The organism is Vibrio sp. 1S139 (assembly GCF_041439475.1).
GTDB lineage: Bacteria > Pseudomonadota > Gammaproteobacteria > Enterobacterales > Vibrionaceae > Vibrio > Vibrio crassostreae_C.
On sequence record NZ_JBGOOD010000005.1, the window covers coordinates 1 to 57671 of the forward strand.

The 57671-nt window shown below is 46.0% G+C and carries 50 protein-coding genes (1 of these 50 running past the window's edge); 17 read left to right on the plus strand and 33 right to left on the minus strand.

From position 1 onward, the window contains the following. Positions 1-115: 115 nt before the first annotated feature. Complete coding sequence (fkpA, locus tag ACED46_RS02915; protein WP_371720867.1) at positions 116-892, minus strand: FKBP-type peptidyl-prolyl cis-trans isomerase; 777 nt, start codon at positions 890-892, stop codon at positions 116-118. Between the two features lie 131 nt (positions 893-1023). Here fkpA and ACED46_RS02920 point away from each other — a divergent pair, with 131 nt between their 5' ends. Beyond that, on the plus strand, positions 1024-2001 hold the full coding sequence (locus tag ACED46_RS02920; RefSeq protein ID WP_017066210.1) for a WD40 repeat domain-containing protein: 978 nt from the start codon (positions 1024-1026) through the stop codon (positions 1999-2001). A gap of 5 nt (positions 2002-2006) precedes the next feature. Then, on the plus strand, positions 2007-2234 hold the full coding sequence (locus ACED46_RS02925; RefSeq protein ID WP_009848930.1) for a SlyX family protein: 228 nt from the start codon (positions 2007-2009) through the stop codon (positions 2232-2234). 180 nt (positions 2235-2414) lie between these two features. Here the strand turns inward: ACED46_RS02925 and ACED46_RS02930 are convergent, their stop codons facing one another. The 5 genes from ACED46_RS02930 to kefG form a co-directional block, all read right to left on the minus strand. Next, on the minus strand, positions 2415-3380 hold the full coding sequence (locus tag ACED46_RS02930) for an isoaspartyl peptidase/L-asparaginase family protein (protein ID WP_102428187.1): 966 nt from the start codon (positions 3378-3380) through the stop codon (positions 2415-2417). 217 nt (positions 3381-3597) lie between these two features. Beyond that, the gene (gene slyD / locus ACED46_RS02935; protein WP_017061108.1) at positions 3598-4188 is read right to left on the minus strand and encodes a peptidylprolyl isomerase; all 591 of its coding nucleotides are present in this window, start codon (positions 4186-4188) and stop codon (positions 3598-3600) included. A gap of 94 nt (positions 4189-4282) precedes the next feature. Further along, on the minus strand, positions 4283-4483 hold the full coding sequence (locus tag ACED46_RS02940; protein ID WP_029235422.1) for a YheV family putative zinc ribbon protein: 201 nt from the start codon (positions 4481-4483) through the stop codon (positions 4283-4285). Between the two features lie 156 nt (positions 4484-4639). Next, a complete protein-coding gene (gene kefB / locus ACED46_RS02945; RefSeq protein WP_017068828.1) occupies positions 4640-6436 on the minus strand; it encodes a glutathione-regulated potassium-efflux system protein KefB in 1797 nt (598 codons plus the stop codon). Next, positions 6423-7007: a glutathione-regulated potassium-efflux system ancillary protein KefG gene (gene kefG / locus ACED46_RS02950; protein ID WP_010435196.1), complete on the minus strand. Its 585-nt coding sequence runs from the start codon at positions 7005-7007 to the stop codon at positions 6423-6425. The genes kefB and kefG overlap by 14 nt, the downstream gene beginning before the upstream one ends. A 173-nt stretch (positions 7008-7180) precedes the next feature. On the opposite strand from kefG, the gene ACED46_RS02955 reads away from it, so the two are divergent. From ACED46_RS02955 to crp, 6 genes are all read left to right on the plus strand, one after another. Beyond that, positions 7181-9103 carry an ABC transporter ATP-binding protein gene (locus ACED46_RS02955; RefSeq protein WP_371720868.1) on the plus strand — a complete coding sequence of 641 codons (1923 nt, stop codon included), beginning with the start codon at positions 7181-7183 and terminating at the stop codon, positions 9101-9103. Then, complete coding sequence (locus ACED46_RS02960) at positions 9100-9570, plus strand: TIGR02444 family protein (protein ID WP_017061113.1); 471 nt, start codon at positions 9100-9102, stop codon at positions 9568-9570. The genes ACED46_RS02955 and ACED46_RS02960 overlap by 4 nt, the downstream gene beginning before the upstream one ends. 206 nt (positions 9571-9776) lie before the next feature. Continuing rightward, positions 9777-10769: a hydrolase gene (locus ACED46_RS02965; protein WP_371720869.1), complete on the plus strand. Its 993-nt coding sequence runs from the start codon at positions 9777-9779 to the stop codon at positions 10767-10769. A 98-nt stretch (positions 10770-10867) separates the two neighbouring features. Further along, on the plus strand, positions 10868-11080 hold the full coding sequence (locus tag ACED46_RS02970) for a YheU family protein (protein WP_010435208.1): 213 nt from the start codon (positions 10868-10870) through the stop codon (positions 11078-11080). A gap of 77 nt (positions 11081-11157) precedes the next feature. After that, a complete protein-coding gene (locus ACED46_RS02975) occupies positions 11158-12027 on the plus strand; it encodes a phosphoribulokinase (RefSeq protein ID WP_010435210.1) in 870 nt (289 codons plus the stop codon). A 239-nt stretch (positions 12028-12266) separates the two neighbouring features. Continuing rightward, complete coding sequence (gene crp, locus ACED46_RS02980; RefSeq protein ID WP_004729651.1) at positions 12267-12899, plus strand: cAMP-activated global transcriptional regulator CRP; 633 nt, start codon at positions 12267-12269, stop codon at positions 12897-12899. Positions 12900-13073: 174 nt separating this feature from the next. Here crp and ACED46_RS02985 read toward each other — a convergent pair whose 3' ends face one another. From ACED46_RS02985 to pilM, 18 genes are all read right to left on the minus strand, one after another. Next, the gene (locus ACED46_RS02985; protein WP_060983385.1) at positions 13074-13865 is read right to left on the minus strand and encodes a DUF1338 domain-containing protein; all 792 of its coding nucleotides are present in this window, start codon (positions 13863-13865) and stop codon (positions 13074-13076) included. A 213-nt stretch (positions 13866-14078) separates the two neighbouring features. After that, positions 14079-15536: a succinylglutamate-semialdehyde dehydrogenase gene (astD, locus tag ACED46_RS02990; RefSeq protein ID WP_017071310.1), complete on the minus strand. Its 1458-nt coding sequence runs from the start codon at positions 15534-15536 to the stop codon at positions 14079-14081. Between the two features lie 39 nt (positions 15537-15575). Further along, positions 15576-16595 carry an arginine N-succinyltransferase gene (gene astA / locus ACED46_RS02995; RefSeq protein ID WP_017061116.1) on the minus strand — a complete coding sequence of 340 codons (1020 nt, stop codon included), beginning with the start codon at positions 16593-16595 and terminating at the stop codon, positions 15576-15578. Between the two features lie 107 nt (positions 16596-16702). After that, complete coding sequence (locus tag ACED46_RS03000; protein ID WP_371720870.1) at positions 16703-17914, minus strand: aspartate aminotransferase family protein; 1212 nt, start codon at positions 17912-17914, stop codon at positions 16703-16705. Positions 17915-18378: 464 nt separating this feature from the next. Beyond that, positions 18379-18957, minus strand: a complete 579-nt coding sequence (locus ACED46_RS03005) for an aminodeoxychorismate/anthranilate synthase component II (RefSeq protein ID WP_017068833.1) — start codon at positions 18955-18957, stop codon at positions 18379-18381. 200 nt (positions 18958-19157) lie between these two features. Continuing rightward, complete coding sequence (locus tag ACED46_RS03010) at positions 19158-21752, minus strand: ExeM/NucH family extracellular endonuclease (protein WP_371720871.1); 2595 nt, start codon at positions 21750-21752, stop codon at positions 19158-19160. A 385-nt stretch (positions 21753-22137) separates the two neighbouring features. Beyond that, positions 22138-23154: a tryptophan--tRNA ligase gene (gene trpS, locus ACED46_RS03015; protein ID WP_371720872.1), complete on the minus strand. Its 1017-nt coding sequence runs from the start codon at positions 23152-23154 to the stop codon at positions 22138-22140. A 150-nt stretch (positions 23155-23304) separates the two neighbouring features. After that, entirely contained in the window at positions 23305-23991 is a 687-nt protein-coding gene (locus ACED46_RS03020; protein ID WP_017061120.1) for a phosphoglycolate phosphatase, read from the minus strand. Between the two features lie 102 nt (positions 23992-24093). Beyond that, positions 24094-24768 carry a ribulose-phosphate 3-epimerase gene (gene rpe / locus ACED46_RS03025; RefSeq protein WP_010435263.1) on the minus strand — a complete coding sequence of 225 codons (675 nt, stop codon included), beginning with the start codon at positions 24766-24768 and terminating at the stop codon, positions 24094-24096. A 200-nt stretch (positions 24769-24968) separates the two neighbouring features. After that, positions 24969-25817, minus strand: a complete 849-nt coding sequence (locus ACED46_RS03030) for a Dam family site-specific DNA-(adenine-N6)-methyltransferase (protein WP_017061122.1) — start codon at positions 25815-25817, stop codon at positions 24969-24971. A 69-nt stretch (positions 25818-25886) separates the two neighbouring features. After that, positions 25887-27404 carry an AAA family ATPase gene (locus ACED46_RS03035; protein ID WP_371720873.1) on the minus strand — a complete coding sequence of 506 codons (1518 nt, stop codon included), beginning with the start codon at positions 27402-27404 and terminating at the stop codon, positions 25887-25889. Positions 27405-27483: 79 nt separating this feature from the next. Continuing rightward, on the minus strand, positions 27484-28572 hold the full coding sequence (gene aroB / locus ACED46_RS03040; RefSeq protein WP_371720874.1) for a 3-dehydroquinate synthase: 1089 nt from the start codon (positions 28570-28572) through the stop codon (positions 27484-27486). Between the two features lie 25 nt (positions 28573-28597). Further along, positions 28598-29116 (minus strand): shikimate kinase AroK, encoded by a 519-nt coding sequence (gene aroK / locus ACED46_RS03045; RefSeq protein WP_017061125.1) that lies wholly within the window; start codon positions 29114-29116, stop codon positions 28598-28600. 176 nt (positions 29117-29292) lie between these two features. Beyond that, complete coding sequence (locus ACED46_RS03050; RefSeq protein ID WP_032545762.1) at positions 29293-31011, minus strand: type IV pilus secretin PilQ; 1719 nt, start codon at positions 31009-31011, stop codon at positions 29293-29295. A 35-nt stretch (positions 31012-31046) separates the two neighbouring features. Continuing rightward, on the minus strand, positions 31047-31565 hold the full coding sequence (locus ACED46_RS03055; protein ID WP_017063694.1) for a pilus assembly protein PilP: 519 nt from the start codon (positions 31563-31565) through the stop codon (positions 31047-31049). Next, a complete protein-coding gene (locus ACED46_RS03060) occupies positions 31552-32181 on the minus strand; it encodes a type 4a pilus biogenesis protein PilO (protein ID WP_017061128.1) in 630 nt (209 codons plus the stop codon). The genes ACED46_RS03055 and ACED46_RS03060 overlap by 14 nt, the downstream gene beginning before the upstream one ends. Next, positions 32174-32773: a PilN domain-containing protein gene (locus ACED46_RS03065; RefSeq protein ID WP_017061129.1), complete on the minus strand. Its 600-nt coding sequence runs from the start codon at positions 32771-32773 to the stop codon at positions 32174-32176. Before ACED46_RS03065 ends, ACED46_RS03060 begins: the two co-directional genes overlap by 8 nt. Then, complete coding sequence (gene pilM, locus ACED46_RS03070) at positions 32757-33782, minus strand: type IV pilus assembly protein PilM (RefSeq protein WP_371720875.1); 1026 nt, start codon at positions 33780-33782, stop codon at positions 32757-32759. The genes ACED46_RS03065 and pilM overlap by 17 nt, the downstream gene beginning before the upstream one ends. 151 nt (positions 33783-33933) lie before the next feature. Here pilM and ACED46_RS03075 point away from each other — a divergent pair, with 151 nt between their 5' ends. Further along, the gene (locus tag ACED46_RS03075) at positions 33934-36495 is read left to right on the plus strand and encodes a penicillin-binding protein 1A (RefSeq protein ID WP_371720876.1); all 2562 of its coding nucleotides are present in this window, start codon (positions 33934-33936) and stop codon (positions 36493-36495) included. 111 nt (positions 36496-36606) lie between these two features. On the opposite strand, the gene oxyR is transcribed toward ACED46_RS03075, so the two are convergent. After that, positions 36607-37500 carry a DNA-binding transcriptional regulator OxyR gene (gene oxyR, locus ACED46_RS03080; RefSeq protein ID WP_017061132.1) on the minus strand — a complete coding sequence of 298 codons (894 nt, stop codon included), beginning with the start codon at positions 37498-37500 and terminating at the stop codon, positions 36607-36609. Between oxyR and ACED46_RS03085 the strand changes: the two genes are divergently transcribed. The 4 genes from ACED46_RS03085 to ACED46_RS03100 all read left to right on the plus strand — a co-directional run bounded on the left by ACED46_RS03085 (position 37499) and on the right by ACED46_RS03100 (position 42127). Further along, positions 37499-37678, plus strand: a complete 180-nt coding sequence (locus ACED46_RS03085) for a hypothetical protein (protein ID WP_017096544.1) — start codon at positions 37499-37501, stop codon at positions 37676-37678. The genes oxyR and ACED46_RS03085 overlap by 2 nt on opposite strands. Positions 37679-37722: 44 nt before the next feature. Next, entirely contained in the window at positions 37723-38451 is a 729-nt protein-coding gene (locus ACED46_RS03090; protein WP_017061133.1) for a glutathione peroxidase, read from the plus strand. Between the two features lie 275 nt (positions 38452-38726). After that, positions 38727-40193, plus strand: coding sequence for a dihydrolipoyl dehydrogenase (locus ACED46_RS03095; RefSeq protein WP_371720877.1), 1467 nt, complete (start codon positions 38727-38729; stop codon positions 40191-40193). A 245-nt stretch (positions 40194-40438) separates the two neighbouring features. Beyond that, positions 40439-42127, plus strand: coding sequence for a hypothetical protein (locus ACED46_RS03100; protein WP_371720878.1), 1689 nt, complete (start codon positions 40439-40441; stop codon positions 42125-42127). A 69-nt stretch (positions 42128-42196) separates the two neighbouring features. Here ACED46_RS03100 and ACED46_RS03105 read toward each other — a convergent pair whose 3' ends face one another. Continuing rightward, positions 42197-42556, minus strand: coding sequence for a RidA family protein (locus tag ACED46_RS03105; RefSeq protein WP_017071317.1), 360 nt, complete (start codon positions 42554-42556; stop codon positions 42197-42199). A gap of 87 nt (positions 42557-42643) precedes the next feature. Between ACED46_RS03105 and ACED46_RS03110 the strand changes: the two genes are divergently transcribed. Then, positions 42644-42892, plus strand: coding sequence for a DUF3624 domain-containing protein (locus tag ACED46_RS03110; protein ID WP_029235423.1), 249 nt, complete (start codon positions 42644-42646; stop codon positions 42890-42892). 255 nt (positions 42893-43147) lie between these two features. On the opposite strand, the gene argH is transcribed toward ACED46_RS03110, so the two are convergent. From argH to argC, 4 genes are all read right to left on the minus strand, one after another. Next, positions 43148-45022: an argininosuccinate lyase gene (gene argH, locus ACED46_RS03115; RefSeq protein ID WP_017061136.1), complete on the minus strand. Its 1875-nt coding sequence runs from the start codon at positions 45020-45022 to the stop codon at positions 43148-43150. A gap of 347 nt (positions 45023-45369) precedes the next feature. Next, positions 45370-46581: an argininosuccinate synthase gene (locus ACED46_RS03120; RefSeq protein ID WP_017061137.1), complete on the minus strand. Its 1212-nt coding sequence runs from the start codon at positions 46579-46581 to the stop codon at positions 45370-45372. Between the two features lie 113 nt (positions 46582-46694). Then, positions 46695-47483, minus strand: coding sequence for an acetylglutamate kinase (argB, locus tag ACED46_RS03125; RefSeq protein WP_017063686.1), 789 nt, complete (start codon positions 47481-47483; stop codon positions 46695-46697). Positions 47484-47495: 12 nt separating this feature from the next. Beyond that, positions 47496-48500, minus strand: coding sequence for an N-acetyl-gamma-glutamyl-phosphate reductase (argC, locus tag ACED46_RS03130; RefSeq protein WP_371720879.1), 1005 nt, complete (start codon positions 48498-48500; stop codon positions 47496-47498). Between the two features lie 153 nt (positions 48501-48653). On the opposite strand from argC, the gene argE reads away from it, so the two are divergent. The 3 genes from argE to ACED46_RS03145 all read left to right on the plus strand — a co-directional run bounded on the left by argE (position 48654) and on the right by ACED46_RS03145 (position 53566). Then, positions 48654-49790, plus strand: a complete 1137-nt coding sequence (gene argE, locus ACED46_RS03135; protein ID WP_004729680.1) for an acetylornithine deacetylase — start codon at positions 48654-48656, stop codon at positions 49788-49790. Positions 49791-50041: 251 nt separating this feature from the next. Further along, a complete protein-coding gene (gene ppc, locus ACED46_RS03140; RefSeq protein WP_017063683.1) occupies positions 50042-52678 on the plus strand; it encodes a phosphoenolpyruvate carboxylase in 2637 nt (878 codons plus the stop codon). 348 nt (positions 52679-53026) lie between these two features. After that, the gene (locus ACED46_RS03145) at positions 53027-53566 is read left to right on the plus strand and encodes a PadR family transcriptional regulator (RefSeq protein WP_017061141.1); all 540 of its coding nucleotides are present in this window, start codon (positions 53027-53029) and stop codon (positions 53564-53566) included. A gap of 124 nt (positions 53567-53690) precedes the next feature. Here ACED46_RS03145 and metF read toward each other — a convergent pair whose 3' ends face one another. The 3 genes from metF to ACED46_RS03160 all read right to left on the minus strand — a co-directional run. Continuing rightward, positions 53691-54590 (minus strand): methylenetetrahydrofolate reductase, encoded by a 900-nt coding sequence (gene metF / locus ACED46_RS03150; RefSeq protein ID WP_004729683.1) that lies wholly within the window; start codon positions 54588-54590, stop codon positions 53691-53693. Positions 54591-54887: 297 nt separating this feature from the next. Beyond that, the gene (locus ACED46_RS03155; protein WP_371720880.1) at positions 54888-57299 is read right to left on the minus strand and encodes a bifunctional aspartate kinase/homoserine dehydrogenase II; all 2412 of its coding nucleotides are present in this window, start codon (positions 57297-57299) and stop codon (positions 54888-54890) included. A 2-nt stretch (positions 57300-57301) separates the two neighbouring features. Then, a protein-coding gene (locus ACED46_RS03160; protein WP_017061143.1) for an O-succinylhomoserine (thiol)-lyase crosses the window boundary here: on the minus strand, positions 57302-57671 show its end. Its footprint extends 812 nt past the window's final position; 370 of the gene's 1182 nt are visible here — the last part of the coding sequence; its start codon lies beyond the right edge, outside the window; the stop codon is at positions 57302-57304.

The window sequence follows — 57671 nt, forward strand, 5'->3', positions numbered from 1 at the left end:
TTCCAGCTAAATATCCGTTTAGATTCAAACAGTAATGCTTATCCGAACGGCATTGAACTCAAAGTTAGGCTTTTTATTCAATCAACGTATTTTAGTACGAGGCTTTTAACCGATATTACTGTGCAGGAGCTGCTTCAGCGTTATCGATGTTTAGTAGTTCTACTTCGAATACTAGCGTTGAGTTAGCAGGGATAGTCGGTGTGTCTTGCTCAGCGTATGCTAGCTCTGGCGGGATAACGAACTTGTACTTAGAACCAACTTGCATCAGTTGTACGCCTTCAGTCCAGCCTGGGATTACGCGGTTAAGTGGGAATGTTGCTGGTTCACCACGGTCGTAAGAGCTGTCGAACTGAGTACCGTCTGTTAGCGTACCTTTGTAGTGTACTTGAACGGTATCAGTGTCTTTTGGAGAAGCGCCTTCACCAGGAGTCATTACTTGGTAAAGTAGACCAGATTCAGTTTGCTTAACGCCTTCAGTTTTAGCGAACTCAGCGCGGAAGTCATCACCTGCTTTCTTCACTTCTGCAGATTTTTCTGCCGCTTGTGCTTGCATCGTTTCAGCAACACGCTTGTCTAGAGCTTCAAGAGCTGCGCGAGTTTCTTCTTCGTTAAGTGCTGTTTTCTCTGTGAATACGTCTTCGATACCTTGAAGAACCATATCTTTGTCTAGGTTGATACCTAGCTCGCTTGGCTTATCAATGCTTGTGCTTAGGTAGTTAGCGAAAGATACACCGATTGCGTAAGCCGCTTTGTCATCTTCTGTTTTAAAGTTTACTGCTTCAACTTTAACTTCTTCTACCTGTGGAGCTTCTGCCTTTGGTTCTTCTTTCTGACAACCAACTGCTAGCATAACCGTTGCGGCAAGCAGTGATACTTTTAAAACTGATTTCATTGAATTCTCCAATTAATGGCCAAGCCATTGGTTATTGTGCACCAATCTAATGATTAGATTGGTGTGAATACGTTAGTTATAACAATATACTAGTCATATGTCTTTCGACACAAACCGGATTATTAGATGTGATGCGAATATTTTTCCACTCATTGCTATGTACAATTGTCATCACCTTGTTAAATGGTTGCTTTTTCTTCCAAGATGATGAGCAGCGTTGGGAAATTGAGCCCAATGGTGCCACCAGCTTTGCACTCAGCAGAGATGGACGCTTCGCCCTGCTCTACTCTCAGCAAAAGCAACTGCTCCTTTGGGACCTCGCCGAAGACCAAGAGTTGGCTCGGCTTGGTCCACAAGACCAGTTAGAAAACCAAGTATCGCGTATCCGTATCTCGGACAATGGCCGTTTTGCCATTACCGCTAGCCAGATGAACTTCGCCGTTTGGGACTTATCTTGGACTCAAGCACAAGGGCTCTGGTCTATCTCCGACGGCTTGATTCGCGATGTCGATATCTCTAGCAATGGTGAAAAAGTACTGCTTGGCCTTTCTAATGGAAAAGCCATCTATGTGGACTTAGTCACCGGACGCCGTCTGGAGTTCCTTGCTCACCGAGAAAAAGTGAATTCAGTCTCCCTCTCTTCTAATGGCCGCTACGCATTATCAGGCGGCAACGACTACAAAGCTTACCTTTGGGATACCGAGTCGGGCTTGGTGTTGCGCACCTTTGAGCATGAACAAAGAGTAGTACGAGTCGCGCTACAACGCGATGGTGAACTGGCTTTTACCTCTGATGGCGGCAATCAAGCGATGATTTGGGATCTTGAAACGGGCGAACCTCAAGCGCAATTGCAAAGCTGGTCTCGACAGTTGATTTTCTCGAGTGCGCGTTTTTCTGATGACGGCAGTATGTTGGTGACGGGCACACCATCCAGCCAAGTGAGTGTGTGGAATACTCAGGATGGCAAGCGAATTTCTCGCCACGATGCTGAGCCATTAAAAGATGCTCGCCCTCCTCGTGCGGTAGTGTATGATGCAGCCTTTGATGATAAGAACCGTGTGATATCGGGCACCTCTGCGGGCATTGCCCAAGCTTGGAATGTGGATTAAGAACGATGACAGAAAAGCGAGTTGAACAACTAGAAAGCCGCGTAAATGACCTAGAGTGTCAGCTAGCTTTCCAAGAACAGACCATTGAAGAACTCAATGAAGCGCTTAGCCAACAACAAATGTTAATCACGAGAATGCAAGATCAGATGAAGTTCGTGGTTGGCAAAGTAAAAAATATGGATGGCTCTAATCTAGCTGACGCATCAGAAGAGACGCCACCTCCACACTATTAAGTGCGGTTCAAAATAACCAATTAAATCTAACGACGCATATCGTTAGTTTCTCGTCCTCAATGTGTAAACACATTTCAGGACGGGACATAGAAAACTAAAAGGGCGACAGATACTTATCTGTCGCCCTTTTGTTTATTTCATCTCAGTGAATAAGCTAAAGCCAATTAAGCCGATACCAACTTAGTCGTCGGCATAAATCTTCACTTCAACACGACCTTGAGTATCAACGCTTGCACGATACATTCCTGAGCTGTTCATACCAAAATGTATATCGCCTTGGCCATCGATAGCGATCAAGCCACCTTCTCCACCCATGGTTTTCAATCCACCTTGAATGATCGTTTCACAAGCGGTGTGCACATCTTCTTTCAGATAACGCATTCGTGCTGCGACATCACTGGCGACCATTTTACGTAGGAAGAACTCACCCATCCCGGTTGTTGAGACGGCAACATTGCCATTTTCAGCGATGGTTCCTGCACCAATGATCGGAGAGTCACCCACACGACCGTATTTCTTATTGGTCACGCCACCGGTACTGGTTGCTGCCGCTAAGTTACCCGCTTGGTCTAATGCGACCGCACCAACCGTGCCGTACTTTTTATCGTCAGGGTATTTCTCAGCTTGCTGTTCATCATATTTCGCTTCAGACAGAGCAAAGATGCCTTTCTCTTTCATCGACTGAAGTTGGTCATAGCGGCGCTCAGTAAAGAAGTAGTCTTGCTCGGTAAAGGTGTAGTCATGCTCAAACGCAAACTTCTCGGCGCCTTCACCAATCAGCAACACATGGTCGCTTTTCCGCATCACATCACGTGCAAGCTCAATTGGGTTTTTGATATGGCGAACGCCTGCAATAGCACCTGCATCCATTTCGCGGCCATGCATCACAGAAGCGTCCATCTCAACAAATTCATCATGCGTTAAAACAGAGCCCCTACCGGCATTAAAGTGCGGGCTGTCTTCCATCACCTTAACCGATGCCACTACCGCATCCAGAGCATCACCACCCGATTGCAATATTTGATAACCAGCCAAAACCGATTTTTCCAAAGCCTCGGTAATACCCGCTTTTAATTCATAGCTCATTTGCTCGCGCAAGATGGTTCCTGCACCACCATGAATGGCAATTGAAAAAGGCTGTGACATACAAACTCTCCACTGACGTCGTCTTATAATGTTGTGCTATCAATACCACATCCATGGTTCGATGTCTGATAACGAAAACCAAACTTTTACGAATGCTTAGATTTGCGGACACTTAGTTTGGTAGAGAAAAGCGAGGTCAAAAAGCGAGACTCCTAAACGCAAAAAGCCTCCACAAGGGAGGCTTTCAAGATTCTTAAACTAAACCGTTAATTCGGTATTAGTGAGAACCACAGCTACCGCCGCCGCAGCAGCCGTCTTTTTTCTCTTCACCGTGGTCATGGCCTTCGCCACCACAGCAACCGCCTTCGTGGTCATGATCGTGGTCGTGACCGCCACAGCCGCCTTCTTGGTGTACGTGACCGTGTTGAACTTCTTCTTCAGTCGCTTCACGAACCGCTACAACTTCAACGTCAAACGTTAGAGTTTGGCCAGCTAGCATGTGGTTACCATCAACAACAACTTCGTCGCCATCTACTTCAGTAACTTCAACTGGGATTGGACCTTGGTCAGTATCCGCTAGGAAACGCATGCCAACTTCGATTTGCTCAACACCTTGGAATACGTCAGCAGGAACACGTTGAACTAGTGCGTCGTTGTGTTCGCCGTATGCGTCTTCTGGAGTAACAGTTGCAGAGAACTTGTCGCCAGCTACTTTGCCTTCAAGCTCTTTTTCAAGACCTGTAATTAGGTTGTTGTGACCGTGAAGGTAATCTAGTGGAGCTTCTGCAGTTGATTGGTCAACTACTACGCCATCTTCAAGTTTCACTTGATATGCAACACTAACTACTACGTTCTTTTCAATTTTCATGAGAGCTCCAAGGAGGTTTGGACTAAGCTCGAACAGTTGAGCTTAGGAAAAATTCTGTACCGGGATATTATGGGGATCAATCAACGAAACTCAATCATTCTGGCTTAAAAATACCGATCATTTCTTGATTCGCGTGTTCAGATTTCTCTACAGTTTTCGGTTTACGCTGTTCTGTGAAGTCACAATCGACACATTCCACCAGCTCGATATTATTTTCAATCCACCAACGGAGTGTGTCTTGAGTGTTGCAACTTGGGCAGCTTGCCCCTGCGATAAAGCGTTTTTTCTGTTTCACGTTCATATCCTTTACTGCTCTGGATTCGCGGTTCTTCCCACTCACTTTATTGATAAGTTAAGCAGAGACCGCGTTTATTATTAGGTTAGTTCTATAGTCTGTTATTTCTATGCCCAAGCTCTATTTCTAAGCTCAAGCATGAGTTATCACTTCAAGCTACTGCCAATAGTTTCGAGATTGGTGATCGTTTTCCATCTCGTGTCCAAAGATCTCTTCAAGTTCTTTACGAGCCTCTTTCGCTCTTTGGGCTAACTCGGCATCTTCGTTATGCTGAGGCAGCAACTCTTTCAGCATACCATTATCCAACTTTCTAAAGTGTGCTTCTGCTCGCTTCGCTTTATATGGATGCATGCCAAGTTCAGTCAATGTTTGACGACCTAAATCCAATGCTCCAAGGAAGGTTTCACGCGAATAGTTACTCACACCGTGGTTAAGTAGTTGATACGCTTCAACACGGCTTCGTGCACGCGCCAAGATCTTTAAGCGTGGGAAGTGCTGCTTACATAAATCGACGGTTTTCATGATTTCATCTGGGGAGTCAGTACACAACACAATCGCCTCTGCTTTATCAGCACCGGCTGCGCGTAATAGCTCTAGGTGAGTCGAGTCTCCGTAAAACACCTTGTAGCCGAACTTTCTAAGGATGTGTATTTGGCTGGCATCACTTTCAAGGACAGTGATACGAATCTTGTTGGCATACATCAGACGACCAATGATCTGACCAAAACGACCAAAGCCCGCAATAATCACTCGAGGGCTGCGATCAACCACATCCGAAGACATCGCACTTTCACTGATTTGATTAAGCTGACGTGCAAAGAATCGGTCTTGCAGTTTAAGCATCAATGGCGTGGTCACCATAGAAAGGCTCACAACCACCAGTAAGAACGACACTTGTTCGCCACTTAAGATGCCTTGAGCACTCGCCGCGGTAAAAATAACGAAAGCGAACTCACCACCTTGGCTAAGGATCATCGCCATTCGGCTGCGTGCTTTAGCTTGAGTGCCGAAGATACGAGCCAGCGCATACAGCACCAAACCTTTCAATACGACTAGCGACGACACTGCAATAAGTATTGCGAATGGGCTTTCTGCCAGTAGACCTAGGTTTACCGCCATACCCACAGAGATAAAGAACAGACCAAGCAGTAAACCTTTGAATGGATCAATCGCGATCTCAAGCTCGTGTCGATATTCACTTTCAGCCAGAAGTACGCCCGCTAGGAAGGTACCTAATGCCATCGACAAGCCAATCCGTTGCATGATCACAGCAATACCAATCACAAGTAACAGCGCCGCGACGGTGAATAACTCACGCACACCACTCATCACTACGTATCGGAAAAGTGGTCTCAACAAGAAGTGGCCACCGACCAGTAGGCCAATCACGCCACCCAGCATCCACAGCATGTCAGCCCAGCTACCGCCGGTATTACCCGCAAGTAGAGGCAACATTGCTAGCATTGGAATAACAGCGATATCTTGGAAAAGCAGTACTGCAAAGCCCGACTGCCCGGCTTCTTTGCCGCCGAGCTCTCGCTCTTCAATAACACGCAAGGCAATCGCAGTCGAAGACAGCGCCAAACCCATACCTATCACGAGACTGGTTTGCCAGGTTAATCCAAATAGACAGGCGATGGCGGTAATAATCAAGGTGGTGATCAACACTTGCGCCCCCCCTAAGCCGAGAATAGGCGCCCGCATCTGCCACAGTTTTTTGGGGTTAAGCTCTAAACCAATAAGGAAGAGCAGCAGCACCACCCCGAACTCTGAGAAATGTAGAATGGCCTCTACGTCACTGATTAGGCCAAGCCCCCATGGACCAATAGCGACACCCGCTAATAAGTAACCTAATACTGAACCTAAGCCTGCTCGCTGCGCGATAGGAACCGCAACCACAGCCGCCGCTAAAAATATAGCGCTACTTTGTAGGAAATCATTAGTCAGAGCCATCATTCGCTCCTATATCTTGTAGCGGATCTCGCAACCAATTTCGATATTCTTCAGCGTGTTGGTAACGCGTCATATCCGAGACATTTCTAGCCCAATGTAAAACTAAAGGTGACATCCAGTGCATCTGGCACAAAGCGGCAGTTAGCTCAAACGGTTGCAAGATCTCTTGTAAGGGATACTTATTATAGCCTGCAGCACCAAACGCCTCTTCTTTACCACCCGTGGTGATAACACTGCGCCAATGCTTACCCTTAAGTGCACTTTGCTCACCAAACGCAAAGCCCTTGCCTAATACTCGATCAAACCACTCCTTCAATAACGAAGGACAAGAATACATAAACAGAGGATGCTGGAACACAATCACATCGTACTGCAGAAGCAGTTCATGCTCATAAGGCACATCAATAAAGAAGTCAGGATAGAGGGCATAAAGATCGTGGATTTTAACATTCCCAAGCGACTCTATCTTTTTAACCATGATCTGGTTAGCGATAGAGGTTTGCGGCTCTGGGTGCGCATAGATCACTAATACCTTTGGCACGGGTTTGTCTATCGAGGGAGTAATACTCATTCCTTTGAAACATTCCTTTAAGGGCTAAACGGTGGCAAGGCCACTAGAATTTAAATAAAAGTTATTAATATGTTATTGGCATCATAACGCAAATTGCATTGTGATCGACTTTTATCTGGATTCAGCCTACTATGCAGGCGTCTGTTCACCTCTAATTTCTATGCTACCTCTATATGATTACTTTCTCTGATATTCAATTGCTACGCGGCGGTAAGCCACTCCTCGACCAAGCATCTGCGACTTTTCATCCTGGCGACAAGATCGGTTTGGTTGGTAAAAACGGCTGTGGTAAATCTACGCTGTTCGCCTTAATTAAAGACGAGCTGTCTATTGATGCTGGCTCATTCAGTAAACCAGCCCATTGGGAAATGGCTTGGGTTGCTCAAAAAACGCCAGCACTAGAAAGAACAGCGATTGAATACGCGATTGATGGCGACCGTGAATATCGTGGCCTTGAAGATCAACTAGAGAAAGCTGAACAAGCCGACAACGGCACATTAGTAGCAGAGATCCACGGCAAAATTGAAACCATTGGTGGTTACAGCATCAAAGCACGTGCTGCTGAGCTATTGGATGGCTTAGGATTTCGCCAAGAACAAATGACATGGAACCTAACCCAGTTCTCGGGTGGTTGGCGTATGCGTTTGAACTTAGCGCAAGCCCTATTGTGCCGCAGTGACCTACTGCTACTCGATGAGCCAACCAACCACTTGGATTTAGACGCAGTAATGTGGCTCGAGCGTTGGTTACAAAGCTACCCTGGCACGCTAGTGCTTATCTCGCACGATAGAGACTTCTTAGACCCTATCGTCAACCGCATCGTGCACGTTGAAAACCAACAGCTCAATGAGTACACGGGTAACTACTCATCGTTCGAAACCCAACGAGCGCAAAAACTGATTCTGCAACAAGCGATGTACCAAAAGCAGCAGAAACAGATGTCTCACATGCAGAGCTACATTGACCGTTTCCGCTACAAAGCCTCAAAAGCTCGCCAAGCGCAAAGCCGTATCAAAGCATTAGAGAAAATGGAACAAGTGCTGCCCGCTCAATTTGATAACCCATTCAGCTTTGAGTTTAGAGAACCAGACGCGCTACCAAATCCAATCATGATGATGGATGAAGTCTCTGCGGGCTACGATGACAACCTGATTCTAGAGAAGATTCGCTTGAACCTAGTACCGGGCAGTCGTATTGGTCTACTTGGCCGAAATGGCGCTGGTAAGTCAACGCTGATTAAACTCCTTTCTGGCGAACTGAAACAGCAAGGTGGTGAACTGAGTTATTCGCAAGGCGTTAAGATTGGTTACTTTGCACAGCACCAGTTAGAAACGTTGCACCCAGAAGAAACACCGCTGCAGCACATGATGCAGATTGCCCCTAAACACACCGAGCAACAATTGCGTGATTACCTAGGTAGCTTCGGTTTCCAAGGTGAAAAAGCACTTGATAAAGTAGCACCCTTCTCAGGTGGTGAAAAAGCGCGTTTAGTTCTGGCGCTACTGGTATGGCAAAAACCAAACCTGTTGCTACTCGATGAACCAACCAACCACTTGGATCTCGACATGCGTCAAGCGCTGACTTTTGCCCTGCAGACATTTGAAGGCGCAATGGTTATCGTATCGCACGACCGTTACCTACTGCGTGCGACTACCGATGATTTATACCTTGTACACGACCGCCAAGTAGCACCGTTTGATGGTGACTTAAGCGATTACTACAAGTGGCTAACCGAACAGCAGAAAGTTGAGCGCAAAGAAGCACAAGCATTGGCACCAGCAAAAGACGGCGCCAACAGTGCAGCAGCGAAAAAAGAGCAGAAACGAAAAGAAGCCGAGTTCCGTAAACTGACGGCACCACTTCGTAAAAAGCTCACTCAATTTGAAAAGCAGATGGATAAATTAACGCAGGCTCTTGAAGAAGCCGAACAAGAATTATCCGACACTTCACTGTATGAAGCTGAAAATAAGGCTAAACTGAATAAAGTACTCGCTCTCCAAGCGAGCAGTAAGTCACAGCTAGAAGAAGTTGAAATGGATTGGATGTCCACTCAAGAAGAGCTTGAGCAGATGGAACAGGATATGGATAGCTTATGAGTCCAGAGCACGCCCCAATATCACTAACACTGGAACGACTATGGCAATTTAGCCTTCAGTATTACAGTGTGCGCGGTGTAAAGGATGCGTGCCTAGCTTTGCAAAACCAGTTCCACGGCAACGTCAATCTACTGCTGCTTCTCAAATGGCTTGATGAGCAGCAATTGTCTTTTGCTGAAGAGGAGTGGCACAAGGTTCAACAGTGCTTGAGCCGCTCTGAAACCCTGCTTCATAGCTATCGAGAGCTACGTAAACATCTCAAAGCACACGTTGTCGACTCTCTATACCGTGAAGCGCTAAAGTTTGAGTTACAGCTTGAAAAGCAACAACAGTCCGATCTGGTCGACTGTATAAACTCCCTACAGCTGTACGCTAACCAGCAATCACCGCTCACTTTTCAGTACTGTCGTTTATTAGGGGCTGAAAACCTCTACGACGCTTTTTCTGAACCAGCACCACAGCCCTAGCTCATTCTCTTTCCCTTTTATTCAATCAAGATCCAAGCTTAACCTTGATATTATTCAAACGGTTACCCATAGCCTGTTTTTGTATCTCGTATAAGTGAAGCCTTGCACTTATGCCGAGAATCAACCAAGCTCAAATAAAAACGTGGGCGTTTCGTTACAAACTCAACACGTTATCAAAACCCGTAAAAGAAGCATGGATCGTTTTTATGACAATATTTACCGCAGCTGCTGGTCTCTCTAATCCGCACTTACAAACCTTAGTGCCACGGTTTATTCGAAAGCAGGCGCTGTTTCATCCTCACTGGCAAACCTTAGAAACACCCGATGGTGACTTTCTTGATCTTGCTTGGAGCGAATCACCAGACGGTGACACCTCAAATAAGAATGATCGCAGTAGCAAGCCGATATTCGTTCTATTCCACGGTTTAGAAGGTAGCTTTGAGAGCCCTTATGCCAATGGATTAATGAATGCGTTTGCTAAAGATGGTTGGTTGTCCGTGATGATGCACTTCAGAGGCTGCAGCGGAAAACTCAATCGCCTGGCTCGCGCTTACCATTCAGGTGAAGTCGAAGATGCGCGCTTTTTTCTAAGACACCTGCACGCCCAGTTTCCGAATAACCCTAAGGTTGCGGTTGGCATATCTTTAGGTGGAAACATGCTGGCGAACTATTTGGCTGAGTATGCGGACGACCCATTACTGTCGGCGGCAACGATAGTTTCTGCTCCTTTTGATTTAGCTTGCTGCTCCAGTCGTATTGAAAGAGGCTTCTCTAGGCTCTATAAAAAATACCTGCTCAACTCACTCAAATCGAATGCCTTGAAAAAGGTTAAGCTGTTACAAGAAAAAATAGGTATCTCCGCTGAAACCATCAAAAAAATAGACAAACTGTATGAGTTTGATGAAAGGATCACTGCGCCTCTGCATGGATTTAAGAATGCTCAAGACTACTATGCTCAATGTTCAGCGCTTCCAAAACTGAATAAGATTAAGCTACCGACTCAGATCATTCATGCTAAAGACGATCCTTTCATGACTGATGATGTTATTCCAAAATTCGTACTACCAGACAATATTGATTATCGCTTGTTTCAGAAAGGTGGCCATGTGGGGTTCATTACCGGTAGCACGCTCAAGCCCAGGTTTTGGCTAGAAGAAGCATTGCCAGCCTACTATGAAAGTATCCAAGATTCGGCATAATGACCGAGCCTTTTTAAGGACTGAGTGGTAGACGTCACTAGACGCAGTAATCAACACATCAATAAACCTATTTATGAACATAAAAGAGAGAAGTATTTATGATCATCCCATGGCAAGACATTGCACCAGAAACACTGGAAAACCTCATCAAAGAGTTCGTGCTGCGTGAAGGTACAGACTACGGTGATGTAGAGGTTTCATTGCAAAACAAGATTGACCAAGTGAAACATCAATTAGCCTCAGGAGAAGTCAGTATCGTATTTTCTGAGCTGCATGAAACCGTTGATATTCAAGTCACAAAACGCTTCTAGGCTGCGCTCATAAAGGAGCCGTGTTATAGTGGTAAACGATTGCTAACAAGTAAGTTACTCAAAAGACAAGGGTTGTCATGTCCGCTAAACATCCAATTATTGCGGTGACGGGTTCATCAGGAGCCGGCACCACCACCACCTCAGAAGCCTTCCGTAAAATGTTCAATATGATGGACGTGAAGGCCGCTTGGGTTGAAGGGGATAGTTTCCATCGCTTCACTCGACCAGAGATGGATGTCGAGATCCGTAAAGCGCGCGAGCAAGGTAAGCACATCAGCTACTTTGGTCCACAAGCCAACGACTTTGGTGCGCTAGAAGAGTTCTTCCGTAAATACGGTAACGAAGGTACAGGCAAGGTACGTAGCTACCTGCACACGTTCGATGAAGCCGTTCCTTACAATCAAATGCCAGGCACCTTTACGCCATGGCAAGAGATCCCAGAAAATTCAGATGTGATGTTTTACGAAGGCCTGCACGGCGGTGTGGTTGATGGCGATATCAATGTTTCTCAACACGTCGACTTGCTGATCGGCATGGTACCTATCGTCAACTTAGAATGGATCCAGAAATTCGTTCGCGACACACGCGATCGTGGTCATTCTCGTGAAGCAGTAATGGACTCGATTGTTCGCTCGATGGATGATTACCTTAACTACATTACTCCTCAGTTTTCGCGTACTCACATCAACTTTCAGCGTGTTCCAACGGTAGACACATCAAACCCTCTCAACGCTAAAGGGATCCCAAGTTTAGACGAAAGCTTCGTTGTTATACGTTTGCGCGGCATCAAAAACGTCGATTTCCCTTACCTTTTAGCTATGATTGATGGCTCATTTATGTCTCGCCACAACACGCTTGTGGTACCAGGAGGGAAGATGAGTTTTGCTATGGAGCTCATTGTAAGGCCGATCCTACAACAACTCATCGAAACCGGAAAAATTGGTTAACAGAGCACCATTCTGGTTGATTACTTTTCATACCGTGATCATGTGCACAATTTTGCGTAAAAAATCGTAGCTTGGTCACGATTAAAATCAAGAAATAGTACCTGAAAAAGGATACTATTCTTAAACGAAACACAAGATAGCTTGCAGCGCTCAACGAGTGCTCTTATCCTACAAGTCAATCCAGGCTTAGCTAAAATACGGAAAGCGGCAAGCATACCCTGCAGAGGAAGTGAGATATTATGGTTCTAGGTAAACCTCAAACCGATCCAACATTAGAGTGGTTCCTTTCACACTGTCATATTCATAAGTACCCTTCAAAAAGTACTTTGATTCATGCTGGTGAAAAGGCAGAAACCTTGTACTACATCGTTAAAGGTTCTGTGGCAGTTCTTATCAAAGACGAAGAAGGTAAGGAAATGATTCTTTCTTACCTAAACCAAGGCGACTTCATCGGTGAGCTTGGCTTGTTCGAAGAAGACCAAGAGCGTACTGCTTGGGTTCGTGCTAAATCTCCTTGTGAAGTAGCTGAAATTTCTTTCAAGAAATTCCGTCAACTTATCCAAGTGAACCCAGATATCCTAATGCGCCTTTCAGCGCAAATGGCAAACCGTCTACAAGTAACTAGCCAAAAGGTTGGTGACTTAGCGTTCCTTGACGTAACAGGTCGTATCGCTCAAACGCTACTAAACCTAGCGAAACAGCCAGATGCAATGACTCACCCTGACGGCATGCAAATCAAGATCACTCGTCAAGAGATTGGCCAGATCGTTGGTTGTTCTCGTGAGACAGTTGGTCGTATCTTGAAGATGCTAGAAGAGCAGAACCTAATTTCTGCACACGGTAAAACTATCGTGGTATACGGTACTCGTTAATCTCGATTCACTGAGCCAAAAATTTGAAAGCCACCAAATGCGAATTTGGTGGCTTTTTTGTTTTCTAAAGATCTATAGAGCAGATACGAGAAGAACTCACAGAATCCTATTTGTAAACTTCCTCGAAGCGAAGCGTACTCACATCTCTAGGATACAGCCCGTACTCGTACCTTGTTAACCGTTGGTACTTTCGAAGATCTTATCCGCCGATGCGGCCACAAAACCCGTATAAAGCTCACCATTCGCCATTGCATAACGCTTAGCAAACTCATAGAAGCCACCAGGAATCATCTCATTGCCTTCAATAAATGCCACTGGGACTTTGTCTGCCATAGTTGATGATTGCTCTAATAATACCTCTGGAGAGCCTTTCACCTCACCGCCAGATGCATTGATAGTGAAGCCTGCATCACTCAGGTAATCATTCACTGCTTGTACTTCATCGAACTTGTTCAGTTGATTGACACTTACCGTGAAGTGGTTGGCACCGTAACCGTGAGCTGCTAACCAAGAGGCGTACTCGCTCTCTTTTGCTAGTACTTGGAAATCAGCGAAGCTCAAATCCCATTGGCGACCACCAAACAAGAACTCATGACCTTGAAGCTTGATTGTATCTACTTGCTCAACTAACTTAGCAACGATCTGTTGCAAATCACTAGAACACTCTTCGACCTTCAATTCACTAATGAACACTTTTGGCTGCTTCGGGTCTGGGTGCTCGTAGTGTTTAGCCACTAGCTTCTTGCTCTCAAACAGGTAGTCGCCACACGCCTTGTAACCCAGTTCAAGGAAAGGTTTAGCTAGTGTTTCAATACCGAGAGGGGCAACATTAAAAGTACGCAGTGCAATATGGTCGTTGATCAGCGCTTCATCTTCTTTCAGCAAGTGATGCACTTTCTCAGCCGATGGACACAGCCTGTGAATGTAATCGTCCCATAGTGATTTAAAGAGTAGATCGGGCGTCATGGTGACTCCTTGTCAGAGGTTCTAGCAAGCTAGTAATTTGGATTAGAAAGGGAGAGGCTGAGACACAGAGTCAGCAGCCATCAGCCTGTGACATACTTTTTCTATTATTATCTACCGCCCAATCTAGGTGTCGGACGTGATGGAAAAGGAAAGCGATAACACCACTTCCCTATTTCAAGCTTAACGCATGAGCCTAAGACTCATTAGCCTAAATTAAAGCTCAATACCCGGGCTAAACGTTGCTGGAAGTTGAGTTTCACCGCCTTCCATTGAAGCCATAGGATAAGCACAGTAGTCCGCCGCATAGTAAGCACTTGGGCGTAGGTTGCCTGAAGCACCCGGACCACCAAATGGTGCATCACCACTTGCGCCTGTTAGCTGACGGTTACGGTTAACAATACCCGCACGGATATGGTCAACGAAGTATTCCCATTCAGAATCATCTGTTGATACAAGACCCGCAGACAAACCAAAACGAGTGTCGTTAGCTAGCTCAACCGCTTGCTTTAGCGATTGGTAACGAACCACTTGTAGCAGTGGACCGAAGTACTCTTCATCCGGCAGCTCAGCAATGTTGGTTGCGTCGATAATACCCGGAGAAACAAACGCCGCTTGACCCGCTTTTGCTTCTACTAGGCTGACGCCGCCTAACGATTGTAGATTCGCTTGCGCGTCCAGAATGAACTTAGCCGCAGCTTCAGAGATCTGAGGACCCATGAAGGGTGCTGGTTCAGCGAATGGCTGATCAACACGAATCTTTTGCGTCGCTGCGACCAGCTTATCGAGTAGCAGATCCCCCTTCTCGCCAACAGGCACGTACAAACGACGAGCACATGTACAACGTTGACCCGCACTGATGAACGCCGATTGGATAATGGTGTATACCGTTGCGTCTGCGTCACCATATTGGTCACTGATCACCATAGGGTTATTGCCACCCATCTCTAGTGCCAGCATCTTGCCCGGTTGGCCCGCGAATTGACGGTGAAGGATATGCCCAGTATTAGCGCTACCTGTGAACAGCACGCCATCAAGACCTTTAGCATCGGCCAGTGCGATACCTGTCTCTTTAGCGCCTTGTACTAAGTTGATTACGCCAGCAGGAAGACCCGCTTCTTGCCATAATTTCATCGCAAACTCACCCGTCCAAGGTGTCTGCTCTGAAGGCTTAAATACCACGGTATTACCCGATAGCAGTGCAGGAACAATATGACCGTTAGGTAGGTGACCAGGGAAGTTATAAGGACCAAATACTGCCATCACGCCTAATGGACGGTGACGCAGTACAATCTGGTTGCCTGCCGCTTCACGAGAAGCTTCACCGGTACGCTCATGGTAAGCACGAATTGAAATAGCAATCTTGCCCGCCATTGCGCCCGCTTCAGTGCGAGTTTCCCAAATCGGTTTACCCGTCTCTTTCGCGATGATTTGCGCGATTTCTTCGCTGTTCTCTTTAACTTTCTCAGCAAAGTTCAACACGATCGCTTCACGCTCTGCAAAGCTCAGTTTTTTCCAAACCAAGAAGGCTTCACGAGCTGCTGCTACTGCAGATTCAACCTGTGCTGGTGTCGCGCTATCACCCTGCCACACTACTTCATTGTTGTATGGGCTTACTGATGTCATGGCGTCACCTTGACCTGCCACCCACTGTCCTGCTATCCACTGAGTCATACTTCTATCCTTAAAATCTTCGACAGATAATCGCCGCTCTTATTGAGCCAACATGCGAACGAATTCGCCTTCTTTTACTTCAAGAGCGCTTGCTACTTCAGATGATAAAATCACTGTGTCGCTTGCTTGGTCATACGCACCTTTCGCGGCTACTGCGCGGAAGTTCTCAAACGAGGTATTACCAATTAGGAAGTCTTTAGAGCTAGAGTGCTCTGCAATTTGAACCTGTGCTCGAATTGAGTGACGCACAGATTCGATGTTTCTTAGATCACACTCAACCGTTGGGCCTGCATCAAAGATGTCGACATAACCACGGTTGGTGAAACCTTCACGTTCCAGCAACTTAAGTGCAGGGCGCGTATTGTCATGTACCTCTCCGATCACCGCTTGAGCTTCTTTGCTCAGTAGGTTCACGTAGATAGGTAGCTTAGGCATTAGGTCAGCAATGAAGCCTTTCTTACCAATACCGGTTAGGTAATCGGCAAGCGTGAAGTCAATCGAGAAGAAATGTTCTTGCAGCCATTGCCAGAAAGGAGAATTGCCTTCCGCATCTGATACACCACGCATCTCAGCAAAGATCGTTTTTGAGAAACGCTCTGGGTGCTCAGCCATCAGTAGGAAACGACACTTAGACATCAGTCGACCGTTTAAGCCTTTGCGGTAATCAGGACGTAAGAACAGCGTACAAATTTCGCTGCAGCCTGTGTAGTTATTACCAAACGTCAACAGCTTAACCACGTTATTCACTTTAAGGCGCTGTGAAGAGTGAACCACTTTACTGATGTGGTACGAGTAAAAAGGCACATCCCAGCCAATGGAAGCTTCGATACCCGTTGTACCAGCAACTTCGCCAGTTTCAGCGTCGAAACCCACCATTAGATAGCCTTCATCACCGGGTTCGGTCACGTCTGCTTTCGCAAAGCTGTATTCAGAATGGGTAATTCGGTTAGTTAACAATTCTTCGTTAACCGGAAGAGATGTGAATCCATGACCTGATTCAACTGCACAGGTGTGCAGCGCATCGTAATCAGACAGTTTTATTGGGCGAACAACTAGCATCAATATTCCCTCCAGATGCAAAATAGGCCCAAAACCAGAAGCTTGGGCCTTTAGCAGTACGTCATGAGATCGCTCTAATGGCGATCATTCCTATGACGCCGCTCAGGCTAAACTAGCGTAGCGATTGCTTTGTCTAGTTTTGATAAACCTTCTTCAATTTCTTGTTTAGTGATAACCAGTGATGGAGTAAAACGAACCACGTTTGCACCCGCAACCAGTACCATTAGGCCTTGCTCGCCTGCTGCTACTAATACGTCACGCGCACGCCCTTGCCATTCGTCATTCAGTGCAGCACCTAACAATAGGCCTTTACCACGAATCTCACTGAAAATTTGGTATTTGTCGTTAATCTTAGTTAGACCATCACGGAATAGCGCTTCACGCTCTTTTACGCCTTCTAGAGTCTCAGGTTGGCTAACTACGTCAACCACTGCTTCAGCTACCGCACACGCCAGTGGGTTACCACCGTATGTAGAACCGTGCGTACCAACCTTAAGGTGTGTAGCCAGTTCAGACGTCGTCAGCATTGCGCCGATAGGGAAACCGCCACCTAGAGACTTCGCTGTGCTTAGAATGTCTGGTGTTACACCTAGACCTTGGTAAGCGTAAAAGTTACCAGTACGGCCGTTACCTGTTTGCACTTCATCAAAGATAAGCAGTGCATTGTGTTTATCACATAGTTCACGAACTGTGTTCACGAATTCAGAGGTTGGCGAGATAATACCGCCCTCGCCTTGCAGAGGTTCCATCATGATGGCACAAGTGCGATCAGAGATATGCGCTTCTAGAGCCGCAATATCGTTGTAAGGTAGGTGAGTTACATCGCCAGGTTTTGGACCGAAGCCATCTGAGTAAGCTTCTTGACCACCAACGGTTACAGTAAAGAAAGTACGACCGTGGAAACCTTGTTTGAATGCAATGATTTCAGATTTCTCAGGACCGTGAACATCCGCAGCCCAACGACGAGCTAGCTTAAGTGCTGCTTCGTTCGCTTCTGCACCAGAGTTCGCAAAGAATACTTTTTCTGCAAAACATACGTCAGTTAGCTTCTTCGCTAGACGCAGTGCAGGTTCGTTAGTCATTACATTACTTAGGTGCCAAATCTTGTTTGCTTGCTCAGTAACGGCATTTACCATTGCTGGGTGACAGTGACCCAAACAGCTCACAGCAATACCACCAGCAAAGTCGATATACTCTCGTCCTTGTTGGTCCCATACGCGTGCGCCTTCCCCTTTTACCGGGATCATTTCCATTGGGTTATAACAAGGCACCATCACCTCATTAAACAGACTACGTTCTACATTATTTTCCACTGTCATCGTACATTCCTTCCCGATACCGCAAGCTTCGCAAATAAGCGTAATGATTCATAAGTGAGACGAGAAAATTTTGTCTCGCTACAATCCCGCCGCAGCATTATATTTACATTTAATTAACCTTTTCAATAGTAGATTATTCTTTAGCCATCCCTCACAACCAGCTAAACGTCACTACCTATGACTATTTATGCATCAATTAATCTGTTTTATGAAGCTTTTTTTACCTAAACGTATAACCAGCAACAGCAAAGCCTTACTGGCATTGCGGTATATTGGGTTCGAGACGAAATAACGCGAATAATTTTGCATAGGCTAAAAACTTAGCCTGACGAGGGAGAAATGTTATAAAAAGTGATCGGCGTCAGAGGGATGAAGACGCGTAGCGCCCGAATTTAAACGCTTAACGGGTAATGGAATACGTTAAACTGGCTTATTTAGACGGAGAAAGAGTCAAATTTAAACACTCAGCGTGCTAGGAAGTTAGCGAGAAGCTGGTGTCCTTGCTCTGTTTTAATCGATTCAGGGTGAAATTGGACGGCATCAATCGGCAAGGTTTTGTGTTGATAACCCATGATCTCATCCATGCTACCATCTTCAAATTCCGTCCAAGACGTCAGCTCAAAACAGTCTGGTAATGTGCCGTTTTTCACCACTAAAGAGTGGTAACGAGTCACAGTCAGAGGGTTATTGAGACCTTGAAAAACACTCTTACCGTTGTGGCGGATCGGAGAGGTTTTACCGTGCATCACTTGTCTGGCTCGCACTACTTCACCACCAAACACTTGAGCAATGGCTTGATGACCAAGACACACACCTAAGATCGGCAGTTTACCCACGAAGTGTTCAATGACTTGTAGAGAGATTCCCGCATCATCAGGCGTACAAGGACCTGGCGAGATAACAAGATGGCTAGGATTCAGCGATTCAATACCCGCAATATCAATCTCATCGTTGCGAACAACTTTTACAGTGACCCCTAACTCACAGAAATACTGATACAAGTTATAGGTAAAAGAGTCGTAGTTATCGATGATAAGTAACATGGGTCGAAATCGTTTGCTAAATACTAAATGATTGGGAGATATAGGGGCGGTATTGTGCAATACCCATGGCGAAAGGCAAGTGGAAACTGCATTTCGCCAATAATTAAGGCCAACCTAAGTTGACCTTAATTGTTTACAGATAGCCTTAAGTTATCTGAATTGGCCTGCTTGTATAGCAAGCCAATCTATTTGTGATTGAGCTACTTGCGACGACGCCACATTGCTAAGCCAAATAGTGACATAAGAGCACCGAAGCCAAATGAACCGCCTACTCTTAGCTCAAGAACGGCAGGATCATGATCCGATGAACGGAAGTGATCTTGGTACTTAGGTAGGTCACCTTTGTACTCTTCGTTGTAGTCAAACAACGTCGACTCACCACCATTGATGTGCCAATCGGTAGCATCGACAACCCTATCTTTCAGGCTTTCGCTGATCAGCAGGTGGTCTAGAGCGCCAACTTCATCATTGTATGAGTAGCTCCAGCTGTCTGGGTGCTTTTGAGCCACAGCATTGATATAACCGTAGTTCTTCGTAATCACCGCACCGCTATCACCAAACTGCTCAACACCATCAATGTAGATATTACGAGCTGCTTTGATCTGCTTGCCGTATTTCTCTTCCGAGTAATCGGTTAGCACCAGCATTGGATCTTCCATGCCGTACGAGTTCATATCACCCAGAATCACTTTATGGCCTTTGATGCCGTCTAGCGCTTCACCTAATGCAACCGCCGCAGCAACACGGAAGTTCTCACATGAACCTTGCTTATCGGCATCAACGCCGCCTTGGCCGCCCTGCTCAATCGGAGCAGCATCTTCCCAACACTTAGAGCCTTTCGATTTAAAGTGGTTGATCGCTACGGTGAGTTTCTCTTTGGTGCCTTTAACTTTAAAGGTTGGCGCCAATGAGTCACGTTGGTAGTTCTTACCGTCTTCAATCACCTTGCCTGAATCGTCTAACACCTCTGGTGCTTGTTGGCTTGGCATCGCGATAACACGGCTGTCTTTAAGCTTAACCACCTTCTTACGGTAGATAACTCCCGTTGTGATAACGTCAGTACCAATAGAGTCCATCTCGTCGGTTACGCCGTCTTCGTTCGAGTCGACAGCCACAAAGGTATAACGGTCTTTCTTACGCTCAATGCGATCATTCAGTTGGTTTACAAGTTGCTGAATGGCAGAGCCTTCACCAAAGCCATTGTTCTCAATTTCCATCAAGCCAATGATGTCTGCATCTAAGCGAAGAATCGCGTTCACAATCTTCTCTTGCTGCATCTCAAACTCAGTGATGGTGTTCGCGCCACGGTTATTACCGTGCTGATTCGCGTCGCCACCAAATGGAGAGTTGAAGTAGTTCAATACGTTGAAGGTCGCAATACGTAGGTCGCCTTCATCCATGTCTGGTTTGTCGGTACGCGGATCGTTACGCACATAGTTTTCAGCCGAGATCTGGTTAGTCGCAATTAAACGGTACTCACCGTAGCTGTAAGTCAGCACGCCTTCTAGGTCAACAATGGTGTCATCAATGCGGATGTAATCTTCTGTTGAACCATCTTGGTCGATATCAGTGCGGCCAAAATCTGGGTAGAAAGGGACTTGTCCATCAGCCGCTTTTTGATCGGTTTCAACGAAAAGACGGCGGTCTGCGTTGTCTTCAGTTTGCTGCTTCGCTTCGTCAGATCCCGCGGCGAAAAGCTGGTTCGGCTGCATGTTAATACGCTCATGCGCCAGTACCATGTTGTTACGACGACCTGCGTAGTCATAACCAAAGGTACGCGTCACACGCATATCAAGCGCTTCGGTTGTTTTCACCAACATGCCTTCGTAGCGTTCAAGCGTTGCAGCGAAGTTCTCGTCACTGTCTAGCACTTCTATCGCCGTCGCTTCAGGTGCCTGCTGCTCGCCCTGTTTTAGCCATTGGTTGTTTTCTACTTTCAGCTGAGTGTGGCTGTAGTATTCTTGAACCTTGCCTTTCACACACACTACATCACCGGCTACTAGCTCTGAGCTCGACTGGTTGGTATGAATAAATAGACCCTCAGAAGTGCTTGAGTTGAAATCATCCTCAAGTGCTTGCAGGTAGAAGCCTTTAGTTAGGCCTGTTGTTACCGCACTTACCACACCTTTTACGAAATATTCATCGTCGGTGATGTACGGGTAGCCATCGATGAATGGCGATGTAGCGCCCTCACCTTGGATTTCTTGAATGGTGGTGAATACTGGGTCAGAGCCATCTTGTGTACAAGTGAACGCTTCTGGCAGTTCAACGCTGTCTAGTGAACCTAGGCCTTCAATGCTGTCTTTTGGTAGCGATACCCATTGTGAAGCATCAAACGTCGCAGAAGGTGTTTGTGTCGCACGAACCAAAGTAACATCTTTGCCCCAGTCCACATCGCCCATCAAACCAACAACATCATGTACCGAGCCGTCTGAATTCAAGATAGCCAGCGGGTCGTCACCATTATGATTGGCGATAGAGGCATTAATGATGTCAGCTTGAGCTTTAATCTCATCACTCGCACTAGAATGTGCGACCACGAGTACTTCACCGGGTGCTAAAACGTGTCCATCTAAAGGTAAAGTGGCACCCCATGATCCGTTGCCATTGGCAGATTTCGCCAATGAGTAACCATCTAAACTAATGCTGCTATCGCCACTATTGGCAATCTCAACCGCTTTGTTATAGCTGCCGCCTTCCACATATTGTGAAATAAACAAATCAGCGTGTGCGCTTGTAGTTAACAAGCTACCAATTGCCACTGCTAGCAATGAAGGTTTGTGTAAAAGAGCCATCCGTTTCACCTGAGTTCATCGAGTTATAGTCACTGCCATCTATGGGCAGTCATGTATTTTGTGGTAACTATCAGGTTTATTTATGAAAGGAATAAGTCAGTTGGCAAGAAAATGAGGAACTTATCACTTTGGAATCATCAATTGTTTGGCACGTTATATATTTCCAACATATATAGAAACGAGTGTGATTTTATAAAGCTTGAGGGTACCAAATAAGATCATCTGCACAGCATTACAGCGATGGATATGCTAGCTAAATACTGGGTAAATTATCAATTCAAACAAGGGGGTTTCGAGGAAGGCAAATGGAATGGGCATGAAAAAGCCCAAAGTAAACAACAGCTACTTTGGGCTCAAATTCTCAAGCGAGTTGTGTTAGTTCACCCTATGGGCGAGTAACAAAACCTACTGCTTCGTATGCTTTTTTCAGTGTCACTGCAGCACGTTCAGAGGCTTTTTCAGCACCGGCTTTCATTACTGCGTCCATGTAGGCACGGTCAGCACGGATACGGTGATATTCAGCTTGAATCGGCTCAAGCATCTCAACCAATGCTGCGCCTACGTCTTTCTTGAACGGACCGTACATTTCAACGCCTTGGTACTGCGCTTCGATCTCTTCGAACGTTTTACCTGTCGCTGCAGAGTACAGACCCATTAGGTTAGAGATACCCGCTTTGTTTTCCCAATCGTGAGCAATGCGTGGTGGTGTTTCTGCATCGGTTTGCGCTTTGTTGATCTTCTTGATGATCGACTTAGGTTCTTCTAGCAAAGTAATCACGTTCTTACGGTTGTCGTCTGACTTAGACATCTTCTTCGTCGCATCTTGCAGGCTCATTACACGTGCATTCACTGTTGGAATGTAAGGTTCTGGTACTTGGAAGATTGGCGTTTCAGGACCGTAGATGTTGTTGAAGCGAGTTGCGATATCACGCGCTAGCTCTAGGTGTTGTTTCTGGTCGCTACCTACAGGTACTTGGTGAGCACCGTAAAGCAGGATGTCTGCAGCCATCAACACTGGGTAGTCGTATAGGCCTACGTTTACGTCGTTTGAGTGACGTGCAGACTTATCTTTAAACTGAGTCATACGGCTCAGTTCACCCATTTGTGTGTAACAGTTAAGAAGCCAACCAAGTTGAGTATGCTCTGGTACGTGTGACTGAACAAATAGCGTGCTCTTCTTTGGATCAACACCGACAGCAAGACAGATTGCTAGTGCGTCTAGAGTCGCTTCATGCAGTGCTTTCGGATCTTGGCGAACCGTAATTGCGTGAAGGTCTACAACACAGTATTGGCAATCGTAATCATCTTGCATCTGTTGCCATTGACGTAGAGCACCCAAGTAGTTACCGATACTTAGTTCACCAGATGGTTGAACACCACTCAATACGATGGGCTTGCTCATGGTTTTAATTCCTTTGCTTATTCGCTAAGTTTATTGAACGCTTAGCTTCTTAACTTAAATATAGAAAAGCCGCACAGCTCTTCTGTACGGCTCATCCAGTGTACTCATTGATAAGTATTTTGCTAGTAGGTTAGCTAACTTTTGTCCGCTTTATGCTGAAACTAGAACGACATCTAGTAATTGCGCGACGTTATCCGCGACATAGTCAGGGTTTGATGCTGAAATCGGCTCGCCGTGGTTATAACCGTAAGTCAGACCAAACGAGTGACAACCTGCATTCTTAGCCGCTTTAATGTCGTTGCTTGAATCGCCAACCATCAACATCTCTTCCGCTTTTACATTGTGCTTTTCTAGCAACCAGTTCAGAGCGACTGGGTTCGGTTTTTTCTCTGGGAAAGAGTCGCCACCCAACACATCAACAAAGTACTTATCAATACCGTGTTGCGCCAGTACGTCTGGTACAAACTTCGATGGCTTGTTGGTAACCAGCGCCATAGTGAAGCCGGCTTTATCCAGCTCAGCCAGCGTCTCTTTAACCGATGGGTAAAGGTGACTTAGCTTGTGACCGCCCTGCTCATAGAAATCATCAAACAGGATGCGCGCTTTTTTCAGGAGCTCTGGCTCAAGGCTTGGGTCAACCGTCAGGTTGCGGCTGAGTGAACGTCCGATAAGAACATCAGCACCATTACCTACGTAGTCGCGAACTTGTTCTTCGCTCACTGAAGGGAAGCCCAACTCCTGACAAGCTTGGTCAGCAGCAACGGCCAAATCAGGCACGCTGTCTAACAAGGTTCCATCCAAATCAAAGGCGATCAGTTTTATTGAGCTTAATGACATCTTACTTTCCTATTTATTATATTCGTCTTATGAGTTGAGCGATAAGACGTAAAAAAGGGGCAAATTAGCCCCTTAATATTCAATCTATCTGTAGTTTTACGATTATGCGTTTACTTTTGCAAGCTCTGCACGCATCTCATCAATCACTTCTTTGTAATCCGGTTGATTGAAGATAGCTGAACCCGCAACGAACATATCTGCGCCCGCTTCTGCGATTTCACGGATGTTATCAACCTTCACGCCGCCATCAATCTCAAGGCGAATGTCACGGCCTGACTCATCAATCAGCTTACGAACAGCACGTAGTTTATCTAGCGTGTGAGGAATGAAAGATTGACCGCCGAAGCCTGGGTTCACAGACATCAGTAGAATCATGTCTACTTTGTCTAGGATGTAATCTAAGCAAGAAAGCGGCGTTGCAGGGTTAAGAACCACACCCGCTTTACAGCCGTGCTCTTTGATTAGCTGTAGAGTGCGATCGATGTGCTCTGAAGCTTCAACGTGGAAGGTAATCATTGATGCGCCGGCTTTAGCAAACTCAGGCACGATGCTGTCTACTGGCTTAACCATAAGGTGAACATCGATAGGAGCCGTAATACCGTAGTCGCGCAGCGCTTTACAGATAGGCGCGCCAAAAGTCAGGTTAGGTACGTAGTGGTTGTCCATCACATCGAAGTGCACAACATCAGCACCAGCTGCGAGTACTTTTTCTACGTCTTCACCAAGACGAGCAAAATCTGCAGACAAAATCGATGGAGCGATTAGAAAATCTTTCATACCAAACCTCTTAAGAGTGAGTAAATTGCGAATATCACCGCCTTGTGACATCTCATATACAAATACAAGACTCAATTCCAAGACTATTTGGTGTGCAATTCTACCTAAGCAACTAAGCAGATCCTAGCAGTTCGAAAGATTAGTTTATGAAAGTACCCGTTGGTCACTCAATTTAATGAGTTCGAGGGTTATGCTGGCCGCTACAATTCTTCTGAAGCGTGTTGCTGGTTTTTCTCTTTATGAAAAAGTGCCAGTAACTCATCGACTTTATTGCGCCCTGCGCCATTACGGCTAATGGTGCGCTTAACCTTGACCACGTTCAGTTCTGCACCATGGTATAAACGGCGCGTTAAGGTGGTGTCATGGTTTGAGATCAAGACAGGGATGCCTCGTTCCATCGCTGCTTTTTCAGCAACATCCGCCAGTGCAGCTTGGTCATCTAAGCTAAAGCCATTACCTGCGTAAGAGGTAAAGTTTGCCGTGTTCGACAGTGGTGCGTATGGAGGATCGCAGTAAACCACACAGCCTTTGCGCGCGCGGCTAAAGGTTTCATGGTATCCCTCACAGACGAAGGTGGCTTTTTTCGCTTTCTCGGCAAAAAATTCCAGCTCAGCTTCTGGGAAGTAAGGTTTTTTATAAGAACCAAATGGAACGTTAAAACCGCCCTTCTTGTTGTAACGACATAGGCCATTGAAGCCAAATCGGTTCATATACAAGAAAGCCAATGAACGATACATGACGTTATCTGTACCATTGAACTCAGCGCGAATATCTAAGAAGGCTTCTTTACGGTTGTTCTCAGGACAGAACCAGCGCTTCGCTTCCGTGATATAAGTTTCAGGATCGGTTTTAAGCAGGTTGTACAGGTTGATAAGATCGGGATTGATATCTGCAAGCAGGTACTGTTCAAAGTCAGTATTCAGAAATACTGAGCCGGCACCGACAAACGGTTCTACCAATTTACGAGCAGGTGGCAGGTGACGTTGGATGTCTTCAACTAGGCCATATTTACCACCAGCCCATTTTAGAAAGGCACGCTGCTTTTTCATTTACTGCTCTATCTATCAACTCAAAAATAAGGCTGCGGAATGTAACATATTTTGAGGCTAAGCTCAGGGTTATTTCGCACGTTCTATCTCTCGATGCACTTGATTCATCGATTTTGCCCAAGGTTCCAACTGTTGAAGGGGTTTTGATAACGCACTTACCGCGTCTCTCGCCACTTGAATCGTTGGGTAATCTTGATAAGTGATAATAAACCACTTGGTGTCGTTGCGAAGTGTTGGGTAAATACGAACCTTGTTCTCAAGGTCATACTCTTCAATGAAAGACTGTACGTCGTCCAATGAGGTCATCGCACTCAACTGCAAAGTATAAGCTCGCGGAGAGATAGCTTGTAACTCTTCGCGAGAAAATGAGAATGTAATTTTCTTAGTCGGTGGCGTGGACTGTGTTAGGTCTGTTGCTTCATCGGCTGAAGGTTGTGACTCCACTTTGTCTGCATCTGATTGCGAACTCACCGCGGCACCTGTGTTTTCTTCAACAGCAGCATCAATCGCACTGGTATCGGCACTTTCAGGTTTATCATCAAGCAAGGCATCAACCACATCAGAGGTGATTACGACACGCTGCTGATCTTGTTCGACTTCTCCAACACTCGCGGTATCTTCAACGACAGTCGGTGGCAAAGATGAGCTGTCGTCATCAGCACCTTGATAACTCATGTCAGCTTCGGCTTCAGAATCGTCCATTCCGTCGATTCCAGCTTGCTCGGTACCACTTTCCACTTCAAAAGTTGGGATAGCTGTCTGTTCAATCGGAGCGATAAGAGATTGCGCTTTATCGTCAGGGGTTGGTTGACTGAACATCCACCAATAACCACCACCAATTAAAATCAACAGCAAGGTCACCACAATCGCGATATTGATGGGTGAGCCAATAATTGAGCGAATAATAATCCTTTTTTCCACTTTCAATTCTCCTAAAGCCATTAACTCACCGGGCAGAGGTTGCGCTTTATTAAACGCACGTCGCACGCAAGTTTCAGACTCATCATCAACATATCGAATCACCAGTGATTCAAAGAAATGTTCAGCTTCTGGTTGCGAAAGGTCATCGATCTCAAGATCGATAGGTTTGTGTTGTTGACCGTAGCTCAAACGCGTTAATAACGTATCTAAGTGGCCAGGTTCCGAGAAGAGAACGATATTGATCGTCCATTGAGGGTTTGATTGAGCTTCCAGTACCAACATCCATAATTCGGATACCAATAGCTCAGAAAGTCGTTGGGCATCATCAACGACGATAACCACATTACACGGTTCTCCATCCAGTAACCTTGTTAGGCTATCCGATAAAGAATCATGTTGATTAAACAGGGGATCAGAAACAATTTGGCTAAGAATGAGCGCACGGCGTTGTTGATCGTCTTGGCTTGGATGACAAAGCAGTAAACACTGATTTTTTTCTGTCGACCATGCTTCAAGATAACGCTGAGCCAACCAAGATCGGCCAGAGCCAGCTTTGCCCGCCACCGTCACAAGGTTTGAACCAAAGTTAGTCAAAAGCTGTAAGCGCTCTAGCAGCTCAACTTGAGATTCTAACTCTAATACTCTTAATTCATGAGCCAAACTCATTGGGGATCCCTACTGATAAGATCGATCAGTAAAACGCTTCAGTTGCCTAGAGTTTAGCTAGGCAACCTCACAACCAAATTTAAAGAGTACGGCAGAAATCGATCGCTTGTTTAATGATGTCTTGAGGCACATCAGCAACCACTTCAGCAGTACCAATACTTGTTGGTAATACCAAACGCAACTGACCAGACAGCACTTTTTTATCGCGCATCATGTGCTTCATAAAGTATTCAAAAGACATGCTTTCTGGCGTATGGATTGGTAGTTTCGCATTCTTGAGTATAGAAATAATTCGCTCAAGTTGCTGCTGAGAGATCAGTCCCTGTAATTGAGCTGTTTTAGCTGCCATTACAGTGCCTGACGACACAGCTTCACCATGTAGCCAATTACCATAGCCTAGTTCTGCTTCAATCGCATGACCAAATGTATGACCTAGGTTCAATAACGCTCTGATTCCTGACTCTTTTTCATCTAGAGCCACCACTTCAGCCTTAATTGCACAACAACGAGCAATCGCGGTAATCAGTGCTTCTTCATCAAGTTGATAAAGTTTCTCTAGATTCTGCTCCAACCAATCAAAGAAGGCTTCATCGTAAATGATGCCGTATTTGATCACCTCAGCAATGCCCGCTGCAAACTCACGCTCTGGAAGCGTTGATAAACAGTTGGTATCGATGATCACAGATTTCGGTTGGTAAAAAGCGCCGATCATATTCTTACCAAGAGGATGGTTTACTGCGGTTTTACCACCAACAGAAGAGTCCACTTGAGAAAGAAGGGTCGTCGGGATTTGAATGAAATCAATACCGCGCTGGTAACAAGAGGCAGCAAAACCGACCAAGTCACCGATAACACCACCTCCTAAAGCAATCACCACCACATCGCGGCTGTAATTTCCTTCAAGCATGTAGCTCATCACTGAATTGAACGTTTCAAGGGTTTTGTACTGTTCACCGTCTGGCAGCTCGAGAAGAGATGTCTGACAGCCGACTTGATCCAATAGCGATAAAATTTTATCAGCATAAAGAGGCGCTACTGTCACATTACTGATAACAACAACTTTCTGCTTACCTGATAAAAAAGAAAGGTACGCCGGGTCTTCAAATAACCCGGCGCCAATAGAGATAGGGTAGCTACGCTCAGCTAGATTGACCGTAATCCGTTCCATGGGTTTGCTCTCCGAAAAAATGAACTTAACGTTCTTCTAGCATTTTTACGATCTGGTTGGCTACCACTTTTGCACTTTGGTCGTCAGTACGAACTGTGTAGTCCGCCACTTCTTCGTATAGTGCGTTGCGAGATACAGCTAGATCTTCTAGCACATCACGCGGGTTGTCTGTTTGAAGTAGAGGGCGTTTCTTGTCGCGGTTAGTGCGAGCAAGTTGCTTTTCAATTGTTGTCTCTAGGTATACAACAATGCCTCGTGCAGATAGACGGTTACGGTTTTCTTTGCTCAACACTGAACCACCACCTGTCGCAAGAACAATACCTTGTTCTTCTGTCAGATCATTGATTACAGATTCTTCGCGCTTACGGAAACCTTCTTCGCCCTCAACATCAAAAACCCATGCGATGTCTGCGCCAGTGCGCTCTTCGATCACAGTGTCAGAGTCTAGAAACTCCATATGAAGTTGGGAAGCTAGGTGTCTACCAATTGTACTTTTGCCGGCGCCCATTGGGCCAACAAGAAAAATATTGCGTTTCTCAGCCATGTTTTTAGCAGTAATTTACAACGTTAATTCAATGACATCGCCACAAGGTAGGTCAGTACAAGTACTGAAATTAAAAGGCCCGTGGCACCGATTCCTCACAGATAATTCGTGATAAGACCCGAAATTATCAAGGTTAGGTGCCACTAATGCAACTTTATTTTTAATCTAATTGTTCATTACTGAATCACAACTTTGGGTGTGACAAAAATAAGTAGTTCACTTTTACCCACATTTTCATAGCTGCGACGGAACAATGCGCCCAAAACTGGCAGGTCCCCCAACAGAGGAACTTTATCCACTGTACTGCTCACGCTGTGCTGAAATATCCCGCCAAGCACGACAGTTTCACCATTATTAACAAGCACTTGCGTACCTATTCTTTGCGTATCAATGGCGACCGCTTCACCGGTTCCAGTTTTTACCACTTGCCCTGGCCTATCTTGAGTCACGCTCAAATCCAATACCAAACGATTATCGGGCGTGATCTGCGGTGTCACCTTAAGACTCAACACGGCTTTCTTAAATGCAACCGACGTAGCGCCACTTGAAGATGACTCTAAGTAAGGAATTTCAGTACCTTGCTCAATATAAGCCGGCTTTTTATTGGTGGTGATTAAGCGTGGACTAGAAATGATTTCAGCTTTTGACTCTTGTTGCAGTGCCGACAGTTCAAGATCGAGTAAGGTATCTGAACCCAGTTTGGCCACCTGAAACGCAATACTCGAGGCGTTCGGCGATGTTGCCCCTAAATTGACGTTGAGATAGTCATCAATCACGCTGCTGCCGCTATCGTCGTCATACGGCGTAATCGCTGATGGGTGGTTACCTTCGATTGAGCCACCAACGGTGAAGCTTCCGTTGGTTGAGGAAACGCCCCAGCGCACGCCAAGCTCATCAAGATTACCCTCAGTAACCGTGACAATACGTGCCTCTATCTGTACCTGCTTCACGGGAATGTCTAACGATTCAATGATGCCTCGGATCACGGCAATGTTTTCTTCCAATTCACGAATGAGCAGTGAGTTGGTGCGCTCATCAATGGTAATCGAACCACGATCGGACAACATGCTGACCGCACCTTCACCTCCAATCATGTCAGCGATATCGGTGGCTTTAGCAAAGTTAATCTTGATGATTTCCGATTTAAGCTCCCCTAACTCCTCTTCTAAGCGCGATTTCTCTAACGCTTGTTGCTCTCGAAGGTCGAGCTCCGCTTTCGGCGCGACCAAGATAACATTGCCATCAACACGCTTATCCAAGCCTTTAACTTGCAAGATAATGTCGAGAACTTGCTGCCAAGGTACGCCATCTAAGCGTAACGTCAGGTTTCCGGCTACCGAATCAGACACCACGAGATTGAAGTCGTTGTAATCGGCAATCAGTTGCAGGACATTTCGTACCGGGATATCCTGGAAGTTAATCGATATCAGCTTGCCCTCTTTCTCTAGAACGCTTTTTTCTTTGGTCGCTTCATCGAGCACCGGTTTGCTGATCACCACCTCAATAAAGCGCCCCTTTAGGTTGTATTCATACTGATAGTCATTGCTAATCGTCGCTAGAAGCCGAGTGCTTGGTGTCTCTTTATAGACTTCAATGCCTTCAACCAAGGTAGCGAAATCCTTCACATCCAGCAGGTAGAGCTTGTCATCATCAACTTGAGTATTGATTAGCTCGATACTTAACCCTTCCTGAGCTCGTTGAACATCCACCACTGCTGTGCTGGTCGCCAGCTCAATAATGATGACGGCGTCTTTATCCTTATTGACCCTAAAATCAATATTCTCCAATTTGTTCGGTAAGCTCTCGGCATGGCTGAGCACGCTAACAACCAACATCACAGACACAGCAAAACCTTGTAGAGCCTTGCTCACTAATCCACTTATTCCTTTAATCATATTTACATCTCATATCCACATCATGTGACATTGGTTTACTTCAGAGCCAGCCTAACGTTGCGCTTATGCCAACAACCTAAGCCATCTGGAAGAGTTTCATTAATCTGAACGTATTGGCTCGTCACCTTAGTAACTCGGCCATTGTTTAAGCCGATAAACTGGCCTTTCTTGACGTTTACCACGTTGCCTTTGGGTGTTTGCACTAAGCCAAACACGCTTGAGCCACTGCCCATCACGCCTCTTAAACGAAGCTTACTCAGCGGGTACTTCTCTAACTTGCCATTACGAGAACGGGCGCTGGGTTGCCAACAGTCTTTCTTAACCAAGGGTTGGTTTTGCACAATGGCTTCTTTAGGCAGTTCAAAGGGAGGACGCAAAGATCGGCGCTGATAAGTCGCCGCCGTGAATTCAGTTGCTGGGACAAGTTGCTCGACATCTTTTCTCGCCTTGGCTTCAACCTGCGCCACAAAATCTTGCAGTGAGTCTTGATTAGCTTTGCAGCCTGACAACGCAAGCATCAATACGATTGAGTAAAACGCGCTATTGGGTTTCATCATTAACCTCCGATTTAAACTGGTAGGTATAAGCTCGAACCCTAAAGTGCAGCGTGCTACTTTCTTGACTGACTCGCTGCCAATTCACATCATCAAAGCTAATAATACGCGGCAGCTTGGCGATGGCAGCAGAGAAGTCACCAATCTCGTGATAGTCACCTGTCAGCTCTATATTGAGAGGCAATCGATAGAGAAACTCCTTATTCTGCTTTTGCCCCCAATCGATTCGTGTGAAGGTCAGCGAGTTATCCAAGCCGAGCTCATTCACGGAGGCCAACATGCTCGCTAACTCCTTTTGAACGGGCAGCTGCTCTAATAGATAATCGTAGCGACTAGTTAGCTCATCCAACTGGCTCTGCAACTTAGGCAAGGCTGCAACCTTATTCGCCTTTATCCTCAAGGTCGTTTTTAAGGTCTGCTCCTGTTGCTTCATCTGTTTCAGTTCCTCGTCGAGCGGCAGCAGATACAGCCAAGTGCCAACACCTTGGATTAACACCATCAACACCAGAATCACGAGAAGCTGAGGCAACAATGGCCATTCGGTGATCTCATCAACATCGAGATCTTGCAAGCTCATCCTGTTTTGCCTACTAATCCTATTTTGAAGGTTAGCCATGATGCGCCCCCTTATCTTTTCTGCTCGCGGTTGTGTTTTCTAAAGACACAGGACTAAACACAAAAGAGACCTTGAAGGTCTGAAACTCTTTATTGAAGCGCTTGCGGTTATGAACGATAGAGTGCATCTCGACCCCTTTCAAAGAATCTGAACGTTCGAGGTTGTCCAACATGGTGGCGAGACGAGCAGTGCTGTCGCTGATGCCCGACATTTCAATCTCCTGACCATTCATCTTTATCTTGTCGACATAGACACCCTCTGGAATCAGCTCCGGCATCAAGTTCATGAAGTCGGTGGTCTTATTACGGCCAAGCTGCAGCGACTCAACCACATCAAGTCGAGTCAGAATGGCTTTGTGTTCTTGCTCTGCGACTTTTAACGACTGAATTTGTCGGTCGAGCTCAGCAATGTACTGATTGAGGTAATTGAGGCGAGCTTGCTGCTTGGCTTGTTGATCGTGAAAATAGTGACCAACCGCCCATTGCCCTATAAGCGCAATGATGACGCCAAGAATGACCAGATGGATAAAACGCTTCTTGTGCTGAGCACGAATCTCATCACGCCACGGCAGCAGGTTAATTTGATGCAACATGCTTCTCTCCCTGCCACTTGAGCCCACTCAGCGCCATACCCGCCGCGATACCAAAGTGTTGCCAGTCAATCGGCAGTCGGCGTCTCTTGGCGACCTTATTCTCAAATAAAGACAAAGGATTCAATGACTCGCAGCTCAACTGAAAATGGCGTTCTAGCTCTTCGGTTACCATAGGGATGCTGGCGCCCTCGCCCATCAACCAAATCCCTGAGATAGGTTGCTGCGCATTTCCCGATGAATAGAGCTGCAATTGACGCTTGAGCTTCTCAATCAGGTTAACAATGAATTGATGTGTCTCTTCCATAGTACCGAACACGCTCTCGATATCACTCGGGTCATCTGAGCTGCGAAGATCTTGAGTGCCAAAGGCGATGTCTTTATAGAAAGGCGCCGAATTCTGCGGGATAACCCCTAGCGAGGTTTGGTCGATTCCAACATCCACTAGCAACCAGTTTTTCTTATCGGGATACAGGCGCGAGGCCAATTGCCAGATATTAAGTAGCCCATGCGCCTGTGTATCCACCACCACAGGTTTGAAGCCAGCCTTGGTTAATGCATCCGCTCGGCTATCCACAACTTCTTTACGAGTGGCGTATACCTGATAACTGCTTGTCGAACCTTTACCAAATCGTTTGTCTTCCAGCTTTACAAAATCTAAACTCAGCTCCTCGATAGGAAAGGGAGATTGATGGGCGAAGGTTTGATAGATAGAAAACTCTTTTTCTCTGTCTTCTAACTCACTCTCTATTTGCAGTACTTTGCTGATCACCGTGTTATCAGGTACCGAAATGGCGACGTTACGACAGCCAAAAGGCAGTCCTTTCCTAAGTTCTTTAAGTTTCTTAACAGTTTTCTGATACTCCAAAGTATGGTTAGCTGTAAAAATGTCGTCCGAAATCGGCAGCTCTTTGTATCCCACTAGGGCATACAACTCCCCCACGGGTTTTAGTACCACGGCTTTGATGCTGTGATGATTTATATCTATACCTGTAATTAATGATGAACCCATGTGACCTAGCTCCTGAAGTGCCAAGCATTTCGTTGATTATCTAGGGGTTGTGATTATTAGTTAAATAAGCGTTAATAAACGAAAGCTAAGTTTTTAGCCTAGAGTACAAGGGTTTGCTGCTTATCAGCCTTAACTAATCAGGGATTATCCGGTGAAGTTCATAAAGCGATTATTCATATTTACATTGATTTGCATGATTCTTGGAGTCAGTACAATTTTCGGGTTTTATTTTTACGTAAAACCAGAGTTGCCTGATGTTGCCACTTTGCGCGACGTAGAACTCCAAACGCCGATGCAAGTCTTCAGTCAAGACGGTAAGCTGATCTCTCAATTTGGTGAAAAGCGTCGTAATCCAGTCACTTATGACGAGATTCCTCGCCACTTAGTTGAGGCTCTGATTGCCACCGAAGATAGCCGTTTCTATGAACACCCAGGTATTGACCCAATCGGTATCACACGTGCAGCACTCGTGGTTGCAATGTCGGGTTCAGCCAAACAAGGTGCTAGTACCATTACTCAGCAGCTTGCGCGTAACTTCTTCTTATCTAATGAGAAAAAGATTATGCGTAAGATCAAAGAGATCTTCATTGCGATCCACATTGAGCAACTTCTTAGTAAAGAAGAGATCATGGAGCTTTACGTCAACAAGATCTTCCTTGGTCACCGTTCGTATGGTTTTGGCGCGGCAGCACGTGTTTACTTCGGTAAAGATCTTCCTGATCTCACGCTGAGTGAAATTGCGACCCTTGCGGGTATGCCAAAAGCACCTTCGACAATGAACCCTATTTACTCTGTTGAGCGCGCGACTAACCGTCGTAACGTTGTATTGCGTCGTATGTTAGACGAGAAATACATCACTCAAGCAGAGTTCGATGACGCTCGTAGCGAAGAGCTTATCTCGAAATACCACGGTGCAGAGATCGAACTGAGCGCGCCATATGTTGCTGAAGTTGCACGTGCTTGGATGGTGGAACGCTATGGTGAAGAAGCTTATACATCAGGCATGAAGGTCTACACGACCGTTGATTCGAAACTGCAAAAAGCAGCGAACCAAGCCGCAATTAAGAACCTACTTGGCTACGATGAGCGCCACGGCTACCGTGGTGCTGAAAAAGTATTGTGGCAGACTGCGCAATCAGCGTGGGATCAAGAACAAATCGTTAAACACCTTAAGTCTCAACCAACCTATGGTGACCTAGTCCCTGCTGTTGTTACCGCGGTTGATTCGAAAAGTGCTCAAATTTGGGTTAAGAACCAAGGTGAAGGCACTATCGAATGGCAAGGCATGAACTGGGCGCGTAAATTCCTAACGGATAACCGCCAAGGACCAGCGCCTTCTCAAGCGAAAGAAATTCTGGCGGTTGGTGAACAAATCTGGGTTCGCCATGAAGCCGTTACCGGCGATGAAGTCTCTGAAGAGCCGACAGAAGAGTCAGCGACTGCAGAATCAGAAACACCGATTGTATGGCGACTAAGCCAAGTACCGAATGCGAACACAGCATTTGTTGCAATGAACCCGAACAACGGCGCGGTATTGTCGATGGTCGGTGGCTTTAACTTTGTCCACAACAAGTTCAACCGTGCAACGCAATCTATTCGTCAGGTGGGTTCTGGTATCAAACCCTTTATCTACTCAGCAGCGATTGAGAAAGGCTTAACGCTAGCCTCACTGATCAACGATGCACCGATTAACCAATGGGATAAGAGCCAAGGTACCGCATGGCGACCAAAGAACTCGCCACCGACTTACGTGGGTCCAACTCGTTTACGTATTGGCTTAGCTCAGTCTAAAAACGTAATGGCGGTACGTGTACTGCGCGAAGTAGGTCTAGATGATACTCGTAACTACCTAACTCGATTTGGCTTTGATATTGATGAAGTTCCGCGCTCTGAAACCATTGCTCTGGGTGCGGTTAGCTTAACGCCAATGAAAGTAGCTCAAGGTTACTCAGTATTCGCTAATGGCGGCTACTACGTTGAACCTTTCTACATCAGCCGCATTGAGACACCATTTGGTGAGACTGAATTTGAAGCGACACCAAAAGTGGTTTGTAAAGACGATTGCCAACAGCAAATGACCTCAGACCCAATGGCTGATGAGTTTGCAGAGCAAGATGTGGATGCCAAAGTACAATACGCACCTCAAGTTATCTCTGAACAGAACGCATTCCTTGTTCGTGAAATGATGTACAGCAACATCTGGGGTGGCGGTGATTGGAGCGCAGGTACGGGTTGGAACGGTACAGGTTGGCGTGCACAGCCGTTGAAGCGTCGTGACATTGGCGGAAAAACGGGTACCACCAACGATTCGAAAGATACTTGGTACAGCGGTTACGGCCCTGGCATGGTTGCAACGGTATGGGTTGGTTTTGATAACCACAACCGCAACCTAGGCAGAACCAAAGCGAACTCAAATCTTGGTAAGAACCAAATTACGGGTGCAGAAGCTGGCGCGAAAACAGCAGAACCTGCATGGGTTGATTTCATGGGTACGGCGTTAGCGGGTGTTCCTGCTGAGCGTAAAGAGATTCCTGAGAACATCGTCCGTGTTCGTATCGACCGTGAAACTGGCTTACTGACCAACAAGTTCGATAGCTCATCAATGTTCGAGTACTTCGAGAAAGGCACAGAGCCAACCGAGTACATCACTGAACGTTTCAATGATGACATCTACTCAACCTCATCAGGTGAAGCAGTAGAAGAACTGTTCTAACTAAGGTTTGTAGAACCTAGTAACATGAACCAACAAAAAGGGTTGATATGCATTCATATCAACCCTTTTTTTATATCTATATCTGACCAGACTAGGCTCTAAATTCAAGCGCTAAGCCGTCTTCTCCAGTTGAGTTCGAATCGTCTCAGCCAATTGCTCGAAACGTCCCTTCAATGGAGAGCCCGGACGGTAGGCAACAACAATGCGACGTGAAGGTGTTGGATTCACAGCAGGTACGTAACACACACCGTCTTTCTGCTTCTCTTTCGGCACCGATAGCTGAGGAAGCAAGGTAATCCCCGCCCCCGCCGCGACCATGTTACGCAGCGTTTCTAAGCTGGTTGCCTTAAAGCGCTCATCATCTTTGGCGCCCGCAGCAAAACAGAAGCCCAAGGCTTGGTCTCTCAAACAGTGACCGTCACCTAGCGCAAGTACGGTTTGTCCATTTAGCTGCAGCATATCGACAGTGTCTTGCTGAGCCCACTCGTGGTCACATGGAACGGCAACACTTAACGGCTCGTCATACACATCGATCTCTTTGAACACCGCCGTTTCATCAACCGCAGCCAGTACTAAGCAATCAAGCTTGCCATCTTCAAGTTGGCTCACTAACTGATGGGTCTGAGCTTCATGCAGGTAAAGCTCAAGATCTGGGAAGCTCTCTTTAAGATGAGGAACAATCTTAGGCAAGATGTAAGGACCCACGGTTGGAATAAAACCAATGTGCATTGGCCCCGTCATCGCTTCACCGTGTCCACTCGCCATATCTTTAAAAGTTTTCACTTCATTGAGAATACGCTTGGCTTGTTCAACAAGTTGTAACCCTGATTCTGTAAATATCACCTTCCTTGGACTACGCTCGGTTAACTGAAGTCCAATTTCATCTTCGAGTTTGCGTATTTGACCGCTTAGTGTCGGCTGACTGACAAAGCACGCTTCTGCCGCTTTTCGGAAGTGTTTATGCTCTGCGAGCGCCACCAAGTATTCAAAGTCACGAATGTTCATGATCAGTCTCTTACCTCAGGTTTTAATAAGAACAAGGGTTCTAATAGAAACATTTAAAAGAAAAATGCTCTTGATAGAATTTACCTATCAAAACCATAACATCAAACGATTAGAACTATCAAAGGATTTATCTAATAATGGGCTCAACGAAACGAAACAGAGCGAAGAAAAACGTTAAGCTCTGATAGAACAAAATTAAAAATACTATTTAAGGAAATCAATATGTTTGCATCTAAAGAAGGTCAATCAATCCCTCAAGTAACATTCCCAACTCGCCAAGGTGATGCATGGGTTAACGTAACTACTGAAGAGCTATTCAAAGACAAGACAGTTATCGTATTCAGCCTACCAGGTGCGTTTACTCCAACATGTTCTTCAAGCCACCTACCTCGTTACAACGAACTACATTCAGTGTTCAAAGAAAACGGCGTTGATGACATCCTTTGTGTTTCTGTAAACGACACGTTCGTAATGAACGCATGGAAAGCAGACCAAGAAGCGGAAAACATCACATTCATCCCTGATGGTAACGGTGATTTCACAGACGGCATGGGTATGCTAGTTGAGAAAAACGACATCGGCTTCGGCAAACGTTCATGGCGCTACAGCATGCTGGTTAAAAACGGCGTGGTAGAAAAAATGTTCATCGAAGAAGACGTACCAGGCGACCCGTTCAAGGTTTCTGATGCAGACACTATGCTGAACTACCTTGCTCCTGAGCACAAAGAGCAAGAGTCAATCACAGTATTCACTAAGCCAGGCTGTCCTTTCTGTATGAAAGCAAAACAGAACCTAATCGACAAAGGTCTGAACTACGAAGAAGTGGTTCTAGGTAAAGATGCAACAACAGTAAGCCTACGTGCAATCTCTGGTCGCACTACCGTTCCTCAAGTATTCATCGGTGGCAAACACATCGGTGGTAGTGAAGAACTAGAAACTTTCCTAGGCTAATCGCTTCATCGCCGATATAGGCTTAGAAGTATCAGCTAACCCACCCTCTTGTGGGTTAGCTATTCCAAACACTCTTATCTGAGTTTTGGGAAAAAGAATATAGCTGGTGACTCGCCTGTCTTTTACTAACCTATAGTTAGCAATAAAAGCAGAGTCACAAGCTAAACCTAATAAAACAGAATCACAAAACTGACCCGTTATCCTGACTCTCAAAAAAATCACCAGAGTTGGAGGGGTTCGTTCAAACTAAATTCAGCCATTGCGAGAAAATTATTATGAAACAAGTCAATGTAGATGTAGCAGTTATCGGGGGCGGTACGGCAGGTCTAGGTTCTTACCGCGCTGCAAAAGCACACACTGACAGTGTCGTGATGATTGAAGGCGGCCCTTACGGTACTACCTGTGCTCGCGTTGGTTGTATGCCATCTAAACTGCTTATTGCAGCTGCAGAAAGCGTACACCAAATCGAGAAAGCTCCGGCTTTTGGCGTTCACCCACAAGGTGATATCGTGATTAACGGCCGTGAAGTGATGGACCGAGTGAAGTTTGAGCGTGACCGTTTTGTTGGTTTTGTTTTAGAAGGTGTTGATGAAATCCCAGAGCAAGACAAGATCTCTGGCTACGCAAAGTTCTTAGATGACAACACACTACAAATTGATGACCACACGGTTGTCACCGCTAAGCGTATTGTTATCGCGACCGGTTCTCGCCCTGCATACCCTGCCGTTTGGAATGAGCTTGGCGATCGCCTGATCATTAACGACGACGTGTTCAGCTGGGATGATTTACCAGAATCGGTTGCGGTATTTGGCCCTGGTGTTATTGGTCTTGAGCTTGGTCAGTCACTGCACCGCTTAGGCGTGAAGACCAAACTGTTCGGTTTGGGTGGTCAAGTTGGCCCAGTAACTGATCCAGAGATCATGGCTTATGCAGATAAAGCTTTCAATGAAGAGTTCTATCTCGATGCCGACGTGAAAATCGAAAGCATGCAGCGCATTACCACTGAATCGGGTGAGCCACGTGTCGAAATCCAGTTCATCAATAAACAAGGTGAATTAGAAACTAACGTCGTTGAATACGTACTAGCAGCAACAGGTCGTCGCCCTAACACTGACAAGCTTGGCTTAGAGAATACCTCTCTAGAGCTTGATGAACGTGGTGTGCCAATCGCAGACAACTACACGCTACAAACATCACTACCATCAATATTTATCGCTGGTGATGCGAGTAACCAACTGCCTCTACTGCATGAAGCAGCAGACCAAGCTCGTATTGCGGGTGACAATGCAGGTCGCTTCCCAGAGATTCGTGCAGGCCTACGCCGCTCTAAAATCTCGGCAGTATTCTCTGACCCGCAAATCGCGATGGTTGGTGAAACCTACAAAGAGATCACCACACGCTTGGGCACATGTGGCTGTTTCGCAACGGGTGAAGTGTCTTTCGAAAACCAAGGTCGTTCTCGAGTGATGCTGCGCAACAAAGGTATTCTGCACGTATACGGCGAGCAAGGTACAGGCCGCTTCCTTGGTGCTGAGATGATGGGACCAAACGCAGAACACTTGGCTCACTTGTTAGCATGGGCACACCAGAACAAGATGACGGTTTCTGAGATGCTAGACATGCCGTTCTACCACCCAGTAATCGAAGAGGGTGTACGAACTGCCCTACGTGACCTGAATGCGAAACTGCACCTAGGCCCAGAGATGGTGAAACACTGCCTAGATTGTGGCCCTGGTTGTTAAATTATTGATATTTAATATAAATAGCTTGCCTTTGGTAAGCTATTTTTCTATTTACCCACATATTTCATAATGTTTTCCACACCAAGTATGATTAAAGTCACTTGGTTACTTTTAGATACATTTCGACACTTCCATTCATCCCCTTGCATACCTCTATAATAGTAACTCATCGAAAGGTGACCTTTATTCCATAAAGGGAATTTTCAGCAATTTACTACAACTAAAATGTTCACAAGGAAGATGTAATGTTCAAACAAAGTTTGCTAGCAGCAACCATTACTTTGGCTTTAATTGGGTGCGGCTCAGACTCCAATTCAGGATCAAGCGAGGAAACTATAACCTCATACCAATTTATTGATTCTGCTGTTGAAGGGTTATCATACACAACAAGCTCAGGGTTAAATGGAGTAACGGATTCAGAAGGGAATTTCAACGCCCTCCCGCACGATTCAGTCACCTTTTATATTGGTGGTCCTGATGGTGTAAAAGTAGGAGCAGCTTCAGTGCAAGAAGTAGTAACACCGTTTGAAGCAGCTGGTAAATACAACAGAGCGATAAACTTAGCGGTTCTACTCCAGTCTGTTAATAACCAATTTGGTAGTTCCGGAAGCGGCGTTTTAACTATCCCGGAAAAGCTGCAAGACAGAGACGATCAGCAAGTTGCTGATGCGTTAGTCAACCTTAGACTCGACAATATCAGCAGTGTTGAGACTTTTTTAACTGAGATTGGCGTTGCTTCCACGAACATAGTGACTGACGCTGAAGCTATCGCACATATGTCTGATTCTTTTGGTGAAATGGTGCGTGGAGACGTTGATACCAACAACCCGTTCGCACAAGGTGGTCATAAACACGTACGCTATATCGATGTTACTCAGTATAAAATCGCTACAGACTTAGACCCACAAACATTTACCTACGTACATGCAGATAAAACCCTGCCAATCGAGCTCTTTGAAAAAACTCGTGGCATGACATCTATGGACTTCACTTTAGATTCAGAAAACGTAGTTATGCTTGCTGGCTCAAACGACACATCCCTTTCGGAAAGCAGAGCTGAAGATTATTTAAACTGCCTCGCGGCAGGCCATAACTTTGTTGATAAAAGCTGTGATGGAATCCCCGACGAAAATTATTCGATCATTAAAAATGGGACATTCGCTTACCAACTGCAAGACCCTGAAGGTGTTCAAGAAACCAACGAACCATTTCCTTGGGATGAGTTCAATTTTGGTCCATTCCAAGCAAGCACTATTAGTGAGTTAAATCACTTCAATGAACGAGTTCGAGACGATAAAGATGATGGAGATATCGACTCCGCATGGCAGCGTGAAGTTATCTCAGGAGCTTACGACCCGATTACTGGCATCTACACAGAGATTACTAACAAAACAGAGTTAAATGGAGATAGCTGTGATCTATCGCCATCAAGTTGCACCGATAGCCGAAACACTCAGTTAGTCGCATTCTATTATCCTGTAGATGAGGCTGGAGGTGAGCGCTACGTAAACTTTGAAGGTGAATGGGTTAACACTCAGATTTGCGCAGACAACTCCGTAGCGAAGGAAAGCTACTCTTTCTCAGAATCCAATGTCACCATCAGCGGTTCGGAATGTCAAAATGGAACCGCACAAGACAATACCCATGACGAACCATACACCTATGAAGATTTAGCTAACATCGATTATTGGTGGTTCAACCAAACAGGTCGACAATCTCAGGCAACCCTTACAGAGTTGAACACGGTCGTGCGCTTCTGTGATCAAGATGACTATGTTCAGGGTGACGTGTGCCCTGACAATAAAGAGTATTTCGTCAAATGGGAATACCAACCTGCTGGGACAGACTGGGATCAAGGCTTGTTAATCCGTACGAAGAAATCTAAGTCGGGTCAAGTTGTTGGTCGTAGCATAATGCAAAAAGTATCTAGCTAACTGTTTCAGAATTAGTCATATAAAAAAGCCTCGCATAACAGCGAGGCTTTTCATTGAACTAAGAATGACTTAACAACAGCTGTTTTTCTCAGCAGCAATCACAGAGATCTCAACAAGTAGCGCTTCGCGAGCCATGTCGCCTGTCACACATGCGCGAGCTGGAGCGTGGCCTTCTGGAACCCATGCATCCCAAACTGCGTTCATTTCTTGGAAGTCTTTCATGTCTTTCAAGTAAATCGTTGCTGACAGCATGTGCTCTTTGTCGCTGCCTGCTTGCTCAAGTAGCGCTTCTACTTTATCTAACATGGTTTGAGTTTGTTCAGTGATGTCTTTAGTTGCATCAGCACAAACTTGGCCACATAGGTAGATAGTACCGTTGTGTTTAACAATACGGCTCATACGTTGCTTGGTTTCTTGGCGCTCAATCATCGACTTTCTCTCTCTGTGTCACCGTGATCCAATATCTTGTGACGTGTTATTATCAGGGCAACAAGCATAACGCGAATCAAACCCAAGATGACATGCATTCATTGCAATAAAAGTGAAAAAATCCGTAACAAACTCGGTCGCTGCCAGCGTTGCATGAATCAGCTGATGGTGTTGTCGATTTTGAGTTGGGGAGTATGGTGGCTGTTTTTCAGAGAAGACCCAAAAACCATCAATGCCATCGCGTTGATGATGGCCGCTTTCGCGTTCAGTGGCTTGCTGTCGTTGCATTGGGTCATGAAGTTTGTGGTGCTACCGTTAAAGGGCAAAAAACGTTAGCTGGAAGTCTTTATTGGATAAAGAGTAGTGATTAGAGACAGGGCTAAACAATCCGATAATTCATCATAATTTTCGAGCTATTGTCATTTCCCGAACAGCAGATAGAAAAAAGCCCCAGAACCAATCGATTCTAGGGCTTTCTTAGAAAATTCTAAGAAAAAGCAGTGGTACTTTAATAGACCGGGCTTTTCTTAGTTTGTTCCCAAAAAAGATCAGATTTTTGATCTTTTTTTTAGGAGCTATAAAATCAATGCCTTATGCAACATTAACCTTAGCAATTATCTGCTCTACCAAGTTCACTTCCAATGCCACTTCATCACACGCATGTTGACGAGGACACTGGTCACAATCTTTCAGTACCTTCTCAGGCAGCAGAGATTTCGATGTTGGTAAGAAATCATGCTTCATAAAGAACTCTGGAGTACGAGTCAGCACAAACACCTTCTTGATGGCCATTTGTCGCGCTTTCTCAACCAAGTGCTGCACAATTGCGGTACCCTGCCCTTGACCTTGCCAGCCAGCTTCGACACCCAGTGAACGGATTTCCGCTAGGCCAGAGTCATACACATAGAGTGATGCACAACCTGTCACCTCACCATGATGCTCTGCGACCGCAAACGAGCCAATATCACGCACCAGTTCATTACGAGAACGAGGTAGGTTTTCACCCATGTTCGCCCAGTAAGCGACCATACCTTCCAACGCTTCAATATCGGTCAGACGAGCAGGACGAACCTTGACGATGGACGTATCACGCTGTGATAAACGTTTCTCAGCTTGGTCAACCGCGTAAGCCACTTGCTGTGGAGATACACCGCCTAGCGCGCTACGTTTTTCAAGACACGATTCAATGGTCAGGATGTCATACACATCTTCCTCAATCACCTCAGAGAACTCTTTCATCTCTGCGATGGTTAATTCTTCTAATGCACAGCCTTTAGCAATCGCCGCCACTACCGTCACACCAACAATATGGTGAGCTTCACGGAAAGGAATCCCTTTCGCTACTAGGTAATCAGCCAATTCAGTTGAGTTCGCGTAGCCTTGTTTCGCGGCTTCAAGTGTACGTTCGCCGTTCACTTTAATGCCGTCAAAACAGAGTGCTGCCATTTCCATACAATCATTCCAAGTATCTAAAGCGTCGAACAGACCTTCTTTATCTTCTTGCATGTCTTTGTTGTACGCCAAAGGCAGAGCTTTTACTGTCATCATCATTGCCGCTAATGAACCGTAAACACGGCCAGTTTTGCCACGGATAAGCTCTAGCGCATCTGGGTTTTTCTTTTGTGGCATCAGAGATGAACCTGACGTCACGGTATCCGCTAACTCGATGAAGTTTGATTCACCTGAGTTGTAGAAAATCATATCTTCTGCAAGACGCGAAAGGTGAAGCATAGAGATAGAAGCAATCGACATTAGCTCCATCACATGGTCGCGGTCAGAAACTGAATCTAGAGAGTTGCGCGTTGCACGACGGAAACCTAAGTTGTGAGCTAACTCTTCACGGTCCATCGGGTAAGCTGTTCCAGCAAGGGCACCAGAACCCAGCGGACATGTGTCTAGACGCTTAATCGCATCATTCAAACGTGAATAATCACGCTCAAGCATTTCAACGTAAGCCAAGCACCAGTGAGCAAAAGTTACCGGCTGAGCACGTTGTAAGTGAGTGTAGCCAGGAAGCACGGTTTCTTGATGCTGAGAAGCAACGTTCACCATTTGGCTTTGTAGGCGATCCAATGCCAGTAGCAGTTGGTTACCTTGCTGACGACACCATAGTTTCAGGTCTGTCGCCACTTGGTCGTTACGAGAACGGCCAGTGTGAAGTTTTTTGCCCAAGTCACCGACTTTGCCGATAAGTTGCTGCTCAACCCAGCTGTGAATATCTTCTGCATCAGAACGTAGAATCTGTTCAGGATCTTCCATCACCTCAAGTTTTAGCTCATTCAGCGCTAACTCAAGCTTCTGTTGCTCTTCTTCTGTTAATACGTTGACCGACAGTAGAGCTTTAGACCAGGCAATTGAGCCCACAATGTCTTGCTCAGCCAATCGGTAATCAAAACGAAGAGAATCGTTAAAATCTTTGAACCGGGTGTCTGCTGCTTGGGTAAATCTACCGCCCCATAATGCCATTGTGTATCTCCTAATTGCACAGTGCTCACTGTTTTTGCAAATGATAATTCTGATTAAGATTCAGTATTTTTCTGATGGTTTAAACTTACGGCAATTCAAAATGAAAATAAAGTATTAATTCATTATTTTCACATATTTATTCACCAACAGTTCAATCCATTGATTATTTTTAGCGTGGAGCGCGAATTATATGCCATCCGATAGGAAAAACCGAAGCTGATTTATTAGGCAAATAGAAAGTAAAAAGCCCACTCACTAATCAATAGTGAATGGGCTTTGCATAATAATGTCTGTTTACTAACCTTCAATCTTTCATCAAAGGCTAGCTCACTAACTCATTGTTAGGATTACTTTTGGCTATTCAAAGCACGGATACGGCTTGATAGCGAGTAAAGGCGGATGAAGCCTTCAGCATGGCTTTGGTCGTAAACTTCATCTTCACCAAAGGTTGCAAACTCTTCTGAGTACAGGCTGTTGTCAGAACGCTTCTGAGTCACCGTTGCATGGCCTTTGTAAAGCTTGATAACCACTTCACCATTCACGTCTTGTGCTAGCTCTTCTGTCGCGGCAAGGATTGACTTACATAGTGGAGTGAACCAACGACCATCGTATACAAGGTGAGAAGCCTTAACACCGAGCTCTTCACGGAATTCGAATGCCGCTTTATCAAGAACCAGTTGCTCTACTGCACGCAGTGCTTCCATCATGATTGTGCCACCCGGAGTTTCGTAACAACCACGAGACTTCATGCCAACAAGACGGTTCTCTACGATATCGATACGACCAACACCGTGCTTAGCACCTTTCTCGTTTAGGTAAACCAGTGCGTTGTATGGCGTCATTGTTTCGCCATCAACCGCAACCACTTCGCCTTTTTCAACTTTAAGCGTCACTGTTTCAGATTCGTTTGGCGCTTGCTCAGGGTCTACAGTCCAAGCCCAGCAATCTTCGTTAGGTGCATTCCATGTGTTTTCTAGAACGCCGCCTTCTGTTGAGATGTGCCATGCGTTTGCATCACGCGAGTAAATCTTAGTAAGAGAAGCCGTACAAGGGATGTTACGCTCAGCCAGGTAATCTAGACACTCTTCACGACTCACTAGATCCCATTCACGCCATGGTGCAATTACGTGTAGATCAGGTGCTAGTGCAGCAAATGCGCCTTCAAAACGAACTTGGTCATTACCTTTACCAGTACAGCCGTGACACAGTGCGTCTGCACCTACTTTACGTGCGACTTCAACCTGTGCTTTCGCGATGATTGGACGCGCCATCGACGTACCTAGTAGGTATTTACCTTCGTAGTAAGCGCCCGTTTTCAGCGTTGGGTAGATGTAGTCAGCAACCATCTCTTCTTTAAGGTCTGCGATGTAACACTCAGATGCACCAGAAGCTTTTGCTTTCTCTTCGATACCAATCAACTCTTCGTCGCCTTGACCAACATCCGCAACAAACGCAACCACTTCACAGTCATAGTTCTCTTTCAACCATGGAATGATTACTGATGTGTCTAGACCGCCAGAGTAGGCTACTACAACTTTCTTTACGTTAACTTTGCTCATTTTCTTTCTCCTAGTTTCCATACTGCACATGGCGGTCAGCGTTGGAAATGACTTCATAATTATATGTTTATTTAATTTGTCTAAATTCTTTAAGTAGTGACTCGTTGTGAGACCTACTGAGGTAAAAACTGTGTTCCTATGCTTTTACCTGAAAACAGTTGTGTTAGCTTTTCTGGGTATCGCCAAGTGGCAACTTCGATTGGTCGTCCAAGGTCGTTAGCGGCTTCTAGTGCAGCTTGAACCTTAACGATCATGCCGTCGGTAATCACTTTGCCGGCAATAAGGTCATCGGCTTGCTGTTGATTAAGACTTGGAATGAGGTGGCCTTTGCCATCCAACACACCACTTACATCAGAAAGCAGTACCAGTTCAGCATCAAGTGCGCCCGCAACGGCAACCGCAGCTTGGTCGGCATTGACGTTCATCAGTTGACCTTGCTCAGTAAGACCAATTGAGCTAATGATTGGCAGTGCGCCCGCATTAAGAATCGCTTGCAGAACGGTTGAGTCGCCCGGCTCCGCTTTTCCTACCGCGCCCAGTTCAGGGTTCAGTTCGCTCACTTTGCATAAACCACCGTCTGCTAGGCTTAAACCAACGGCATTGATACCGTCTTTAATTGCCTGACCTTGAAGTAGTTTGTTGGCCGTGCCCGCTAGTGCACCAGCGATCACAGGGATCTGATCATAAGGAGTAACACGTAGCCCTTCTTTCTTAACGGTTTCTAGATTCAACTTATTCATCAAATCATCAACAAGGTAACCGCCACCGTGAACAATCACGATTGGTCGTTGTGCCTGTTGTTGGTAAGCAGAGATAGCACCAAATAACTTGCTAAGTGTTTCACCACAAGATAGCGCTGCGCCACCTAACTTTATGATTAATGGTTGATTATTAAGGCTCATATCTAGATTTCCTTACACTAACGCAGTTAATGGCGCAAAACCATAACGTAAATTTAAACACTGCATCGCTTGGCTAGATGCACCCTTTAATAAGTTATCAATCGCTGAAACAACGATGATGTGTTGACCTTGAACCTTCCAACCTAAGTCGCAGAAAGGTGTCTGTTCTACATCTTGAATTCTTGGCAGTGTCTCTTCGAGTAATCTCACTGCTGGTTTACCTTGGTAAGCTTGTTCAAAGGCATCTTGTATCTGTTGTTCTGTCACGCCTTCAGCCAGTTTCATGGTGATGGTCGCTAAAATACCGCGCTTAAAGTTGCCGAGGTGTGGAGTGAAAATAACATCACATCCTAAATGTGCAGCCATTTCAGGTTGATGACGGTGATTGAAGACGCCATAAGCTTGCAGGCTTACTTCGCAGAAGCTGTTAACCATCGTCGCCTTGCGGCCTGCACCAGTCACACCGCTAGTCGCGTTAATCACTGGCCATTGGTTTTCATCCAGTAACTTGGCCTCAACCAAAGGTTTAATCGCCAGTTGTGATGCCGTTGGGTAACAACCCGCGACAGCGACAAGCTGAGCTTCTTTAATTTCTTGTTCGTTCCATTCCGCTAAACCGTAAGCCGCTTTGTCTAGCCATTGTGCGTGTTGATGTTCAAAACCGTAAAACTCTTGATAGAAGTTTTCGCCTTTAACTCTGAATGCTCCCGATAGGTCGAAGACTTGGCAATCGTTCTCTAGAAAAATTGGCGCTAGGTCGTGACTGACTTCGTGTGCCGTTGCTAAGAAAATCACATCAGATTGTTTAGCTACTTCTTCCGGATTTGTTAAAGGTTGTACTGGCATATCAATCAAACCAGCTAACTTACCGTGCAGTGCCGCTATAGGTTTACCTGCGTCTACACTATTGGCTGAGACATATAAACCTGATAGCGTGAGCTCATGGTGTCTGTTTATCATTAGAGCCAGTTCTGCTCCTGTGTAGCCGCTTGCGCCAATGATCGTGGTTTTCAACATCTCAACACATCCATTTCTGAGGTAAGTTACATTTCAAATTTGACTATTCATACTTAATTTTTAGCTTTATTTGATTTCTTATGCATTAAATATGATTTAATATGTGTTTTACCGACTTATGGTTTTCCTGTCAATAGTAGAAGTGAAGTTATTATGCAATTACCGAGTTTTCTTGAGGTCTACAAAGGCCTAATTTCCACAGACTCTATTAGCTCGACCGATCCAAGCTGGGATCATGGCAACGAGAAAGTGATCGAAAAAATGGCTCAATGGTTTAAAGACGTAGGCTTTAGCGTTGAAGTCGTGGAAGTCGAACCCGGCAAGCATAATATGGTCGCTAAGATGGGATCGGGCGAAGGTGGCTTGCTACTCGCAGGACACAGCGACACAGTGCCATTTGATGAAGGACGTTGGAACTTCGACCCTCACGCACTAACAGAACACAACAATCGCTTCTATGGATTAGGCACAGCCGATATGAAAGGCTTTTTCGCTTTCGTTTATGAAGCGGCAAAGAAGATGGATTGGAGCAAACAGACCAAGCCGCTATATGTATTGGCAACCTGTGACGAAGAGACCACCATGCTGGGTGCGCGTCATTTCACTGAAAATGCACCGTTTAAACCGGATTACTGCATTATTGGTGAGCCAACCAGCCTTGTGCCGATTCGTGGCCATAAAGGCCATGTTGCTAACGCTGTGCGAGTAACGGGTAAATCAGGTCACTCTTCTGATCCTGCATTAGGTGTCAACGCCATCGAGATCATGCATGAAGTGTTGTTCGCTTTAATGCAACTGCGTGACAAGCTAGTCAAAGAGTATCACCACCCGGGTTTCGCAATTCCAAGCCCCACTCTAAACCTTGGCCATATCCACGGTGGCGACAGTGCCAACCGTATCTGTGGTTGCTGTGAGCTGCACTATGATGTGCGTCCTTTGCCAGGTATCAGCCTAGATGGCTTGGATAACATGCTGCGCAGCGCACTTAAAGAAGTGGAAGCAAAATGGCCGGGCAGAATCGAGATTACGCCACTGCACGAACCTATCCCAGGTTATGAGTGCCAACACGACCATCCATTTATTGGTGGCATGGAATCCGTTTGTGAGATTGAATCGCAAACCGTCAACTACTGCACTGAGGCACCTTTCCTTCAAGAACTTTGCCCAACCTTAGTGCTAGGGCCGGGCTCTATCGACCAAGCTCACCAACCAGATGAGTTCCTAAGCTTCGATTTTATCGATCCAACGATTGATGTTCTGAGTAAATCTATTCGTAAATATTGTTTCTAGTTATTGCTACCCTTGCGATACTTTTTTATAAAAGCTGCCCTAAAAGGTGGCTTTTATTCTGTTATCCCAGCCAAAGCCTGATCTTGTAATTAAATTTCACTTTATTCCGAAGTCTTGGAAAATTTACTTCTCCCGCATTTCGAAAACTAATAATTGCAAACTTAGAATGCTTTATTTGACTAGATACAGCACTTTTCGCTAGATTGTGTACTTAACAAGGAACAATGGATGTAATTTTTTTACGAGGCAGGATGACAATGAACGAGAAATACGCCGCTCTCAAGAGTAACGTAAGCATGCTGGGACGCTTGCTAGGTAACACAATCCAAGATGCACATGGTGACGTTATCTTAGAGAAAGTGGAGACTATCCGTAAACTTTCCAAATCCGCCCGCGCAGGCAACAAAGCTGACCGTGACAGCCTAGTTGAAGAAATCAAAAACCTGCCGAACGAACAACTCACTCCTGTTGCTCGTGCATTTAACCAATTTCTCAACCTCACCAACATGGCAGAGCAGTACCACACCATCTCTCGCCACTGTGAGGAGCATGTTTGTGAACCAGACGTGCTGCAATCTCTATTTTCCAAATTAAACCAGAATGACATCAGCAAGCTAGATGCGGCTCAAGCCGTTCGCGACCTGAACATTGAACTCGTTCTGACTGCACACCCAACAGAAATCACTCGTCGCACCATGATCAACAAATTGGTTAAGATCAACGAGTGTCTGTCTAAATTAGAATTAAGCGACCTATCACACAAAGAGCGCGTGAAAACAGAACGTCGCCTAGAGCAACTTATCGCTCAAGGTTGGCACTCAGATGTGATTCGTCAGCAACGCCCTACGCCACTTGATGAAGCGAAATGGGGCTTTGCGGTTGTTGAAAACTCACTTTGGGAAGCTGTACCAGATTTCCTACGTGAAATGGACGGCCGACTAAAAGGCTACCTTGGTGAAGGTCTACCAATTGATGCGCGCCCGGTACACTTCTCATCTTGGATGGGCGGTGATCGCGATGGTAACCCATTCGTAACGCACACCATCACCAAAGAAGTACTGCGCCTATCTCGCTGGAAAGCCGCTGACCTTTACCTAGGTGACGTAAACGAGCTGATTACCGAACTATCGATGACTAAGTGTAATGATGCCGTTCGTGAACTAGCGGGTGATGAGCATGAAGCTTACCGAGCAATCCTAAAGAGCCTACGTACTCTGCTGAACAACACGTTAGAAGTGCTCGATGCAAAACTGCATGATGCTGAAGTACCGAAGAAAGAAACACTACAGAACATCGACCAACTTTGGACACCGCTTTACGCGTGTTACCAATCGCTGCACGAATGTGGCATGGGCGTAATCGCAGACGGTTCTCTACTTGATACCTTGCGCCGCCTAAAAGCATTCGGTGTACACCTAGTGCGTCTCGATGTTCGTCAAGAAAGTACACGTCACTCAGATGTGCTGTCTGAACTGACTCGCTACCTAGGCATTGGCGACTACGACCAGTGGAGCGAGCAAGACAAGATTGCTTTCTTAACCAATGAATTAAGCTCTAAGCGCCCACTACTTCCTCGTGATTGGGAGCCATCTGAACAGGTTAAAGAGGTTTTAGACACCTGTAAGGTCATCGCTGCTCAACCTCGTGAAGCCTTCGGCGCTTACGTGATTTCTATGGCTCGTACTGCATCGGATGTACTGGCTGTTCACTTGCTGCTGCAAGAGTGTGGTTGCCCGTATCGCATGGACGTGTGTCCACTGTTCGAAACGCTAGACGACTTGAACAACTCAGAAGCAGTGATGAAACAGCTAATGAGCATCGACTTGTACCGTGGCTTTATCCAAAACCACCAAATGGTGATGATTGGATACTCTGACTCAGCAAAAGATGCCGGCGTTATGTCTGCAGGTTGGGCTCAATACGATGCAATGGACAAGCTGGTTAAGGTTTGTGATGAAGAAGGCATTGAACTGACTCTATTCCACGGTCGTGGCGGTACAGTTGGTCGTGGTGGCGCTCCGGCGCACGCTGCTCTTCTTTCTCAGCCACCTAAGAGCTTGAAAGGCGGTTTACGTGTAACAGAGCAAGGCGAAATGATCCGCTTTAAACTTGGCTTACCAGACGTTGCTGTAAACAGCTTCAACCTTTACGCAAGCGCGATTCTAGAGGCGAACCTTCTGCCGCCACCTGAGCCAAAACAAGAGTGGCGCGACCTAATGGAAGTGCTATCTCAAGTATCTTGTGAGGCTTACCGCAACGTGGTTCGTGGCGAAGAGAAATTCGTACCTTACTTCCGTCAAGCGACACCTGAACTGGAGCTAGGTAAACTGCCTCTTGGCTCTCGCCCTGCGAAACGTAACCCGAACGGCGGCGTAGAAAGCCTACGTGCGATTCCATGGATCTTCTCTTGGAGCCAAAACCGTTTGGTACTGCCTGCATGGTTAGGCGCTGGTGAAGCGATTCAGTACTCTGTAGATCAAGGCCATCAAGCCCTGCTCGAAGAGATGTGTCGCGAGTGGCCGTTCTTCTCTACCCGTCTCGGTATGTTGGAAATGGTGTACTCGAAGTGCAACATGGAAATCGCTAAGTACTACGACCAACGCCTTGTTGACGAAGAGCTATTACCATTAGGTGAGTTACTGCGTGAACAGCTGCAAAAAGACATCAAAGCCGTGCTAAATGTTGAGAACAACGAGAACCTAATGCAGAGCGACCCTTGGGGACTTGAGTCAATCCGCCTACGTAACATCTACGTTGAGCCACTAAACATGCTTCAAGCTGAACTGCTTTACCGTACTCGTAAGTGTGAAACACCACCAGCAGAGCTTGAAGAAGCGCTAATGGTGACGATTGCAGGCATTGCAGCAGGCATGCGAAACACTGGTTAATTAGTGATTCCTACCATTCAACAGACAAAAGGTCGCCTAGTGCGACCTTTTTATTTCACAAAATAAGCAATACTGAGTTTTTTGTCAGTTTTTTGGGTTATTTTGTCCATGTATTCTACTTTATGCTTATTATTTAGATATACTACTGCTCCGCTGCGGAAACACTCCAAAAAATAATCTGCAGCATCTTGACCAATAAACTGGTCAACCTAGGTGATAAACGGCTTTGTAAGGTGACATAACCAACCGATGAGTTGGTGCTACTTAGACATAACCAATATAACGTGCCATTAGAAGCACACTTGTTGTTTAAGTATTTGTTTACTGTTTACCATTTGGATTTCAGACATGTCATTACCACACGTAATTCTAACCGTTTTAAGTACACGCGATGCTACTGGTTACGATATCACAAAAGAATTCTCCGCAAGCATTGGTTACTTCTGGAAAGCTAGCCATCAACAAGTTTACCGCGAGCTAAATAAAATGGCTCAGAACGACCAGGTAACTTGCGTGCTTGAGCCTCAAGAAGGCAAACCTGATCGTAAAGTTTACTCTATCACTGATGCTGGCCGTGGCGCGCTAGGTGAATGGTTTGAACAACCAACTGCACACCCAACCGTTCGTGACGAGTTCTCAGCTAAGCTAATGGCTTGTGCTGTACAACCTTCTGACGCTTACCGTGTACAGCTTGCTGAGCTAGTAGAAGAGTCTCGCAAACTGGTTTCTCACTACCGTGAAATCGAAGCAGCTTACTACGCAACGCCATCGACACTAGACAAGCAAGCACGCCTTGAGCGTCTAACACTTCGTCGTAACCTACTTATCCGTGAAGCATGGATTGTATGGGCTGAAGAAGTACTGCTTGAACTTGGCGCTCTAGCTTAAGTTAAGCTAGAAAAGCAAAAGGCTTGAACTCTATGAGTCCAAGCCTTTTTTGTATCTATAGGATTTGAAATGTTACTGCCAGAGGCTTTTTACAAGTGCTTAGGCTTTACTTCTTAGACTTTTCTTACAGCGCAGCGACTTGCGGACGAACACCTAGCGTATGGCAAAGTGCATAAGTCATTTCTGCACGGTTTAGCGTGTAGAAGTGGAAATCTTTCACACCTTCACGGCTCAGTGTACGAACCATATCAATTGCTTGGCTAGCACCAACAAGCTGACGAGTCGTTGGATCATCATCCAAACCTTCAAACTGCTTCGCCATCCAGCCCGGTACTTTTACGTTGTTCATCGCAGCAAAGCGAGATGCTTGCTTGAAGTTAGAAACCGGCAGAATGCCCGGTACAATCTCAACATCAACGCCAGCCGCTACACAGCGGTCACGAAAGCGTAGGTAGCTCTCTACATCAAAGAAGAACTGAGTGATGGCACGGTTGGCACCCGCATCCACTTTACGCTTTAGGTTAATAAGATCAGATTGAGCGCTTTTTGCTTCAGGGTGAACCTCAGGGAATGCCGCTACTGAGATATCAAAATCGTGGCGAGATTTAAGTAGCTCGACTAGGTCAGATGCGTACATCTCTGGCGCGCCGCCACCTGCTGGAATATCACCACGTAGCGCAACAATACTCTCGATACCATTTGCCCAGTAATCGTCGGCAATTTGAATCAGCTCTTCACGGCTTGCATCAATACACGTTAGGTGCGGTGCAGCCACTAGGCCGGTTTGGTTTTTAATTTCTTTAATGATTGAGTGGGTACGGTCACGTTCGCCCGAGTTTGCACCGTAAGTTACCGATACAAATTTTGGTTGAAGTGTTTTAAGGCGGTGAACAGAGTTCCACAGGGTCTCTTCCATCTTCTCACTGCTCGGTGGAAAAAACTCAAATGACACATTGATGTTGTCAGAAAGCTCAGCGATATTCTGATTTAAAGCGTCGATATGACTAGCGTGTGTGTATCCCATCTTACTCTCCCTGTGGCAAAAGCAACCACTAAAAACTCAAATCCTTAAACGACGTTTAGACGTCTATATGTCTGTAGAATGTATTGAATACGATTTAATGTCAACAGATCCATTATGAATTTTTCTCAAGTAGATCGTGAGTAAAACTCAAGTCGTTAGATGGGTCGCAAAGCAGAAATAATGTAGAAAAAAGGCTGAAAAACACATCGTGCTTTCAGCCTTATTTATCTTAGTGAATAGTATGCCATTTACGTACTAAAACAATTGATCTGAGTTTCAAACCAACCGATATGAGTATCAGAACAGGCTAGACATTCTGTTTAAATCAGATTGAATTGCACCTGCCGTTACTTCACGACCGGCACCTGGGCCACGAATAACCAATGGATTATCTTTGTACCATTTGCTCTCAATCGCAAAGATGTTGTCGCAAGGCAACAAGTTCGCCAGAGCATGTTCTTTAGATAGGGCTTCAACACCTACGGTTGCCTTACCATTCTTCTCTAAACGCGCTACGTAACGCAGAACCTTCTGTTGAGAGTGCGCTTTCTCTAAGCGCTCCGCCAACTCTTCGCTTAGCACAGAAGCCTTATCAAAGAAGTCATCTACCGACAGGTCTTGCAACTCTTCAGGTACCAGTGATTCCACTTTTACGTTTTCAGGTTCGATATCCAAACCAGATTCACGCGCCAGAATCACCAGCTTACGCATCACGTCTGAGCCATCTAGGTCAGCACGAGGGTCAGGTTCCGTAAGGCCTTGTTGCCATGCTAAGTCAACCAACTCGCTGAACGGCACGGTGCCATCAAACTGTTGGAACAACCAAGACAACGTGCCCGAGAAAATGCCAGACAACGCAATGATGTCATCGCCACTTTCACGTAGGTCACGTACCGTGTGGTTAATCGGCAATCCAGCACCCACTGTCGCGTTGTACAACCAATGACGGCTGATCTTAGCGAAAGCATCTTGTACTTGATGGTAATACTCGCTCGATGCAGAACCTGCCACCTTGTTCGCCGAGATTAGGTGAATACCTTGTTGTGCGATTTGCAGATACTTTGCTGCAAGCACTGGGCTCGCAGTCACATCCAGAACCACTGCTTCGTCATAACCTTGAATAGAGCCCAAACGCTCTAACCAGTCGTTACCATTGTTAGCAATAGCTTCGTCGTCAAAGCGCTTACCTACCGAAGTCGCATCAATGCCTTGATCGTCGAACCAATAGGTTTGGCTATCAACCACGGCAACCAATTCAAAGTTCATTCCACGGCGCTTTTCAAGTTCCGCTTTTTGCTCAGCAAACAGGCTTAACCAGCTTGAACCAATGTTGCCCTTACCACACAAGGCAATCGCAACACGCTTCTGCGCTTGGAACAATTGAGAGTGAATGCCTTTCACTAGACTTGATGTTTCACTCTTACGAATCACAGCCACCAAGCTTAAGCCTGAGTTCGCTTCTGAGATGAACTCAACCGGCGAGCTCTTAAGCTGCTGGTAGAAACCGTAGCAATGGTTAGGGTTCTTAGTCACACCCGCACCCACTGCAGCAATCAGAGAGAAACCTTCTTTTAGCTTAATCTCAGCTTCAATCGCATGGTCTTGGAGATATTCTAATGCACCACCAGCGATCTCTTCTGTGTAGGCAAGACGCAAACAGTGTTGATCCGGTTCAAGCTCATAAGCAAGCGGCTCAAGTTGAGCACGCTTAAGCCCTTCAAGCACTTCACTCTCTAGACGGTCGAAATCATGGCCGTGACCAAAAGTCAGTTGCACAATCAGCACTTCATCCAGAGAGGTAATGATTTTTGCACCGCGACCCGATGCCAGAACACGCTCAATCTGAGTCGAACCAGATTCCGGCTGATAGCTGCAGCGTAAGCTGAGATCCATAGCACTTTGAGCCACAGGCTGTAGCGTTCGGCTGTGAAGCACTGGAGCGGCAAGACGAGCCAATTCGCTGGCTTCATCAAGGCGAAGTAGAGGCAATAGACACGCATCTGAAACCAGACGAGGGTCAGCGCTGTAAACGCCTGCCACATCACTCCAAATCGTCACACGTTCAACTTCAGCCAAAGCACCAATCACGGTTGCTGAGTAATCCGAACCGTTACGGCCAAGCAATACCGTTTCACCCTCGCAGTTCTGAGCCATAAAGCCCGTAATCACCACGCGGCAATGTGCATGCTGCGCCAAGGCTTCTTTGATCAGAAGGTAAGAACGTGCGCGGTCGACTTCAGGCTGAGCGCCCACTTCTGCACGTAAAAAAGCACGCGCATCTTGAGCAACGGCTTGTAAATCATGCTGGCACAACAAAGCCGCGAGTAGACGTGAAGACCAAACCTCACCGTGTCCAAGCACTTTTGCTTTTTGTGCTTCGCTCAAGGGAGCCGTTAGCTCACCCAAAGCGGTAAATTCTTGTTGAATGGTTGAAGTAAGTTGTGCGGCTGATTCACCCTCAAGCAGTGCTTCAATCAGATCGAGTTGGAACTGACGAAGTGCTTGTAGGCATTCATGGGCAATACGACCATCTTTGTCGAGCGCTTCAACAAATTCAATCAAACGGTTGGTTGTTTTGCCTGCTGCCGATACCACCACCAAATCAGATGCTGATGAGTATTCTCTAAGAATGTTGACCACGCGTTGGTAACATTCAGGATTCGCTAAACTGCTGCCACCAAATTTATGTAGCTGGCGAAAGGTTGCCATTATTAACCCTCCCCTTCAGCGATAAAGCGCTGTGTTCTTTCAAACGCTTGCTTGAGGTCATCGATTAGGTCTTCTGCATCTTCAAGGCCAACAGATAGACGCAGTAGTTGCTGAGAAACACCCGCTTCTGCTAAGGCTTCTTCACCCATCGCGCGGTGAGTCATCGATGCAGGGTGACAAATCAGGCTTTCAACACCGCCCAATGATTCTGCCAAAGAAAACAGCTCTAACTTATCAACAAAGTATTTAAGCGCCTCGAATGAGCCCGCAAACTCAAAACTGAGCATGGAACCAAAGCCCGATTGCTGTTTCTTCGCGATATCATGACCCGGATGTTCAGGAAGGCTTGGGTGGTAAATAGTGCCAACAAGA

What these genes read in the sequence shown, in the direction of transcription:
- fkpA (WP_371720867.1), bottom strand. Translation starts at nt 892, where the DNA reads ATGAAATCAGTTTTAAAAGTATCACTGCTTGCCGCAACGGTTATGCTA.
- ACED46_RS02920 (WP_017066210.1), top strand. Translation starts at nt 1,024, where the DNA reads ATGCGAATATTTTTCCACTCATTGCTATGTACAATTGTCATCACCTTG.
- ACED46_RS02925 (WP_009848930.1), top strand. Translation starts at nt 2,007, where the DNA reads ATGACAGAAAAGCGAGTTGAACAACTAGAAAGCCGCGTAAATGACCTA.
- ACED46_RS02930 (WP_102428187.1), bottom strand. Translation starts at nt 3,380, where the DNA reads ATGTCACAGCCTTTTTCAATTGCCATTCATGGTGGTGCAGGAACCATC.
- slyD (WP_017061108.1), bottom strand. Translation starts at nt 4,188, where the DNA reads ATGAAAATTGAAAAGAACGTAGTAGTTAGTGTTGCATATCAAGTGAAA.
- kefB (WP_017068828.1), bottom strand. Translation starts at nt 6,436, where the DNA reads ATGGCTCTGACTAATGATTTCCTACAAAGTAGCGCTATATTTTTAGCG.
- kefG (WP_010435196.1), bottom strand. Translation starts at nt 7,007, where the DNA reads ATGAGTATTACTCCCTCGATAGACAAACCCGTGCCAAAGGTATTAGTG.
- ACED46_RS02955 (WP_371720868.1), top strand. Translation starts at nt 7,181, where the DNA reads ATGATTACTTTCTCTGATATTCAATTGCTACGCGGCGGTAAGCCACTC.
- ACED46_RS02960 (WP_017061113.1), top strand. Translation starts at nt 9,100, where the DNA reads ATGAGTCCAGAGCACGCCCCAATATCACTAACACTGGAACGACTATGG.
- ACED46_RS02965 (WP_371720869.1), top strand. Translation starts at nt 9,777, where the DNA reads ATGACAATATTTACCGCAGCTGCTGGTCTCTCTAATCCGCACTTACAA.
- ACED46_RS02970 (WP_010435208.1), top strand. Translation starts at nt 10,868, where the DNA reads ATGATCATCCCATGGCAAGACATTGCACCAGAAACACTGGAAAACCTC.
- ACED46_RS02975 (WP_010435210.1), top strand. Translation starts at nt 11,158, where the DNA reads ATGTCCGCTAAACATCCAATTATTGCGGTGACGGGTTCATCAGGAGCC.
- crp (WP_004729651.1), top strand. Translation starts at nt 12,267, where the DNA reads ATGGTTCTAGGTAAACCTCAAACCGATCCAACATTAGAGTGGTTCCTT.
- ACED46_RS02985 (WP_060983385.1), bottom strand. Translation starts at nt 13,865, where the DNA reads ATGACGCCCGATCTACTCTTTAAATCACTATGGGACGATTACATTCAC.
- astD (WP_017071310.1), bottom strand. Translation starts at nt 15,536, where the DNA reads ATGACTCAGTGGATAGCAGGACAGTGGGTGGCAGGTCAAGGTGACGCC.
- astA (WP_017061116.1), bottom strand. Translation starts at nt 16,595, where the DNA reads ATGCTAGTTGTTCGCCCAATAAAACTGTCTGATTACGATGCGCTGCAC.
- ACED46_RS03000 (WP_371720870.1), bottom strand. Translation starts at nt 17,914, where the DNA reads ATGACAGTGGAAAATAATGTAGAACGTAGTCTGTTTAATGAGGTGATG.
- ACED46_RS03005 (WP_017068833.1), bottom strand. Translation starts at nt 18,957, where the DNA reads ATGTTACTTATCATCGATAACTACGACTCTTTTACCTATAACTTGTAT.
- ACED46_RS03010 (WP_371720871.1), bottom strand. Translation starts at nt 21,752, where the DNA reads ATGGCTCTTTTACACAAACCTTCATTGCTAGCAGTGGCAATTGGTAGC.
- trpS (WP_371720872.1), bottom strand. Translation starts at nt 23,154, where the DNA reads ATGAGCAAGCCCATCGTATTGAGTGGTGTTCAACCATCTGGTGAACTA.
- ACED46_RS03020 (WP_017061120.1), bottom strand. Translation starts at nt 23,991, where the DNA reads ATGTCATTAAGCTCAATAAAACTGATCGCCTTTGATTTGGATGGAACC.
- rpe (WP_010435263.1), bottom strand. Translation starts at nt 24,768, where the DNA reads ATGAAAGATTTTCTAATCGCTCCATCGATTTTGTCTGCAGATTTTGCT.
- ACED46_RS03030 (WP_017061122.1), bottom strand. Translation starts at nt 25,817, where the DNA reads ATGAAAAAGCAGCGTGCCTTTCTAAAATGGGCTGGTGGTAAATATGGC.
- ACED46_RS03035 (WP_371720873.1), bottom strand. Translation starts at nt 27,404, where the DNA reads ATGAGTTTGGCTCATGAATTAAGAGTATTAGAGTTAGAATCTCAAGTT.
- aroB (WP_371720874.1), bottom strand. Translation starts at nt 28,572, where the DNA reads ATGGAACGGATTACGGTCAATCTAGCTGAGCGTAGCTACCCTATCTCT.
- aroK (WP_017061125.1), bottom strand. Translation starts at nt 29,116, where the DNA reads ATGGCTGAGAAACGCAATATTTTTCTTGTTGGCCCAATGGGCGCCGGC.
- ACED46_RS03050 (WP_032545762.1), bottom strand. Translation starts at nt 31,011, where the DNA reads ATGATTAAAGGAATAAGTGGATTAGTGAGCAAGGCTCTACAAGGTTTT.
- ACED46_RS03055 (WP_017063694.1), bottom strand. Translation starts at nt 31,565, where the DNA reads ATGAAACCCAATAGCGCGTTTTACTCAATCGTATTGATGCTTGCGTTG.
- ACED46_RS03060 (WP_017061128.1), bottom strand. Translation starts at nt 32,181, where the DNA reads ATGGCTAACCTTCAAAATAGGATTAGTAGGCAAAACAGGATGAGCTTG.
- ACED46_RS03065 (WP_017061129.1), bottom strand. Translation starts at nt 32,773, where the DNA reads ATGTTGCATCAAATTAACCTGCTGCCGTGGCGTGATGAGATTCGTGCT.
- pilM (WP_371720875.1), bottom strand. Translation starts at nt 33,782, where the DNA reads ATGGGTTCATCATTAATTACAGGTATAGATATAAATCATCACAGCATC.
- ACED46_RS03085 (WP_017096544.1), top strand. Translation starts at nt 37,499, where the DNA reads ATGATCAGTCTCTTACCTCAGGTTTTAATAAGAACAAGGGTTCTAATA.
- oxyR (WP_017061132.1), bottom strand. Translation starts at nt 37,500, where the DNA reads ATGAACATTCGTGACTTTGAATACTTGGTGGCGCTCGCAGAGCATAAA.
- ACED46_RS03090 (WP_017061133.1), top strand. Translation starts at nt 37,723, where the DNA reads ATGTTTGCATCTAAAGAAGGTCAATCAATCCCTCAAGTAACATTCCCA.
- ACED46_RS03095 (WP_371720877.1), top strand. Translation starts at nt 38,727, where the DNA reads ATGAAACAAGTCAATGTAGATGTAGCAGTTATCGGGGGCGGTACGGCA.
- ACED46_RS03100 (WP_371720878.1), top strand. Translation starts at nt 40,439, where the DNA reads ATGTTCAAACAAAGTTTGCTAGCAGCAACCATTACTTTGGCTTTAATT.
- ACED46_RS03105 (WP_017071317.1), bottom strand. Translation starts at nt 42,556, where the DNA reads ATGATTGAGCGCCAAGAAACCAAGCAACGTATGAGCCGTATTGTTAAA.
- ACED46_RS03110 (WP_029235423.1), top strand. Translation starts at nt 42,644, where the DNA reads ATGACATGCATTCATTGCAATAAAAGTGAAAAAATCCGTAACAAACTC.
- argH (WP_017061136.1), bottom strand. Translation starts at nt 45,022, where the DNA reads ATGGCATTATGGGGCGGTAGATTTACCCAAGCAGCAGACACCCGGTTC.
- ACED46_RS03120 (WP_017061137.1), bottom strand. Translation starts at nt 46,581, where the DNA reads ATGAGCAAAGTTAACGTAAAGAAAGTTGTAGTAGCCTACTCTGGCGGT.
- argB (WP_017063686.1), bottom strand. Translation starts at nt 47,483, where the DNA reads ATGAGCCTTAATAATCAACCATTAATCATAAAGTTAGGTGGCGCAGCG.
- argC (WP_371720879.1), bottom strand. Translation starts at nt 48,500, where the DNA reads ATGTTGAAAACCACGATCATTGGCGCAAGCGGCTACACAGGAGCAGAA.
- argE (WP_004729680.1), top strand. Translation starts at nt 48,654, where the DNA reads ATGCAATTACCGAGTTTTCTTGAGGTCTACAAAGGCCTAATTTCCACA.
- ppc (WP_017063683.1), top strand. Translation starts at nt 50,042, where the DNA reads ATGACAATGAACGAGAAATACGCCGCTCTCAAGAGTAACGTAAGCATG.
- ACED46_RS03145 (WP_017061141.1), top strand. Translation starts at nt 53,027, where the DNA reads ATGTCATTACCACACGTAATTCTAACCGTTTTAAGTACACGCGATGCT.
- metF (WP_004729683.1), bottom strand. Translation starts at nt 54,590, where the DNA reads ATGGGATACACACACGCTAGTCATATCGACGCTTTAAATCAGAATATC.
- ACED46_RS03155 (WP_371720880.1), bottom strand. Translation starts at nt 57,299, where the DNA reads ATGGCAACCTTTCGCCAGCTACATAAATTTGGTGGCAGCAGTTTAGCG.